A 52,597-nucleotide genomic window follows, 5' to 3' on the forward strand; every position below is an offset into this window, starting at 1 on the left:
CCGTCGTGTCGATCCCGGTTGCTCGCGGTTCGACAGGCTCACCGCGAGCGGTCTTCGACCCGCTCGTGCTGAGCTCGTCGAAGCACGCGCGGGGGAAGATCGACGCAAGCGGCCACGGCCGTCAGGCGACTCCGCTCGCGGGCGGTGGCGTCGCCGCGGCGGGTGCGCTCCCCTCGCCGGGCCGCAGCTCGCCCGCGTCGGCGTCCGACGCGCTGCGCTGGTCGCGCTTGCGGCCCGGGTGGTCGCGCATCCCCGGCGCGTACGGGAGGACCACGTCGCGGCCCGCCCGCTTCGCCGCGTAGAGCGCCCCGTCGGCGCAGTCGATGAGCGCGCCGAGGTCGCGCGCGTCGTCCGGGAAGATCGCTACGCCGACCGAGATCGTGACGTGGCCGGCGCCGACCCCCGGATGCGGGATCGCGGCGGCGGTCACGGCCGCGCGCAGCTTCTCGGCGGCCGCGAGCGCGGCCGTCCGGTCGGCGCGGGCGAGCACCACCGCGAACTCCTCGCCGCCGTAGCGCGCGACGAGATCCACCTTGCGCACGGCGCCGCCGAGCACCGCCGCGACCCGGCGCAGCACCGCGTCGCCGGACGCGTGGCCGAAGGCGTCGTTGTAGCGGCGGAAGTGATCCACGTCGACGAGGGCCACCGCGGTCGCGTGGTCGAAGCGCGCGCTCCGCTCGAGCTCGTCCTCGAGGCGGGCGAACAGGTTCCGGCGGTTGTGCGCCCCGGTCAGCGCGTCCGTCTGGGACAGCCGGACCATCTTCTGGTGGAGCCGCGCGTTCGCGACCGCGATGCCGGCCTGCGCCGCGATCGCCTCGAGCAGCCGGCGCTCCTGCGGCGAGAGCCCGCCGCCGGCGGGGCGCAGCGCGATCGCCCCCGCGCCCTCCTCGCCGCGGGCCATCGGGACCTCGAGCCAGCCCGGGCGCTGCTGGCCGGGCGGGAGCCGCTTGCCGACCGCGGCCTCGTCGACGCCGTGGGCCGCGCGGACCACCCGCTCGCCGGTGGCCTCGTCCACGAGGAGCACCTGCAGCTCCGGCGCCGCGAGCGCGCTCCCCACCTGCGCGGCGGTCGCGCGGAGCAGCTCGTCGAGATCGAGCGTCGCCCCGAGCGTGCGCCCCAGCTCGAAGAGCAGCGTCAGCTCGCGCACGCGCGCCTCGAGCTCCGCCTTCAGCGTGAGCTCGCGCTCCATCGCGGCGATCGACGCCGCGTCCTCGAGGCGGCGGACGTGGAGGTCGGTGATGGCGGCGAGCGTCTCGTTGTACGTGTGCGCCACCTGGCCGATCTCGTCCTCGCCCTCGTCCGGCACGCGGTGCAGGAAGTCGCCCTCCCGCGCGCGGCGCATGCCCGCGGCGAGCCTGCGGAGGCGCCGGTCGACGACGACGCGCACGGCGATGAGGTGCGTCGCCGCGAGTCCGGCCGCGAGCACGACGAGGGCCACGAGCGCGATCTGGTGGAGCGGCTCCACGGCCGGCGCGAGCGCCCGGCTCTCGTGGCGCAGCCAGAGCACGACCGCGAGGGAGAAGAGGAGGCCGGGGGCGCCGACCGCGAGGAGCAGCTTGCGGCCGATGGAGCGCCGGATCGATCGGAGCATGGGCGAGAGGAGGTTATAACCCGGCGGATGCGTCTCCTGACGAGCGAGCGGCTCGCCGCCTTCCCGCACGGCTTCACGACCCGCCCCGGCGGCGCCTCCCCGCCGCCCTGGGAGGCCCTGAACCTCGGCGGCGCGGTGGGCGACGATCCGCTCCGGGTCGAGGAGAACTGGCGCCGGCTCGAGGCCGCCACCGGGCTCCGGTTCGCGCGCGTCCGCCAGGTCCACGGGACCCGGGTCGTCCGGGCGACGGCGGCGACTCCGCCCGCGGAGGAGGCGGACGGGGTCGTGTCCGTCGCCGCCGGCGTCGCCGCCTGCGTGTCCGTGGCCGACTGCGTTCCGGTGCTCGTCGCCGATCCCGACGGCGGAGCGGTCGCCGCGATCCACGCCGGCTGGCGCGGCACGATCGGCCTCGCCGCCGCCGAGGGCGTCCGCGCGCTCGAGCTCGAGGGCGCGGACCCGGCGCGCCTGGTGGCCGCCATCGGGCCCTCGATCGGCCCGTGCTGCTACGAGGTTTCCTCCGAGCTCGCCGAGCGGTTCCGGGCGCGGTTCGGCGCCGAGGTCGTCCGCGGTGGCGCGGCGGTGCGCCTCGACCTCTGGCGCGCGAACCTCCTCGCGCTCGAGGAGGCGGGGGTGTGCGCGGAGCGCGTCGACGTCCTCGGCCGCTGCACCGCCTGCGAGCGGGAGCTGTTCTTCTCCCACCGGCGCGACGCGGGCCGCACGGGGCGTCAGGTAGGCTTCATCGCACCCCGGGCTCCCCCGCGCATCGCACATCCGCGGCGTCCAGGCGAGGGGCCCCTTCCTTGACGGGCGGCCCCCGGACCCTAGAATTTTCGAGCTTTGAGACCCCTCGCGCGAAACGCCTCCGCGGCGCTCGTGATGTTGCTCGGCTGCGCCGGGGGTGGCGGTGCTGCGCCCTCCGACGTGGAGGCGCTCCGCGCCGAGCTGCGCGCGCTGCGGGCCGACAACGAGGCGCTCGCGCACCAGGTCGACGGCCTCTCGGCACGTCTCGAGCTCGCCACGGCGCGCTTCGCGCGCGATCCGTCCCCGCCGGCGCAGCGCCGCGCCCCGCCCGCCGAGGCGCTCCCGCCCGTGGTCCCGCCGGATCTCGCGGTCGTCCGGGTGGCGCCCGCCGAGCCGCCCCCGGTCGTCCTGAGGATGGCGCCCACCGAGCCGCTCCCGGACGCCCCCGCCGCGCCGCCCACGAGGTCCCGGCGCGCGCCGCCGCCCGTCCCGACCGCGATCCCGATCGCCGATCCCGCGCCCGAAAGGCTCGAGGCGCTCGCGCTCGGCGGCGGGCGCGAGCTCTCGGTCGAGGCCGATCGCGAGCTCCGCGCCGCGCGCCGCAGCGAAGGCGTCGCGCGCGCGCACGCGCTCGAGGACTTCGTGTCGCGCTACCCCCGCCACCCCGCTGCCGACAACGCGCTCGTCGAGGCGGCTGAGGCGTACGCGGCCGCGGGCAAGGACGACGCGGCCTGCGCGCTCGCGGCGCGGGCCGGAGACGACTATCCCGCCGGCGACGCGCTCGTCGACGCCCTCGAGCGGCTCGCCACCTGCGAGTCCCGGCGCGGCGGCGCCGGCGCGGAGCGCCGCATCCTCGAGCGCCTCGTCTCCGAGTTTCCGAGGACCCCGGCGGCGGAACGCGCCGGGACCCGCCTCGCAGCCATCTCCGGGCAGGGCGGCGACACGTCGCCGCGCGTCCCGGCAAGGAGCGGTCCATGATTCGCAGACACCTCGTCGCCGTCCTCGCCCTCCTCCCCGTCGCGGCGCTCGCGCAGGCGGGGGCGCTCGACGCGGCGCGCGACGCCGCTCGAACCGCGAGCGCCGACGCGGTCCAGGCCGAGGCGGCAGCGGGCGCCGTCGCGCAGGACGGGACCGCGCCCGCGGGCCCTGCGGCCGCCGCCCCCTCGGATCCGTCCGCCGCCGCGCCGGCTGCGGCCGAAGCGGGGCTCGAGCCCGCCGTGGCGGGCGCCGCGCTCGCGCTGGAGGACGCCGCCGGGAGCGGCCAGGCGACGCCGGACACGTACACGATCCGTCCCGGCGACACGCTCTGGGATCTCTCCGGCCGCTACCTCAACAACCCCTGGTACTGGCCGAAGATCTGGTCCTACAACCCGGACATCGAGAACCCGCACTGGATCTATCCGGGCAACCTGCTCAGGTTCTTCCCCTCCGCGGACGAGGCGCCGACGCGCGTCGAGCCCGCCGGGGCGGAGCCGGTCGCCGAGGCCGACGAGCCCGCGCCGCCGCGCGAGCTCGAGGACCTCTCGCGCGCGGACATGAAGGGCGACGACGACGGCGACGCGGTGGCGGTCGTCGGACCCTACAAGATCGGCTACGTCGCCCCCCGCGCGCTCCTCGCCCGCCACGACACGTTCGTCACCCCGCGCGAGCTCGCCGAGTCGGGAGCGATCAAGGCTGCGTTCGAGGAGAAGCTCATGCTCTCCAACCTCGACAAGGCCTACGCGCACTTCGAGCGGCGCGCGGACGTGAAGGCGGGCGAGACCTACGTCATCTTCAAGACCGAGCGGCCGATCCGGCACCCGCGCACGAACGAGCTCTTCGGCTGGCAGTCCACCGTGCTCGGCGCGGCCAAGGTGGTCGCGGTGGACAAGAAGGCGGCGACGCTCGTCATCACCCAGGCGTTCGAGCCGATCGAGCGCGGCGCGATGCTGGGGCCGTGGACGGAGCGGTTCCTCCGCCGGGTGGCTCGCCGCGCGAACGGCCGCGCGCTCGAGGGCACCATCGTCGGGGGCCAGGTCCAGGTCGTGACCCAGCTCGGCGAGCACCACGTCGTCTTCATCGACCGTGGGACGGCCGACGGCGTGGAGGAGGGCAACGTCTTCACCGCCGTCCGCGCGGGCGACCCCTACGGCCGCGCGCCGGGCGTCCCGGCCTGGGATCCCAACCTCCCGAAGGAGGACGTCGGCGAGATGCTCGTCATCGACGTGAAGGAGCGCGCCTCCGCGGCGCTCGTCACGCGCAGCCTCGTGGAGCTCGCGGTCGGCGACCGGGTGGAGATGCGCGCCGCCCACGCGCCCACCGAGGGCGCCGGCGGTCGCTAGCGCCCGCGTCCCCTGGGCGAGCGAGCGTTGCGAAGGAGCGTCGGGCGCGCCCGGATCCGCGCGCGCCGGGGTCCGCCCAATCCGGCCGGTTTCCGGGGGGTAGGGAGCTTTTTCGCCTGTGCTGGCGGGTACGCTCCGTGCATCCGGCGGCGGGTCCCCACCTTGACGCTCCACCACCCGGTGGGTATATGGCCCCGCTCCATGGAGGAGCCGACCACCATCCGTCCAGGCGACGGCCTTTACCCGGACCGCCTCGCGCAGACGCCCGATCGTCCGGCGGAGCTGCGCCTGCGCGGCGCGCTCTCCGACCTTCGGCGCGTCGCGGTCGTCGGCTCGCGCCACCCCGACGCCTACGGCGAGGAGCTCGCCCGGAGCATCGCCGCGGGGCTCGCCCGGGCGGGCGTCTCGGTCGTCTCCGGCGGCGCGCTCGGGATCGACGCGGTCGCCCACCGCGCTGCGCTCGACGCCGGCGGACACACGGTCGCCGTCCTCGGGACGGGCGTCGACGTGCTCTACCCCGCCTCGAACCGGCCGCTCCTCGAGCGGGTGCTCGCGGAGGGCGGCGCGATCCTCTCCGAGCTGCCCGACGGGACGCCGGGCTTCCCGGTGAACTTCCCCCGGCGGAACCGGATCATCTCCGGGCTGTCCGAGGCCGTCGTGGTCGTGCAGGCGGCCGCGAAGAGCGGCGCGCTCGTCACCGCCGACTGGGCGCGGACGCAGGGCGTTCCGGTGTTCGCGGTGCCGGGCGACGTGCGCGAGCCGCTCTCCGCCGGGCCGCTCGCCCTGCTGCGCCGGGGCGCGAAGGTCGCGGCCTCGGCCGAGGACGTGCTCGGGGCGCTCGGCATCGCGAGCACGCCGGAGCCGCACCTGCAGCTCGCGCTGCCCACGCTCGCCGCCGGCGAGAGCGCGCTCCTCGCGGCGCTCGCCCGCCGCCCACGCCATGCCGATGAGATCGCGCGTCAGGCGGGCCTCGCGCCCGGCCCGGCGCTCGCCGGGCTGCTCACCCTCGAGCTCGAGGGTTTGTGCGAGCAGCGCCCGGGCCATTACTTTCTGCGCCGCACGTAGGGGGACCCCGACAGATGGCGAAAGTGACGAAGGCTGCAGCCGCGGAGGGCATGAAGAAGGAGAAGGCCGCTCCGCCCAAGCGCGCCGCGAAGAAGGCCGCGGCGGGGGGCACCCTCGTCATCGTCGAGTCGCCCGCCAAGGCGAAGACGATCAAGAAGTACCTCGGCCGCTCCTACGACGTCCGCGCGTCCGTCGGCCACGTGAAGGACCTGCCGAAGTCCAAGATCGGCGTCGACGTCGAGGCGGGCTTCACGCCGCAGTACGACGTCATCAAGGGGAAGGCCAAGGTCCTCTCCGAGATCAAGCGCGCCGCGCGCAGCGCCGAGCACGTGTTCCTCGCGACCGACCCCGATCGCGAGGGCGAGGCGATCGCCTTCCACATCGCGGAGGAGATCGGCGACTCGGGCGACGGCCGCGTCCGCCGCGTCCTCTTCAACGAGATCACGAAGAACGCGATCCAGAAGGCGATCGAGAAGCCGCTCGACCTCGATCGCAAGAAGTTCGACTCGCAGCAGGCGCGCCGCATCCTCGACCGGCTCGTCGGCTACCAGATCAGCCCCATCCTCTGGAAGAAGGTCCGCCGCGGCCTCTCCGCCGGGCGCGTCCAGTCCGTGGCGGTGCGCCTCGTGGTCGAGCGCGAGCGCGAGATCGAGGCGTTCAGGCCCGAGGAGTACTGGACGCTCGAGGCGGAGCTCGCCGCGAAGCTCCCTCCGGAGTTCCGCGCCCGGCTCTCGAAGGTCGACGGCCAGAAGGCGGAGCTGAAGGAAGGCGCGGTCACCCACGCGCTCGTGAAGGACCTCGACGGCGCGACCTACGTCGTCGCCACCGTGGACAAGAAGGAGCGCCGCCGCAACGCGCCGCCGCCCTTCACGACGGCGAAGCTGCAGCAGGAGGCGGCGAACCGCCTCGGCTTCACCGCGAAGAAGACGATGACCCTCGCGCAGAAGCTCTACGAGGGCGTCGAGCTCGGCGATGAGGGCGCGATCGGTCTCATCACGTACATGCGCACCGACTCCGTCCGGCTCTCCACCGAGGCGGTGGACGCTGCGCGCGGCTACATCGCCGAGGCCTACGGCAAGGATCACCTGCCGGAGGCGCCGAACGTCTACAAGACGAAGGCGAAGGCCGCCCAGGAGGCCCACGAGGCGGTCCGCCCGACCTCGCTCGAGTGGACGCCCGCGCGCGTCGCCCCGTTCTTCGAGCAGATCGGCGAGCGCGACATGTACCGGCTGTACGAGCTCATCTGGAACCGGTTCGTCGCCTGCCAGATGGTCCCGGCGGTCTACGACCAGACGACCGCGGACATCACCGCCGGCCGGGCCACGTTCCGCGCCACCGGCTCCATCCTCAAGTTCCCCGGCTACCTCGCCGTGTACGGCGCGAAGCCGCCCGAGGAGGAGGCCGGCGCCGAGGAGGAGGCGAAGGAGAACGGCGATCGCGAGAAGGCGAACGAGGAGCGCCAGCTCCCGCCGCTCGAGGCCGGCATGACGCTCGACCTCCGCCGGCTGCTCCCGGAGCAGCACTTCACGCAGCCGCCCCCGCGCTTCAACGAGTCGTCGCTCGTGAAGGAGCTCGAGCAGCGCGGCATCGGCCGGCCGTCCACCTACGCCGCCATCCTCGAGAACATCCAGGAGAAGGGCTACGTCGAGAAGATCGAGCGGAACTTCAAGCCGACCCACCTCGGCCTCGTCGTCACCGACGAGCTCGTGAAGAGCTTCCCGCGCGAGATGGACCTCGCCTTCACGGCCGGCATGGAGGAGCGGCTCGACGAGATCGAGGAGGGGAACGCCGCCTGGCAGCAGGTCCTGAAGGACTTCTACGACAGCTTCAAGGACGACCTCGCGAAGGCCGAGGTCAACATGCGCGACGTGAAGCGGCAGGAGATCGCGACCGAGCTCACGTGCGAGAAGTGCGGCAAGCCCATGGTCATCAAGTGGGGCCGCATGGGCGAGTTCCTCGCGTGCTCCGGCTACCCCGAGTGCCGGAACACCATGAACTTCAAGCGCGGCGACGACGGGAAGATCGTCCCGGAGAAGGAGGAGGACGTCCCGACCGACGAGAAGTGCCCGGAGTGCGGCGCCGCGATGGTGATGAAGCGTGGCCGCTTCGGCCGCTTCCTCGCCTGCACCCGCTACCCGGAGTGCAAGGGCACGAAGCCCATCTCGATCGGCGTGTCCTGCCCCAAGGGTTGCGGCGGCTACATCACGGAGAAGCGCTCGCGCCGCGGGAAGACCTTCTACGGCTGCTCGTCCTATCCCAAGTGCGACTTCGTGTCCTGGGACCGACCCCGGAACGAGACCTGCCCGCAGTGCGGCAGCGCGTACCTCCTCGACAAGTACTCCAAGAAGACCGGCCCGTACGTGGCCTGCCCGAACAAGGAGTGCGGCTACCGGCGCGACTCGGAGCCCAAGGCGTCGGAGACCGCGCCCGAGGGCGCGTAACCGCGATGTGATTAGGCGGCCCCTACGAGCAGGGGTGGGGCCCCGCCCTTCGACTTCGCGCCCGCTTCGCGGGCGCTACGCTCAGGGTGAGCGGGCACGGCGGTCAGCCGTCGGCGGGGCGGGGGCGCAGCCCCCGTCAGATCAGATGCTCGGCGGCTGCGCCGGCGCGACGAACCGCGGCGCCGCGGCCCGCTCGCTGCCGGTTGCGCACTCGGTGCAGAGGACCGCGTAGGGCAGGGCGGCGAGCCGGCGCGGGTCGATCTCCTGCTCGCAGTCCTTGCAGATCCCGTACGTCCCAGCGTCGATCCGCGCGAGGGCAGCGTCGATCTGCTGGAGGTCCCGGCGCTGGTTCTCGGAGAGGCGCGCGAGGGTGAACGCCTCGTGGTCGGTCTGCGCCCCCTCCTCGAACTCCGGGTCCCGCTCGGCGGAGCGGAGCGCGTCGAGCTCGGCGTCGGCGCGGCGGAACGTCTCGAGGATCACGCGGCGGCGGCGCTGCAGCTCGTTCTTCAGCGTCTCGAACCTGTCGTCGGCCACGTTGCGTTCCTTTCGCCGGGACGATAGATGGAGCGCGCCCGGTCCGGCCGAAACCTCTCTCGCCGCCGCCCCCCGGGCCCCGGGCGCGCCCGGCTCGAAAGCTGCGCACCGTGGGGCGAGGCGGCCAGGTCGTCGGGGTTCCGAGAGATCGATAGGCGCTCGGCTGGCGGAGAGCCAGCCATGCGATGGGACGACGGGGGGACATGGGACACGCGTGCGTGACGGTGATCGGCGGGGGGCTCGCGGGGAGCGAGGCCGCCTGGCGCCTCGCCGAGGGCGGCGTCGAGGTCGAGCTCGTCGAGATGAAGCCGGGCCGGCGCTCGCCCGCTCACGTGCTCGACGGCCTCGCGGAGCTCGTGTGCTCGAACTCCCTCCGCTCTGACAACCCGCACAACGCGGTGGGGCTGCTCCACGAGGAGCTGCGCCGCCTCGGAAGCCTCGTCCTCGCCGCCGCCGACGCGACCCGCGTCCCGGCGGGGGACGCGCTCGCGGTCGACCGCGAGCGGTTCAGCGGGCTCGTCGGCGAGCGGCTGCGCGGCCATCCGCGCGTGCGCATCCGCGAGGAGGAGGTGCTGCGCCTCCCCCCGGGGCCCGGGCTCGCGCTCGTCGCCACCGGGCCGCTCACCGGCGACGCGCTCGCGGCGGACGTCGCCGCGCTCGCCGGCGGGCGGCTCCACTTCTACGACGCCATCGCGCCGATCGTGGCGGCCGACTCGATCGACATGTCGATCGCGTACGCGCGCTCCCGCTACGGAAAGGGCGGCGGGGACGACTACCTCAACCTGCCGTTCGACGAGGGGCAGTACCGCGCGTTCGTCGCGGCGCTCCTCGCGGGCGAGAAGGTCCCCGCGCACGCGTTCGAGGAGCCGCGCTACTTCGAGGGCTGCTTGCCGATCGAGGTGATGGCCGAGCGGGGCGCGGAGGTGCTCGCCTTCGGGCCGATGAAGCCCGTCGGCCTCGAGGACCCGCGCACCGGCCGGCGCCCGCACGCGGTCGTGCAGCTTCGCCGCGAGGACGTGGCCGGGACGGCGTACAACCTCGTCGGGTTCCAGACGCGCCTCACCTGGACGGAGCAGCGGCGCATCTTCAGGGAGCACGTGCCCGGCTTCGCGAACGCCGAGTTCGTGCGCCTCGGGCAGATCCACCGGAACACGTTCCTCGAGGCGCCCCGCGTCCTCGCGCCGGACCTCTCCGCGCGCGAGCGGCCGCACCTGTTCTTCGCGGGCCAGATCACCGGGGTCGAGGGCTACGTGGAGTCGGCCGCGTGCGGTCACCTCGCCGCGCGCGCCATCCTGGACCGGCTCGCCGGACGCCCCTTCCTCCCGCCCCCGGCCGCGACCGCGCTCGGGGCGCTCCATCGACATCTCACCGGCGAGGCCCATCCGCCGGGGTACGATTACCAGCCGACGAACGTCGTGTTCGCGCTGTTCCCCCCGCTCACCGGGCGCCACCGCGGCAAGGCCGCGCGCAAGGAGGCCCACGTCGAGCGGGCGCGAAAGGAGATCGCGTCGTGGATCGACCCCATTGCGGACGCCGCCCCATCGGCCTCCCGGCCCTGACCCTCGCCGCCGCGGCCGCCCTCGCGGCCGGCTGCACCGGCGAGCGCGACTCCACGCAGAAGCGCGAGCTCGGCCGCGCGGTGCACCGCGGGCAGGTGCGCGCCCTGAAGGGCTCGGCGGACGGCGCGTGGCTCGCGTTCCTCGACGGGTGCGCCGAGGTCAAGGGGCAGTACCTCCCGCCCCAGACCGCGAGCTGCGCGCTGCGGGTCGTGCCCGTCGCGGGCGGTGAGGCGCGCAAGGTGGCGCCCTCCGTCACCACGCTCCCGCACGGGTTCGCGTGGGCGCCCCAGGGCGACGTGCTCGCCGCGCTCGGCGAGTACGACTACCTCGCGGGCGCGGGCACGCTCTACGTCGCCCGCGCCGGCGGCGAGCCGGCGAGGATCGCCGACGGCGTGACGTTCACCGGGTTCGCTGCCGGCGGCGATCGCGTGGCGGCGATCGCCGGAGGGCGTCTGCTGTGGGTGAAGCCCGGCGAGGCCCCCGCCTGGCTGCCGGGCGCGGATGGGCTCTCCTCGTTCGAGCTGCTCGCCCGCGACGCCGCGCCGCGCGCGGGGGCGACCACCGCGCTCGCTCGCCGCGCGGTCCGCTCGGGCGGGACGCTGCTCGCCGTGCGCGCCGCGAGCGAGCCGCCCGCGCGCGTGGCGGAGCGCACCGGCGAGTACGCCTTCGCTCCGGGCGGCGCGGCCTACGCGTTCACCGTCCAGGCGGCCGGCGGATACGACCTCATGCTCGCGGCGGGCGGCGCGCCGGCGCGGGTCGCGCGCCGGGTGGGGGCGTTCGCGTTCTCGCGGGACGGCGGCGCGCTCGCCTACGTCGCGGACGTCGAGCCGGGCCAGCAGGGCGAGCTCCACGCCGGGCCGGTCGGCAAGCCGGGCGCGCTGTGCGGCCGTGAGGTGGGCGAGTTTCGCTGGGCGGCGCGCGCGCCGCGCCTCGCCTGGCTCGAGCACTACGATCCCCGCGTCCGCGCCGGCGTCCTCGGCGCGGGCGGCCCGGGGCTCTCGCCGCGGACCTTCGGCGCCAACGTCTCGGAGTTCGAGCTCTCGGCGGACGGCGCCCACCTCGCGATGATGCAGCACTCGACCCGGGGCGGTTACTCGGTCGACCTCGCCCTCGCGCACCTCGAGGCGCCGAAGGGAACTCCGGCGGAGCGGGTCGCGCAGGGGGTCTTCGGCTTCGCCTTCTCGCCCGACGCGCGCTGGCTCTACTTCCGGACGCGCTGCACCCGGAACGCCGAGGCGTGCGACCTCGAGCGCGTGCCCGCGAACGGGCTCGCCGGGGGGAAGAAGCCCGAGGCCGTGGCGCAGGGGGTGAAGAGCTTCGAGTTCGACCCGCGCGATCCCGAGCGGCTCCTCGTCACCTGGCAGCGCTCCGACATGGTCGCGCTGGACGTCGCGCTCTGGGAGGGCGGGAAGCTCGTCTCCATCGACACCCACGTGCTCCCCGGCACCGCCCGCTTCCTCGGGCCGGACTCGCGGCGCGTCGCCTACGTGGTCGTGGATCCGAAGCGGGCGGGGGTGTACGTGGCCGAGCTGCCGAGGTGAGGGCCGCCCCCGACCTCGACGCCGACGGACCGAGGAGCGTCTCATCCCGAGCTGGGCGCCTCGGCGCCGTGCGAGGCGCGAGGTCGCGAGGGACGACCTCGACCTCGAAATTCGCGTCCTCCCTGACCCGGTGCTACCGATCGGCACGTGCCCGTCGACGAGGGGACCCTCCCGCCCGAGATCCAGCGCTTCGCGGCCTATCTCCGCACGGAGCGCCGCGCCTCGCCGCACACGGTGAAGGCGTATCTCACCGACCTCTCCCAGTACGCCGCGTACCTGGCGGACGCGGGACAGCGCGTCGTCCCTTCCTCGCCCGCGATCGTCCGCGCCTTCCTCGCGCGCGCGGCGGGCGACGCCGGGGCGATGAGCCTCGGGCGCAAGCTCTCCGCGATCCGGACGCTCTACCGGTTCCTCGTGCGCGAGGGGCTCGCGCCGGCGAACCCGGCGCGCTCGGTCTCCGGCCCGAAGCGCCCGAAGCGGCTCCCCGAGGTCCTGCCCGAGGAGGAGGTCGCGGCGCTCGTGGAGGCCCCCGCGCTCGCCGCGCCGCTCGACCTGCGCGATCGCGCGTTCCTGGAGCTGCTCTACGCGAGCGGGCTCCGCGTCTCGGAGCTCACCGGGCTCGACCGCGAGTCGCTCGATCTCGGCCAGCGGCTCGTGCGGGTCCTCGGCAAGCGCAGCAAGGAGCGGATCGTCCCGTTCGGCGTGACTGCGGCCGAGGCGATCGGTCGCTACCTCGACGAGGCCCGGCCGGTCCTCGCCACGGGCCGCGACCACGCCACCGCGCGCGAGGCGCTCTTCCTCAACTACCGCGGCGGACGGCTCAGCCCCCGCTCGGTCGCGCGGCGGCTCGACCGGGCCGTGCTCGCCACCGGGCTGCCGCGCCACGTGCACCCGCACGTGCTGCGCCACTGCTTCGCGACGCACCTGCTCGGGAACGGCGCCGACCTGCGCGGCATCCAGGAGCTGCTCGGGCACGCCTCGCTCTCCACGACGCAGCGCTACACCCACGTGGACTGGAAGCGGCTCGCCGCGGTCTACGACGCGGCCCATCCGCGCGCGAAGCGCGAGCGCAGCTGATCCTCGCGAAGGGCCGCCGCGGGCCGCGCCGATCTCCGTCGTTGCCCGGGGGGCCGTCCGGCGCTACCTACGGGCGATGCGCCCCTTCCACGGGACCACCGTCCTCTGCGTCCGCCGCGACGGCAAGGTCGTCATGGCGAGCGACGGCCAGGTCACGCTCGACAAGACCGTCATGAAGTCCACCGCGCGGAAGGTCCGCCGGCTCGCCGAGGGCTCGGTCCTCGCGGGCTTCGCGGGCGCGACCGCCGACGCGTTCCAGCTCTTCGAGCTGTTCGAGAAGAAGCTCAAGGAGCACGCGCGCTCCTTGCCCCGCGCGGCGGTCGAGCTCGCGAAGCAGTGGCGCACGGACCGGCTCCTCCGGCGGCTCGAGGCGATGCTCGTCGTCGCCGATCGCGAGCACGTCCTCGTCCTCTCCGGCGCAGGCGACGTCATCGAGCCCGATCCGGTCGCGGGCGGCGCGGTCGTCGCCATCGGCTCCGGTGGCCCTTACGCCGTGGCCGCGGCCCGCGCGCTCCTCGCCCACTCGCAGCTTCCGGCGCGGCAGATCGCGGAGGAGGCGATGAAGCTCGCGGCGGAGATCTGCATCTACACGAACGCGAACCTCACGCTCGAGGAGCTCTAGGCCGTGAACCCCCAGGACCTGTCGCCGAAGGAGATCGTCGCCGAGCTGGACCGCCACGTGGTGGGCCAGTCGAACGCGAAGCGCGCGGTGGCGATCGCGCTCCGCAACCGCTGGCGCCGCCAGAAGGTCGGCCCCGAGCTGAAGGACGAGATCCTCCCCAAGAACATCGTGATGATCGGCCCGACCGGGGTCGGGAAGACCGAGATCGCGCGGCGCCTCGCGCGGCTCGCCGGCGCTCCCTTCGTGAAGGTCGAGGCCTCGAAGTTCACCGAGGTGGGCTACGTCGGGCGCGACGTGGACGCGATGGTGCGCGACCTCGTAGAGGCGGCGGTGAAGCTCGTGAAGGAGGAGGAGGTCGCGAAGCTGCGCGAGCGGGCGCGCGAGGCGGCGGAGGAGAAGGTCCTCGACGCCCTCGGCTACGGCGGTGGGTTCGGGCTCGGGTTCCGCAGCGCGGTGTCGCGCGTGCGCGGGGAGGGCGAGGGGGAGGCGCCCGCGGCGGCCGGGGGCCGGGAGCGGGCGCGCGCGCAGCTCCGCGCCGGCACGCTCGACGACGAGCTCGTCGAGGTGGAGCTCACCGAGAAGCCGCCGCCGATGCCGTTCATGGCGCCCGGCATGGAGGACATGGCCCAGGGCCTCCAGGACATGATGAGCCAGCTCGGGAACAACCCCATCGTGAACATGCTCGGGGGCGGCCAGAAGAAGCGGAAGCGCAAGGTGCAGGTGAAGGAGGCGCTCGAGCTCCTCACGCAGGAGGAGGCCTCCCGGATGGTCGACATGGACCGGGTGGTCCGCGAGGCGCTCGACCGGGCCCAGAACGCCGGCATCATCTTCATCGACGAGATCGACAAGATCGCCGGCCGCGACGCCGGGCAGGGCCCGGACGTGTCGCGCGGCGGGGTGCAGCGGGACCTCCTGCCGATCGTCGAGGGCTCGAACGTCAACACGAAGTACGGCGTCGTGAAGACGGACCACGTGCTCTTCATCGCCGCCGGCGCGTTCCACGTCGCGAAGGTCTCGGACCTCATCCCCGAGCTGCAGGGCCGCTTCCCGATCCGCGTCGAGCTCGAGCCGCTCGGCCGGGATGACCTCGTGCGCATCCTGAAGGAGCCGCGCAGCTCCCTGGTCCGGCAGTACACCGCGCTCCTCGCAACCGAGGGCGTCGACGTGCAGTTCCGGGACGACGCCGTCGAGGAGATCGCGCGGATCTCGGCGGAGGTGAACGACCGCATGGAGAACATCGGCGCGCGCCGGCTGCACACGGTGATGGAGCGGCTGCTCGACGGCATCTCGTTCGAGGCGCCCGACCTGCGCGGCCAGCGGATCGTCATCGACGCCGCGTACGTGCGGGAGCGGCTGGAGGGCATCGCCCAGGACGAGGACCTCGCCCGGTACATCCTGTAGCGGGGGCTGCCGACCACCCCTCCGGACGGCCGGTCGCTCACCGCCCCAGGTGCCCGCTTGGCGCGAGCGCGGCCGCGGGGGGACGGTGGGCTCCGGAGCTCGTCATGATCGCTCGCCGCCTTGTCCCGCTCGCGCTCGTCCTCGCCGCCTCGGCGGTCGCGCCCGCGGCGGCGCGAGGCGCGGCGGAGGCGCCGGCCGCGCGCGAGGTGCCGGAGGGGCCGCTCGGGGACGCGATCAGGCTCGGGAAGGAGCTCTTCGAGCGGACCGGGACGCACCCGCTCACGCGCCGGTACGTGAAGAACGCGCTGAGCTGCGCGTCCTGTCACCCCCAGGCTGGCGCGCAGGCCGGCGGCGCGACCCTCGTCGGCGTCGCGGCGGCGTACCCGGCCTGGTCTCCGCGGGAGAAGGCGGTCATCACGCTCGAGGATCGGGTCCTGAACTGCTTCATGCGCAGCATGAACGGGCTGCGGCCGCCGAACGGGAGCGCGCCCGCCGTCGCCATCACCGCGTACCTCACGTGGCTGTCGACGGGCGAGCGGATCGCGCAGAACCCCGAGGCGCCGCTCGGGCCGCGCAGCTTCCCGAAGCTCCCCGTGGACCCGGCCAAGGTCGACACTGCGCGCGGCGCCGCGCTCTACGCGGAGCGCTGCGCCGCGTGCCACGGCGAGGACGGCCAGGGCGACCCGCCGGTCTGGGGTCCGCGCTCGTACAACGCGGGGGCGGGGCTCGCGGACGCGACGAAGCTCGCGGGGTTCCTCAAGGTGACGATGCCTCCGGACGAGCCGAACCTCCAGGACGGCGAGGCGGTCGACCTCGCGGCGTTCCTGAACGCGAAGCCGCGGCCGGACTTCGACCTGTCGCGTCACCTGTCGCCGGGCGGCGCGTACAACGCGACCGTGCGCGGGGAGGTCGTCCGCGCGCCGACGTGGCCGCCGCGCCGCGCCGGCAAGCGGTGACCCGCGGAGCGCGCCCGGCTCTAGAACACCCGCTCCGCCGCTGCTATAAGCGCTGGATGAGCAGCAACAACGAGGCCATCGCAGGTCGCGCGCAGAAGGTGCTCACCCCGAACTACCGGCAGCAGCCGGTGGCGATCGCGCGCGGCGAGGGCGTGCGCGTGTGGGACGCCGACGGGAACGAGTACCTCGACTTCCTGGGCGGCGTGGCGGTGAACGTGCTCGGGCACTGCCACCCGGCGCTGGTGAAGGCGCTCGAGGCGCAGGCCCGCACCGTGTGGCACGTCTCGAACCACTACTTCATCCCGCGCCAGGTGGAGCTCGCCGAGGCGCTCCTCGCCGTGACGCCGTGGGCCGGCCGCGCCTTCTTCTGCAACAGCGGCGCCGAGGCCAACGAGGCGATGCTGAAGCTCGCGCGCAAGTACCACCACGACCTCGGCCACCCCGAGCGCAACGTGATCGTGGCCTGCGACGACTCCTTCCACGGCCGCTCGCTCTTCACCGTCACCGTGGGCGGTCAGGAGAAGTACCGGCACGGCTTCGAGCCGCTCGTCCCCGGCGTGCGCCACGTGAAGTACGGCGATCTCGCCGCGCTCGAGGCCGCGCTCGACGGCACGGTGGCGGCCTTCATCGTCGAGCCGATCATGGGCGAGTCGGGAGTGATCCCGCCGCCCGAGGGGTACTTGCAGGCGGTGCGCGAGCTCACGCGGAGGAAGGGCGTGCTGCTCTGCCTCGACGAGGTCCAGACCGGCATCGGCCGGACCGGGAAGATGTGGGCGCACGAATGGGCCGGCGTGACCCCTGATCTGATGTCGAGCGCGAAGTCGCTCGGCGGCGGCTTCCCCATCGGCGCGCTCCTCGCGTCGGAGGAGGTCGGCCAGCACCTCTCCCCCGGGAGCCACGGCAGCACCTACGGCGGCAACCCGCTCGGCTGCGCGGTGGCGCTCGCGGTGCTGGCCGAGCTCCGGGGCGGCGTGCTCGAGCGCTCGCGTGAGGTGGGGGCGCGGCTCCGCGCCGGGCTCGAGCGGCTCGCGTCCGGCGGCCGGGTCGCCTCGGTGCGCGGCCTCGGCATGCTGCTCGCGGTGGTGGTGAAGGGCGTGTCGGCCGCCGAGGTGATGAAGGGCGCCCGCGCTCGCGGGCTGCTCGTGAACGCCATCGGCGAGGACGTGCTGCGCCTCGCCCCCCCGCTCACCCTCACGGCGGCCGAGGCGGACCTCGCCGTCGAGCGGCTCGCCGCCGCGATCGCGGCGGCGCCCGCCAAACCCTGATCTCCGCGGAGGCTCCCATGGCACGCCCGACCGGCACGAAGCGCGACTTCCTCCGCCTCACCGACCTCGATCGCTCCGAGCTCCTCGAGCTCGTGGAGCGCGCCGCGGAGTGGAAGCTCCTCGGCAAGCGGGGGCCCCGTCCGCTCGAGCACGCCACCATCGGCCTCGTGTTCGAGAAGGCCTCGACGCGCACGCGCGTCTCCTTCGCCGTGGCCGCCTACCAGCTCGGCGGCGACGCGATGATGCTGTCGCCCCGCGACACGCAGCTCGGGCGCGGCGAGCCCATCCGCGACACCGCCCGCGTCCTCTCGCGCTACCTCGACTGCCTCGTCGTGCGGACGTTCGAGCACGACAAGATCGAGGAGATGTCGCGCTACGCCTCGGTGCCGGTGGTGAACGCGCTCACCGACTCGTCGCACCCCTGCCAGCTCCTCGCCGATCTGCTCACCGTGACCGAGCGCTTCGGCGCGGACGCGCTCTCGAAGGGCGGGCTCTCGGTCGCGTGGATCGGCGACGGCAACAACATGGCTAACAGCTGGCTCGAGGCCTGCGTCCTGCTCGGCTTCGACCTGCGCATCGCCTGCCCCGAGGGCTACGATCCCGATCCGAAGCTCCTCGCTCGCGCCGGCGGCCACGCGCGCGTCGTGCGCTCGCCCGCGGAGGCCGCGGCGGGGGCCCACGTCGTGAACACCGACGTCTGGGCCAGCATGGGCCAGGAGGGCGAGGCGGACGAGCGCAAGCGCCGCTTCGCCGGGTTCATCGTGGACGAGGCGCTCATGCAGAAGGCGCGGCCGGAGGCCATCGTGCTGCACTGCCTCCCCGCCCACCGCGGCGAGGAGATCACCGACGGCGTGCTCGAAGGGCCGCAGTCGGCGGTGTTCGACGAGGCCGAGAACCGGCTCCACGCGCAGAAGGCGCTCCTCGAGCTGCTGCTCTCCCCCCGCTGAGGTGGGTCCCGGGCTACCGGGCCTTTCGGGTGACGCACCATCTGTGGTGCGTCGCGTTGACCCTCCCAGGTACGGGCCGGTAATGTCGGTTCGCCAGCGGGGTGGCGGGGGTCATCTGGCTTGAGCAGCGACAAGTACAGCGGATTCCAGTTCGCTCCCGCGGAGCTCGGCGAGGACGTCGAGCTCGATCTCGATCGACGCAAGGACGTCCTGTTCGCCGCCGCGCACGCGGACAGGTGGACCCACTGGGAGGCCCTGGGCCTGCCGTGGAACGCCTCCGTGGAGGCGGCTCGCGCTGCATACCTGGGAAAGGTGAAGCTCTTTCACCCCGACCGTTACGCGGGGCGCCGGCTCGGGAGCTACCAGGGCCGGCTGGAGCGGGTGTTCCGGCGGATCACCGAGGCGCGCGACGTGCTCGCGGACGAGGGCCGGCGCGCCGCCTACGCCCGGGAGACCGCGCCGCCCGAGGTGCGCGCTCAGCTCGAGGCGCGCCGCCTCGAGGACGAGCGCCGCGCGAGCGAGCGCCGGGCCCGGCTCGTCCGCCAGAACCCCATCGTCGGGCGCGCCTCGCGCGTCGGCGAGCTCGTCGCGCGCGCGAAGGACGCGCTCGCGGAGGGTCGCCTCCGGGAGGCGTCGAACGATCTGCGGCTCGCGCTCGACCTCGATCCGCGCCACCCCGAGGCCGTGCGGCTGGCCCCGGAGGCGCGTCGCCGGGCCGCCGGGCAGCGCGCCGCCGAGCTCGTGCACGAGGGCGCCACGGCCGAGGCCACCGGACGCCCCGGCGCCGCGCTCGCCGCCTACCGCGAGGCGCTCGCCGTGGAGCCCGGCAACGTCCGCGCCGCCGCCGCGGGAGCGCGGGCCGCCCTCGCCGCCGGCGACGTCGCGGCCGCGCGAACCCTCGCCGACGCGGCGGTCCGGGCAGGCCCGCAGGCCGCCATCGCCCACGAGGCGCTCGGGATGGTCCTCGACGCCCAGGGCGAGCGGAAGGAGGCCCGCCGCGCGCTGGAGCGCGCCCTCGAGCTCGACCCCGGGCGCGCCTCCGCGAAGGAGCGGCTGAAGGGCCTGCGCTGGAGCTTCCTCGGATGAACGACCTCGATCCCGTCGTGGGCATCGACCTCGGCACGACGAACTCCGTCGTCGCGGCGGTGCAGGACGGCGTCCCGCGCGTCATCCCGGGGCGGACCGGACAGCCGCTCACGCCCTCGGTCGTCGCGATCGCGAAGAACGGCAAGCGGCTCGTGGGCGCGCTCGCGAAGCGGCAGGCGATCACGAACCCCGAGGGGACCGTGTTCGCCGCGAAGCGGCTCATCGGCCGGCGCTGGGGTTCGCAGGAGGTGGAGGACGCCCGCAAGGTCCTGCCCTACGCGCTCGTCGCCGGCCCGGAGGGGCACGACGTGCGCGTGGAGCTCGGCGGCCGCGCGGTCTCCATCCCGGAGATCTCGGCGCTCGTGCTCGCCGAGCTGAAGGCGGACGCGGAGGCGTTCCTGGGACGGCAGGTGCGCCGCGCCGTCGTGACGGTCCCCGCCTACTTCAACGACGGGCAGCGCCAGGCCACGAAGGACGCCGGGCGCCTCGCCGGGCTCGAGGTGCTGCGGATCGTGAACGAGCCCACGGCCGCGGCGCTCGCGTACGGGTTCGGGAAGCAGGTGCAGAGCAAGGTCGTGGTGTTCGACCTCGGCGGCGGCACCTTCGACGTCTCGGTGCTCGACATCGGCAAGAGCGTCTACGACGTCATCGCCGTCGGAGGGGACACCTACCTCGGCGGCGAGGACTTCGACCGCCGCGTCATGGACTGGCTCACCTTCGGGTTCGCGAAGGAGCACGGCGGGGTGGACCTCCGCCGGGACAAGATGGCGCTCCAGCGGGCCCGCGACGCGGCCGAGCGCGCCAAGTGCGAGCTCTCCTCCGCCGCGACCGCCGCGATCCACCTGCCGTTCCTGCTCGGCGGCGGGGAGGGGAAGGGCGCCCTGCACCTCGATCGCCAGCTCTCGCGCGAGGGGCTCGAGGAGCTCACGAAGGACCTCGTCGACCGCTGCATCGCGGTCACCGAGCGGACCCTCAAGGACGCCGGCGTCCGCCCGGCGCAGGTCGGCGAGGTGATCCTCGTCGGCGGCATGACCCGCATGCCGCGCGTGCAGCGGGCGGTGCGCGAGTTCTTCGGCCGCGAGCCGTGCAAGGGCGTCCACCCGGACGAGGTCGTCGCGCTCGGCGCCGCCATCCAGGCCCACGCCCTCGCCGCGCCGGCGAAGGGGGACGACGTCCTCCTCCTCGACGTCACCCCCCAGAACCTCGGCCTGCTCGTCGTGGGCGGCTACTTCCAGACGGTCATCCCGCGAAACACCACCGTCCCCACCGCGCAGACCCACCTCTTCACGACGGTGACGGACGACCAGACCTCCGTGCGCATCGCCGTCCTCCAGGGCGAGAGCGAGCGCGCGGTCGAGAACGATCTCCTCGGCGAGTTCGTCCTCGACGGCATCCCGCCCGCCCGGCGCGGCGAGATCTCGATCGAGGTCACCTTCGAGATCAGCGCGGACGGCATCGTCGGCGTCTCGGCGAAGGACGTCGCCACGGGGCAGCGGCAGTCGATCACGGTGACCGCCACCTCCGGCCTCACCGAGGAGGAGCTGCGGCGGATCCTGGACGAGCAGCTCGACGAGCAGCTCCAGCGCAAGCAGACGACCCGCGAGATCGAGGAGCGGCGCCAGTGGGTCGCCCGGATGGTGGGGGACATCGAGGCGCTCGTCCCGGCCACGCGCGACGCGCTCGAGCGCACGCGCTTCGGCGGCGACGCGCTGCGAAAGGCCGAGGCGGTGCTCGCGCGCGCGCGCGCGGCGATGCAGGCGCGGGACGGCGACGCCCTCGCCGCCGAGGTGGAGCCCCTGGAGCGCACGCTGGCGCTCTTCCAGGGGCTCGCCGCCGGCGGGCGCGCGCCCGGGGGACGGTGAGCGATGGCGACGGTGGCGGAGCTCATCGACCAGGGCGTGAAGGCGTACCTCGCCGGGCGCGTGAAGGAGGCGCTGGCCGCGTTCCAGGCCGTCCTGGAGGTCGACCCCGGCAACGCGAAGGCGCGCGGGTACATCGTCCGGATCCATGCGGTGACGCCCGCCTCGACGCCGACCCCCGGCACGTACCGGGCGGTGACGCCGCCGCCCGGCCTGCGGACGGTGACGCCGCACCCCCTCCCGGCGCCGCCGCGGCCCGAGCGCGGCCCGGAGTTCGCGCCGTCTCCCTGGGACGAGGGCCCCGCAGCCGCCGCGACGTACGTGCTCGAGCCCGAGGGCGGCCTCGATCTCGAGGCGGTCTCGGAGAAGTCGGGGCTGCGCTCGCTCGTTCCGGAGGGTGTCCCGGGCGCTCCCGGGGACGGGCGGGGCGAGCCGGGCGCCTGGCTCGCGGCCGCCAAGGAGCTGTTCGCGCTCGGCGACTTCTCGGGCTCCCTCGAGCTCCTCGAGAAGGTCCTGCAGGTCGATCCCGATCACCCGGAGGCGCGGGCGTACCTCGGCGAGAACGAGGCGACGCTCGTCGCGATGTACGAGTCGAAGCTCGGCCCGCGCACGGGGGTACCGCGCCTCGCCGTCCGGCCGGAGGAGATCCTCTGGCTGAACCTCGACCACCGGGCGGGCTTCCTGCTCGCGCAGATCGACGGCACCGTCGACTTCGACGCGCTCTTCGCGCTGTCCGGCCTGCCGCGCCTCGACACGGCCCGCATCCTCGCGCGGCTGCTGGCCGAGGGCGTGATCGCGGTCTAGGAGGCGAGCGAGCGCGCCTCGGGGGGACGACCCCGCGCTGGAACGCGACGAGTTTTTCTGCTACGTCGCGGGGACCATGAGCCGCATCTACAAGTCGCTCCCGCCCAAGGGAACCGCCCTCGGAATCGCCTTCAGCGGTGGCCTCGACACCCGCTGCGCCGTCGCCTGGCTGTCCGAGCAGGGCATGGCCGTCCACGCCTACACCGCGGACCTCGCCCAGCCGGACGAGGCGAACCCGGCCGACATCCCGCCGATCGCGCTCCAGCACGGCGCCGTGAAGGCGCGGCTCATCGACTGCCGCGACTCGATGGTGCGCGAAGGGCTCGCCGCCATCCAGTGCGGCGCGTTCCACCTCTCCTCGGGCGGCAAGAAGTACTTCAACACGACGCCGCTCGGCCGCGCGGTGACCACGACCGCCATCGTGCGCGCCATGCGCGAGGACGGCGTCCACGTCTTCGGCGACGGCTCGACGCACAAGGGCAACGACATCCAGCGCTTCTACCGCTACGGGATCCTCGTCGACCCTGACCTCAAGATCTACAAGCCGTGGCTCGACCAGGCCTTCGTGACCGCCTTCGGCGGGCGCAAGGAGATGAGCGAGTACCTCGAGCGCCGCAAGCTCCCCTACAAGATGGGGACGGAGAAGGCCTACTCCACCGACGCCAACGTGCTCGGCGCCACGCACGAGGCGAAGGACCTCGAGCGGCTCGACTCGAGCATGCGGATCGTGAACCCGATCATGGGCGTCGCGCACTGGAAGCCGGAGGTGACGGTCAAGGCCGAGGAGGTCACCGTCGCCTACGAGAACGGCCAGCCGGTGGAGCTGAACGGCAAGCGCTTCGAGTCGCCGTACGAGCTCTTCCTCGAGGCGAACCGCATCGGCGGGCGCCACGGCCTCGGGATGAGCGACCAGATCGAGAACCGCGTCATCGACGCGAAGAGCCGCGGCATCTACGAGGCGCCGGGCATGGCGCTCCTCCACCTCGCCTACGAGCGGCTCCTCTCGGCGATCCACAACGAGAACACCCTCGACCTCTACTTCACGCTCGGTCGCCGTCTGGGCCGGCTGCTGTACGAGGGCAAGTGGTACGACCCCGAGGCGATGATGCTCCGGGACGCGCTCACGCGCTGGATCGCGCCGGCGGTCACCGGCTCCGTGAAGGTCGAGCTGCGCCGCGGCGACGACTGGACCCTCCTCGCCACGAAGGCCGTCTACATGAGCTACGCGCCCGAGAAGCTCTCCATGGAGCGGGTCGAGGAGCCGGCGTTCACGCCGGAGGACCGCATCGGCGCCCTCGAGCTGCAGAACCTGAACGTCGGCGACAACCGCGCGCTGCTCCTGCACCACCTCGATGCGATGCGCGCGCTCGGGGCCGCGAAGAGCGGCCCCAGCATCTCGGCGCTGCTCGGCGCAGGCGGCGAAGACGACGAGTGACGGTGTCGGCGCGCTCGCGCGCCGAGCCGAGCGACGAGGCCCTCGCCGGCGTCGCCGGCGGGGGCTTCGTGCGTCCGCGGCTCACCGTCCGCCGCCCGCGCCGCCCTGCGCTCACCGTGGCGGCCGTGCCGCGTGCGACGCCGCGGGCGTGCGCTCGCTCCACCGCGCGTGCCCGACTGAGAGGCAACCCCCGGGCCCGCTCGCCGGCGCTGCCGTTCGGCGGTACGAGCCTCCGCGGAGGTGGACCGTGAAGGACATGCACTGCCGGGACGTGGGGATGAACTGCGACTTCGTGGCGCGCGGGAGCACCGAGCAGGAGATCATGGATCAGGCCGGCCGCCACGCGCAGCAGGCGCACAACATGACCGTGACCCCGGAGCTCGCGGACAAGGTGAAGGGGCTCATCCACGACGAGTCGAGCGACGCGCACCGTCAGTCGATGGCGCGGCGCTAGAGGGGCGAAGGGCCGCGCTCGCCGCGACGCGGGGAGCGCGGCGCCGGCGCCCGCTCAATTCCGGACGATCGCCGTCCAGACGCCCTTCACCACCACGCGGCCGTGCTGGTTCCGCGTCGTGGTGGTGACCTCGACGAAGTCGAGGTTGCCACGCTCCTGGAGCCGGGTGATCTCGCCCGCGGTTTCGAGGACGTCGCCCGGGCGCACGGGCTCGTGGAACTCGAACTCCTGCTCGCCGTGGACGAGGCGGAGCACGTTCACCGCGAGCTCGGGATCCGAGCAGGCCCGCGCGAACGGCTCGATGGCGAAGGTGGTCGCGAAGGTCGGGGGCGCGACGATCCCGCCGTGAGGGGACGCCTTCGCGGCCTCCTCGTCCCAGGTCCACGGGTGGTGGTAACGATCCGGCGGGCTCGAGAAGGCGTGGCCGGGGACCCCGCCGCCGGTCGCGGCGACGAAGTCCTTGATCTGCTCGACGCTCACCTGGAACCGGTACGGCCCGTAGCGGCGGCCGAGGTGCTTCTTGTCGACGGGCACGCGATCACCTCTCCTCGACGCGGCCCTCGGCCACGGCGCCCTTCAGCACGTCCTCGCCGCGCTGGTTCCTCGCGGACAGCTCCAGCTTCACCGCGCCGCCCTCGACGGCGACGCAGCGGCCCTCGATCCGGATGACGTCGCCCACCTGCACCGGCTTCGTGAAGCGGCCGCGCAGGCGCACGAGCCGGGTGGGATCTCCGAGGTACCCGACGCACGCGTCGGAGAGCCACGAGAACGTGCACATCCCCTGGAGGATCACGCCCTGGTACCCGGCGGCGCGCCCGAGCTCGGGGTCGATGTGGATGGGGTTGAAGTCGCCCGACGCGCCCGCGTAGTAGACCGGGCGGTAAGGATCGACCTCCCGGACGAGCTCGAAGGTATCGCCCGCGGTGAAGTCCTGGAGGCGTTTCATTCCATCCCTGTAAGGGAGAGCGGACGGCAGCACAAGTCTCCGGCCCCGGCTGGCGCGCCTGACGCCACGCGTCAGATCGGGGAGCGCGGGGGGCGGGTCACCGGCGCGGATCGAGCGGGTCCTCGAGCTCCGCCGCGCGGGCCGCCTCCTCGCGCCGGCGCGCGAAGGCGCCCTGCACGAACTCCATGAGCCGGTCGAGGTAGCTCGGGATGGGCGGGCAGCGGATCCCGGTGCCGTCGAGCAGGTCGAGCAGGTTGCGCGGGTTGTAGATCGCGACGCGGTTCACCCGGGCGAGCGCGGGGCGGTGCGGGCGGGAGAGCCGCTCGAGCACCGGCAGCTGGAGGATCGCGTCGATCGCGCGCGACGGGAGGGGCATCGTGGGCAGCCGCTTGCCTGCGCGCGCCGCGATGAGCTCGTACACGCGCCGCGCGGACAGCGGCGCGGGATCGACGAGGTGGACGGTCTTGCCGGCCGCGGCGGGGTTCCGCGCGATCGAGAGCGACGCCTCGACGACGAAGTCGATCGGCACGACGTTGAGCGGCGCCGCGCCGGCGCCCGGGAGCGGCAGCGGGACGGCGAGCGGCGACGCGACGAGGAGGATCGCGAGCGCGTAGGGGCCCTCGAAGCGGTCGATCTCGCCGGTGCGCGAGTCGCCCACCACGATGCTCGGCCGGTAGATCGTCGCGGGCAGGTCGGCCTGCGCGCGGCGGACGAGCAGCTCCGCCTCGTACTTGCTCTCCTCGTACGCGTCGTGGAAGCGCTGGCCCATCGCCAGCTCGTCCTCCAGGATGACGCCCTCGCGGTCGCCGGAGACGAGCGCGGTCGAGAAGTGGTTGAGGCGGGCGAGCCGGGGCGCGCCCTGCGCGAGCTCGAGGACGTTGCGGGTGCCCTCGACGTTCACGCGACGGACATAGCGCGGATCGGCTCCGAGCCAGGAGATGGCGGCGAGATGCCACACGTCGGTGACCGTCCCGGCGAGCGCCTTGAACTCCGGGCCGGAGAGCCCGAGGTGCATCTGCTCGACGTCGCCCTCGATGACCTCGGCGCGCTTCGCCCCCAGCCCGGCGAGCTCGGCGCGCGCGGCGGCCGCGTGCTTCGGCTGCACGAGCAGCACGAGGCGGCCACGATCGGGCGCCTCCTGGGCGAGCTGGCGCACGAGGCGCTTGCCGATGAACCCGGGGTAGCCGGTGACGAGCTGGACGCGCTCGGAGGAGGGCATCGCCGGGGTCAATAGCGTACGGCCGGTGCGTTGGGAAGCTTCCGCCCGAGGCCCCGGCGGAGGTCCGCGAGGAGGACGTCCGCCTTGGGGCCGAGGTCGTCCTCGTCGGCGTTGTCCACGACGAAATCGGCGCGCAGGGCCTTCTCGTCGATGGGGAGCTGGGCGGCGAGCCGCGCGTCCGCCTCGGCGGCGGTGATCCGGTCCCGGCGGACGACCCGGGCGCGCTGGACGTCCCGGGGGGCCCACACCACGACGACGCTGTCGAGCGCCGCGTCGAGGCCGACCTCGAACAGGAGCGGCACGTCGTAGAAGGCGAGGTCGTGACCGAGCGCGGCGAGGCGGGCGGTCTCGTCCGCCATGGCCCGCCGGATGGCCGGGTGGGTGATGGCCTCGAGCCGGCGGCGCGCCTCCGGGTCGGCGAAGACGATCGCGCCGAGCCCGCGCCGGTCGAGCGCGCCCTGGGCGTCGAGGACCCCGGGCCCGAAGACCCGGGCGATCTCTGCGAGCGCCGGGGTGCCGGGGTCCACCACCGCGCGCGCGAGCGCGTCCGCGTCGATGACCGGTACGCCCCGGGCGCGCAGGGCGGCTGCGAACGTGCTCTTACCGGTGGCGATCCCGCCGGTGAGGCCGACGAGGCGCACGGCTAGCGCGCCGCCTGGGTCGCGCCCTCCGCGGCTCCCGTCGACCGGGGCGCCGCGGCCGAGGCGCCGGCCGCGGGGCTCGCCGCTGGAGCGCGCGCCGGCTTGCCCTGGGAGAACGTGAGCGCCTCGACGTTGCCGTCCTTGCCGAAGTAGACGGTCACGCCGGCGGCGGGATAGAGCCACACCTTCTGGAAGGTGTCCTCGAGGAACGTGCGCTGCGGGGGCTTCCCGTAGGTGCCCTCGACGGTCTCCGCGTCGAGCTGAGCGGTGACGAAGATCGTGATCTCCTGCACGACGCCGGCCGGGTCGACGTGGAACTGCGCCTGGCGCGTCCCCGCGGGCGCGTGCTCGCCGTGGTAGGCGAGGACGGTCCGGGCGCCGCGCTTCGCGCGCGTCACGGGCTCGCCGAGCCGCTCGACGACGTCGCGCTGCGTGCTGACGCCGGGCTGGATGCCCTGCCAAGGGCGCGCGAGCGCCAGCGACGGCACGAGCGCGACGAGGACCAGCAGAGCGGGGTGGACGGGACGCATGAGACATTATACTCCGTGCCCGTGCTCGCCCCCGTCCGTCTCACGCTCGTGTGCGCCCTCGCGCTGCCCGCCCTCGCCCTCGCCGGCGACCGCGTCGGCCCCGAGACGTGCAAGGCCTGTCACCCCGCGGCTTACGCGCGCTGGCGCGCGGGGCCGCACGCGCGCGCCCGCGAGACCCTGCCCGAGAAGAGCCGCGAGGACCGGCGGTGCCTGTCCTGCCACGCGCCCGACGCCGCCGACGGGATCTCCGGCGTGAGCTGCGAGGCCTGCCACGGGCCCGGCGCCCTCTACGCGGCGAGCTACGTGATGCGCGACCCGGAGCTTTCCCACGCGCTCGGCCTCGTCGATCCCGGCGAGAAGACCTGCAGCGCGTGTCACACCGACTCGACCCCGAGCCTCGAGCGCTTCGACGCGAAGAAGAAGCTGCCGCTCATCGAGCACTGGGTCGACGAGCGGAAGGGGCGCTGACGTGGCCATCCAGGTCGTCTCCGCGGAGTTCGTGAAGACCGCGACGAAGCAGAAGGAGTGGCCGATGAGCGCCACGCCCGAGCTCGCGTTCGTCGGCCGCTCGAACGTCGGCAAGTCGTCGATGCTGAACGCGCTCACGCGCAAGAAGGGGCTCGCGCGCGTGTCGGCGACTCCTGGCCGGACGCGGGCGCTCCAGTTCTTCGACATCGCCTACCGGCCCACGCCGGCGGCGCGGCCGCGCCACGTGCGCTTCGCCGATCTGCCCGGCTACGGGTACGCCAAGGTGTCCCGCGACGAGCGCGATCGCTGGGCGGCGATGATCGAGGACTACCTCCGCGCCCGCGACGTGCTCCGCGCGGTGGTGCTCATCGTGGACGCGCGCCATCCTCCCTCGGAGGGCGACGTCGACGCGGCGGCGTTCCTGCGCGCCTCCGGCCGGCGCGTGCTGGTGGCCGCCACGAAGATGGACAAGCTGCCGAAGACGCGGCGCGGCGCCGCGCTCCGCGTCGTCGAGGAGACGCTCGCGCTCGAGCGGGGCGACGCGGTGCCGTTCTCGGCGATCGAGGGCACCGGCACGGACGCGCTCTGGGCGCGCATCACCAAGGCGGCATCGGACGAGGGCGCGCCAGCGCCGGCCGGCACCGGCGCGTAGCGCACCCTCGTCGCCGACCTCGCGTCCACCCGGGCGCTCAGTGCCCCGCCGACGTCGTGGGCGGGAGCCCCGTCTCCACCCCCATCTCGCGCTGGAAGTCCTGACCCGCCCGGCCGCGGTTCTTCCAGGCCTCGCCGACGAGCTGGCGCATCTCGTCGCCCCGCTTCGGCGCGAACATCAGGCCGAGGCCTGCGCCGACGAGCACCCCCACCGCGAACAGGCCGAGGCCGGTGAAGACGTCGCCCGCCGGGCTGCGCTCCTCGAGCCCGATGCGCTTCAAGAGCGCATCCCGCTCCAGGTACTTCTTCATCAGCTTCCAGTTCATGTTCATGTCCATCGAGTCCCTCCCGCCCGCCTCGGGCGCCGCTCTTAGGCTGCGCACGGTCGCTCTCCCTCACATTCACCCCGGCGGGCGGACTTCCCGTGGCCTCGCGCCTCGCCCCGCAGGACGCAGGGCGAGGGGGCCCTCACGTGCGGACGGTCGTCACGACGCCCGCCGTCTCGATCGGCCGGAGCTCGGGCGGCCGCCGGGCGGCGGGAGCGAGCTCGAGGTCGACGACGATCGGCAGGTGGTCGGAGGCGCGCCGCGCGACCGCGTCGCGGATGACCACGCTCCCGACGACCCGGAACGCCGAGTCCACGAACACGCGGTCGAGCCGCACCAGGGGGAGGCGCGAGGGGAAGGTCGGCGCCTCGTTGCCCGACGCGTGGGCGCAGTCCACGAGCTGCCGCCGGAGCCAGCGCGGTACGGCAGAGCGGTTGGAGAGGGAGTTGAAGTCTCCGACCAGGACGAGCGGGTAGGCGAGCGCCGTGTCGCGCAGGATGTCGGCCGAGAGGAGCTGGGCCACCTGCCGCCGGCGTTCCCTCCAGTGCAGGCCGAGGTGGGCCGAGAAGAAGTGGACGCGGAGGCCGGCGATCTCGACGTCGGCGCGCAGGCAGCCGCGCGGCTCGCGACCCTGGACGGAGAGATCGTAGGTGCGCGTCGCTTCGATCGGGTGGCGCGAGAGGATCCCGTTCCCGTACGGGTGGCCGCGGAAGCTCGTCGTGGGCCCGAACGCGCTCTGCATGCCGGTGAGGCTCGCGAGCACCTCGGCGACGTCGCGCGGTCCATCGGGCGAGAGCTCGCCGCCCACCTCCTGCAACCCGACGACGTCGGGCTGCACGTCGCCGATGACCCGCGCGATCCGCTCGGGATCGCGGCGCCCGTCCGTCCCGCGGAGCGAGTGGACGTTCCAGCTCATCACCCTCAAGGCGCCCCCGCCTCCCGCGCGTCCGTCACCACCTGAAAGCTAGGACGCCTCTCAGCCGCGGCGCCGCGACTCGAGCTCCCCGAGGACGCGCTCGAGGCGGCGCTCCTCGGCGGCGACGTCGAGCCCGGCCGCCCGCGCGCCGTCGACCACCGCCAGGCAGAACATGAGCAGATCGACGTGCTGGCGCTCCGGCTGCTCGCCCGGGTGATCGAGGAGGAAGTGCGTGAGCCTTCCCTCTGCCCCGGCGAGGTCGCGAAGGCAAACCGCCGCCGGCAGCCCCTGGAGCGGGCCGGTGCTGGCGGTCACCGGCGCGAACGCGAGCCCCGCGTCGGAGAGCGCGATCTCGGTTCCGTCGTCGCGCAGCAGGGCCAGATAGGCGCGGCCCGTCGTGGCGTCCTGGCGCTCCTCGACGGCGGCGAGGCGCGCGTAGTCGAGCGGCAGCGCCTTGCCCGAGAACACGTCGACGACCGATGGGCCGGCGGCGTCGAGGAGGAGGGCGAGGGGGCGCTCGCGAACGTAGCGCTCGACGAGGGCGCGCTGCGCGGCCCGGTCGGTGATGGCGGTCATGGCCCCTCCGGAGGGGTCCAGCGGATCTCGACGACCGTCAGCTCGGCCTCGCCGGCAGGGCGCTGCACCACGACGGCGTCGCCCTCGCGCTTGCCGAGGAGCGCCCGGCCGAGCGGCGCGTCCACGCTGATGAGTCCGGCCGGGACGTCGAACTCGTCGGGTCCGACGAGCCGGTACGTCCGCTCGTCGCCGTCCTCCCCCTCGACCGTGACCCAGGCCCCGAAGAACGCGCGCCCATGCGGGTGAGGCTGCGGCTCGATCACGGTGAGCGCGTCCATCCGCTGGGACAGGAAGCGCAGCCGCCGGTCCAGCTCGCGCAGCTTCTTCTTGCCGTAGATGTACTCGGCGTTCTCGCTGCGATCGCCGAGCGCGGCCGCGGCCTCGACCTCCGCCACGATCCGGGGGCGGTCCACGGACCAGATGCGCTCGTGCTCGGCGGCGAGCCGCCGAAAGCCTTCGGGGGTGATGTAGCGGTGGGGCTTCGACATGGCGATGGGACGGCCTTCATTGTAACCTCGGGCGGACCGTGCGGATCAGCGACCTCCTCCGTTTCGCCCGCGAGCGCGGCGAGCCCATCTTCTCGTTCGAGTTCTTCCCGCCGAAGACGGACGACGGAGTCCGCCAGCTGTTCGAGACCGTCGAGGCGCTCCGGCCGCTCGGGCCCGCCTACGTGTCGGTGACCTACGGCGCCGGCGGGTCGACGCGGCAGCGCACGCTCGAGCTCGTGAAGCGGCTCAAGCGCGAGACCGAGGTCGAGGCGATGGCTCACGTCACCTGCGTCGGCGCCTCCCGGGAGGAGCTGGCCGGCGTGCTCGACGAGCTCGCCGACGCCGGGATCCAGAACGTGCTCGCCCTGCGCGGCGATCCTCCGCGCGGGCAGACGAGCTTCGAGCCGCACCCCGAGGGCTTCCGCTACGCGAGCGAGCTCGTCGCCTTCATCCGCTCGCGCCCGGAGCGCTGGCGCTTCTGCGTGGGCGCGGCCGCCTACCCGGAGGGCCACGTCGAGACCCGCGACCTCGCGGCCGATCTCGCCCACCTCAAGATCAAGGTGGAGGCCGGGGCCGACTTCCTCGTGACCCAGCTCTTCTTCGAGAACGCGCACTACGTCCGCTTCGTCGATCGCGCCCGTGCGGCGGGCATCACCGTGCCGATCGTGCCGGGCATCATGCCGTTCACCAACGTCGACCAGACCGAGCGCTTCACGGCGATGTGCGGCGCGGCCATCCCCCCGCCGCTGCGCGCCGCGATGGAGGTCCGCCGCACCGATCCGGACTCCGCGCGGGATCTCGGCGTCGCCTACGCGACCCTGCAGTGCGCAGAGCTCCTGCGCCGCGGGGCGCCCGGCATCCACTTCTACACGCTCAACCGCTCGACCTCGACGCGCGCCATCGTCGCCGCGCTGCGGGCGAGCGAGCCGTGGAGAGGCTGAGCGCCCGGACGCTCCGGGGTGGGCGCGCCGGGAGCCGGGAGCCGGTGGCCCGCCCGGGCCTTGCCCGAGCCTTACATTGCAGGAGTGAAAGACCGATTCGCCCGCTTCGCGTTCGTGATCTCGGAGGTGGCGGGAGCGCCCCGCGCGTTCCTCGTCGCGCTCGCGCTCGTCGTCGTGTGGGGGCTGACGGGGCCGCTCTTCCACTTCAGCGACAGCTGGCAGCTCGTCATCAACACCGGCACCACGGTCGTGACGTTCCTCATGGTGTTCCTGATCCAGGCCACGCAGAACCGGGAGACCCGCGCGCTCCACCTGAAGGTCGACGAGCTCATCCGCTCGCATCGGCGCGCGAGGAACACCTTCACCGACCTCGAGCACGCGACGGACGAGGAGCTCGCCGAGCTCGAGGCCGAGTTCCGGAAGGTCCGCGCCCGCGCCACGGCACGCGCGCAGGCGAAGAGCGCGGGCGGCACGCACTGATGGCCGTGGCAGCTTGCGTCGATCGTCCCTCGCTCGCGCTTCGACAAGACGCTCAGAGCGTCGAGGATCTCACCGCGCTGCTGACCTCGGCGGGGGAGCGCTGAGGTCGAGACAGTTACCGCTCCCGGACTGCGTAGGTGAGGTGGGTCACCCGCTGCGTCGGCTCCGCCCGGACCGGCTCCAGGGCCACGCGGCCCGCGTCCACGCCCTCGAACAGGCGGATTCCGGAGCCGAACAGCACGGGTGAGAGAGCGATCGTGAACTCGTCGATCAGGCCGGCGTTCACGTACTCCAGGATCGTTGCGCCGCCGCCCGCGATGCGGACGTCCCGGTCGCCGGCGGCCTCGCGGGCCTGCTCGAGCGCGGTCTCGATGCCGTCGTTGACGAAGTGGAAGGTGGTCCCACCCGGCCGCTCCCACGGGTCACGCTTCTCGTGCGTCACGACGAACACCGGTGTGTGGAACGGCGCCTCCTCCGGCCACGCCTGCTCGCCGAGGTCGAACATGCGCTTGCCCATCACGCTCGCGCCGGTGCGCTCGAACGTCTCCCGCACGATGTCGTTGTCGCGCCCTTCCTCGCCACCCTCGCCGAACTTCAGGTTCTCCCGTAAGAACCGCAGCGGCAATATCCACTGCTGCAGCTCCATCCACTGCGCCGTCCAATCCGGGTCACCCATGCGCCCCTCGGGCGCGATGAACCCGTCCAGCGACATCGACACGCTGAAGAACACCTTGCCGGCCGTCAGTCCTCAACTCCCTTCCGAACGATCTCGGTGACGTAGGCAGCCAGGTTGCTCAGGGTCTGCTGGCCACCCTCGATCGCGTGGTACTTCTCGGCCGCCTCGTCGCGCAGCTCCTTGGTGCGGAACACCGTGCGCATCTCGATCCGGGTCGCCGCCCCGTCGGGCGCGAACGTGAGGACCGACTCGAAGGCGTTCGGGTCGCCGCGGGACTCACCGTGCAGCAGCGCGATCCGCTCCGGCGGAGCGATCTCGGTCCAGGAGATCCACTCCTGGTAGTCCGTCCCGTCCGGTCCGTGCATCACGAAGACCCATTCCCCGCCGACGCGGAACTCGAACGCCCGCGTGGTGGTAGTGAAGCCCTCGGGTCCCCACCATCGCGACAGGTGCCGGACTTCGGTGAACGCCTCGAACACCAGCTCCCGTGGGGCACTGATGACGCGGGAGATCACGATCTCGCGGTCGGCCGTCGCTGACTGCGCCGGCGCTTCCCGTCCTGTCGCTGCCATCGGTCACTCCTCCGCCTTGCCTGCTTGAGGTCCTGCACGTACGCGTCCAGCCGGTCGAAGCTCTCGTTCCAGAACCGCTCGAACCCGCCGGTCCACTCGTGGACCGGTCGCAGCTCGCGGGCGTCAAGGCGGTACAGGCGCTGCTTGCCTGCCTTGCGGTCCCGCACCAGCCCGACCTCCCGGAGCACCCGCAGGTGTTTGGACGCCCCTGGCTGGGTCATCCCCAGCTCCTGGGCCAACTCGGTCACCGGCCGCTCACCCGCCCGCAGCAGCACCAGGATCTCCCGGCGCTGCGGCTCGGCGATCGCGTTGAACACGTCCGACGTCGTCGCGGCTCGTGCCATGGGCACAAACATATGCCGATAACGGCATTCGTCAAGCCGGAGAAGTCAGGCCAGTCTTCTCAGATGACGATCGTGACCCTCGTCAGCGACTGCGGAAACGCGTATCGGGGAGACGGCACGCGCGACGGCGGCGGGCGGGGAGGGCGATGGGTGAGCAGCACGCCAACGGCTGGCGGGTGAGCCGCCACCGGCGGGTGGCCGACGCCACGGTCGGCGTCATCGCCAACCCGATGCGTCGATTCGAGCGATCAGCGCCATGAGGCCGGCTCGCCACCGTCACCCCGCGGCGGCCGGCTCGCGCCCGCAGCCCGTGCAGAACCTCGCGTGCACGGGCGTGTCGCCGCCGCAGCGCGCGCAGGCGCGGTACTGCGGGACGCCGCAGAACGGGCAGTGGCGCACCGACGCGGGCGTGCGTCTGCCGCAGTCCTGGCAGAGCCCACGAGCGATCCGTCTCTCGAGGAGCTTCTCGCGGGAGAAGAGCTTTCGCTGGATGAAGACGGCGAGGAGGAGGGCCGACGCCACGGCGAGCGCCATCACGGCGTAGTGCCAGAGCGCGACGAGCTTCAGCGACACGAGGAGGTCCAGGACCCGTGCCAGCAGCCGCTTCGGGATCACCTCGTAGACCGCCTCGGTGACGAGGAAGAACACCGGGATCGACGCGACGACGAGGAGGTGCGACGCGACGAGGGTCTGGAGCCCGCGCCCCCTCCGCCGGCTCGCCGCGCTCCAGGCGAGGAACACCGCGACGAGCGGGAGCGCGAACAGGAGCTGCATCCCCAGCCGCTTCACCGGGAACCAGAAGGTCATCCGGCGCAGGTCCGAGGTGAGGGCCGCCCGGTCGTCGGCGGAGAGCGCTTCGAGCGCCTTCCAGACCGCCGTGACGGCCTCCGTCTCGCCGAGCCGCGCGTCGATCGACGCGAGCTGCGCGCGGGCCTCCTCGAGCGCGACCGTTCGGTCGGCCACCCCGGACCGTATCGCCGTCAGCTCGGGGCGCGTCCCGTCGCGCCGTGCAATCGTCTCGAGCAGGGCGGTGTCGTATGCAGCCTTCAGGCTCGAGAGCTGCTCGCCCACGTCGCGGAGCTGGGCCTGGGTCTTTCGGCGTGTCTCGAGCGCGCGGGCGAGGTCCTCGCGCGCTGCGACGGCGTCGACGAGCGCGACGAGCCGCGCGCAGGTGGGGTGCAGGTCGCCCTTTCGAGCGGGGAGCACGTCGACGACGTCCGCGCGGCGCCCGGCGACCTGCTCGCCCAGGCGGTCGAGCCGGTTTGCGGGCGTCCAGCTCGCCTCGACGACGAGCTCGCGACACAGCGGGGGGACCCGATCCCACGGCGAGGCGAGCTGGCGCGTGTGCGCGTCGAGCCCGTCGAAGATCGACACGAGGACGAAGAGGTCGAGCGCCAGGATGACGACGAACGCGGCCTTGTGGAGCGGCTGTCGCTCTCCGACGTGCGTGAGGCTCCTCCGGAGCGAGCCGAGCGCCTTCCTCAAGGTCGCGAGCATCATGTTCCTCCGGCCGCGACGCTGACACGGGAGGTGAGAGGGGGCAAGAGAACGCCCTCGCGCGCGACCGCGTGTGGGACTCCCGGCCTTGAGGACCCACCCGCCTCGAGGCGAGCATCCGCCACCGTCACCGGGAGTATCTCATGCGCCGACCCGCCCTCGCCGTGCTCGCCGCCGCCGCGCTCGCCGGCTGCGCGCAGAACACGACCCCCGTCGAGAAGAAGGGCTACACGGGGAAGCCACCCCTCGGCGCGGCCATCGCCGAGGCCGAGCTCCCGCTCGAGACCTGGGCCTGGATCCCGTTCGACGACGCCGTCTGCGCCGACGGCTCGACGACCGGCCTCGCCGTGAACCGCGGGAGCGGGTCCGACCTGCTCGTCTTCTTCGACGGCGGGGGCGCCTGCTGGGACTACACGACCTGCGCCGTCGGGACGGCGGTCGACGACCACTACGGCCCGGCGGAGTGGGACGTCGAGCTGCGCGACTACGTGCCGAGCTCGCTCACGGACCGCGCGAACCTGCCGCCCTCCCTCGCCGGCGCGACGATCGTGTTCGTGCCGTACTGCACGGGCGACGTGCACGGCGGGAGCAACGTGAAGGAGTACGGGAACGCGGTCTTCTCCGAGACCTGGAGGCACGTCGGGCACGCCAACGTGCTCGCGTACCTCGCGCGGCTCGCCCCGACCTTCCCGACCCCACGCAAGCTCGTCGTGGCCGGCTCGTCCGCGGGCGGCTTCGGTGCGCTCGTGAGCTACGAGGCGTTCCGCTGGTACTGGCCCGACGCGCAGGGCTACCTCGTGGACGACTCCGGGCCCGCGCTCGTGAACAACGACGTGCCCGCCGATCTCCGCGACGCGTTCTACAACTCCTGGCGGCTCGGCGAGGCGCTCGATCCCGTCTGCGTCGAGTGCCGCTCGAACCTGTCCGCTGCGTACGGCGAGCTCTCGGCGCTGCACCCGGGCGATCGGATCGCGTTCCTCTCGCACGTCCGCGACCCGGTCATGAGCACGTTCATGGCCTCGACCCCGAGCGCGTTCGAGGCGTCGCTCCGCGAGCTCGAGGCGCTCGTCTTCGCGCCGACCCGCAACGCGCGCGTCTTCTACGACTCGGACGGCGGGCAGCTCGACGCGCACATGCTCCTCACACCCGCGACGCCGTACGGCGGGGGCTCCTACGTCGCCACGCACGTGGAGGGCGGGGCGACGCTGCCGGACTGGCTCGAGCTCATGGTCTCGGACGACCCGCGCTGGGCGACCGTGATGCCGCCGTGACGGCCCGCGACCCGAGCGATCGCAGCAGCCCGATCCCCGCGGCGAGCGTCGCGTACACGACGAGCGCCGCGCCCGCGTAGAGCAGCGCGCGGAGCGGCGGCGCGTGGGCGAGGCCGAAGAAGCCGCCCGACACCAGGATCGCGGCGAGCGGGGCGGCGACGCGCGCGCTCCAGACGACTCCGGTCGAGAGCCGGACCTCGTCGAGCAGGAGCTGGAGCACGATCGACAGGAGGACGAGCACGCCCGCGTGCGCGTGGCCGGCGCGGTACAGCGTGACCTGCAGCGGCGTCAGCTCCGGTCCGGGGACGCCCGCGCCGCCGGCCGTGACGATGCCGAGCACGGCGAGGCCGCCGAACACGATGGTCGGGACGGTGACGAGCGTGGCGCCGATCATCAGCCGGGTCGCGTGAGACATGGAGGCACCTCCGTGCGGGCGGTCGGTGGACCGCCCGCCTTTGGCCGGCGTGTAACCCCGAGAGGTCATGGCACCGCCCGCGCCGGTACTACAGGCACAAGGGCCGAGATGACCGAGCCAGCAACCCGCATCGCCTCGGGCTTCAAGGCCGTGCTCGACGCCGCGCCGGACGCGATGGTGATCACGGACCGCGTCGGCCGCATGGTCGTCGTGAACGCCGAGGCCGAGAAGCTCTTCGGCTACCGGAGCGAGGAGCTCATCGGCGAGCCCGTCGAGATGCTCATGCCGGAGCGCTTCCGGGCGGCGCACCCGCACCACCGGAACGGCTACTTCCTCGACCCGCGCACCCGCCCGATGGGCGCGGTGGGCGGCCTCGAGCTCTACGGGCTGCGAAGGGACGGCACCGAGTTCCCCGCGGAGATCAGCCTCTCGCCCCTCGAGACCGAGGACGGGATGTACGCGATCACCGCGCTCCGGGACGTCACCGCCCGCAGGAAGGTGGAGTCGTACGTGAAGGGCGTCCTCGAGGCCGCGCCGGACGCCATGGTGGTCACGGACCAGCGCGGCAAGGTGATCCTCGTGAACGCGCAGGCCGAGGAGCTCTTCGGCTACTCGCGGGAGGAGCTGCTCGGGCAGCGCGTGGAGGCGCTCATCCCGGCGCGCTTCCGCGCGGCGCACCCGGCGCACCGCACCGAGTACTTCGCCTCGCCGCGGACCCGGCCGATGGGCGCGGGGCGCCTCGAGCTCTTCGGCCTCCGGAAGGACGGGACGGAGTTCCCGGCCGAGATCAGCCTCTCGCCGCTCGAGACCGAGGACGGCTCGCTCGCCATCACCGCCATCCGCGACGTGGCCGAGCGCAAGCGCGCGGAGGAGGAGCGGGCGCGCCTGCACGCACGGCTCGAGGCCACGCTCGGCGAGCTGGGCGCCGCCTATGAGAAGTCGAAGGAGCTCGAGCGCCAGAAGACCCGGTTCTTCGCGAACGTGAGCCACGAGCTCAGGACCCCGCTCGCGCTGATCCTCGGCCCCGCCGACGAGCTCCTCGGCGCCGAGCTCCCACAGGGGACCCGGCGCGACCTCGAGGTCATCGCCCGGAACGCGCGCACGCTCGCGAAGCACGTGAACGATCTGCTCGACGTCTCGAGGCTCGAGGCCGGGGAGATGGCGCTCGAGCTCGCGGACGCGGACGTCGCGGGGCTCGTCCGGCTCGTCGCCGCGCACTTCGAGGCCTTCGCCGCGGAGCGCGGCACCGCGTTCGCGGTGGAGGGCCCCGACACGCTCCCGGTACGCGTCGATCCCGGCAAGCTCCAGCGTGTCGTGTTCAACCTCCTCTCCAACGCCTTCAAGTTCACGCCGGCGGGGGGACGGATCCGCTGCACCTTGCGCGCCGGCCCTCCGGCAGGCGCCGAGCTCACGCCGGGCTTCGCGATCGAGGTCGCAGACAGCGGTCCCGGCGTTCCGGAGGCGCAGCGGGAGGCGGTGTTCGTCCGCTTCGCGCGCGGGGAGGACGACGCGGCGCGCCGGGTCGGCGGCACCGGCCTCGGCCTCGCGATCGCGAAGGAGTTCGTGGAGCTGCACGGCGGGCGGATCGAGGTGGGCGACGCGCCCGAGGGAGGCGCGCTCTTCACGGTCCACCTGCCGCCGCGGGCGCGCGAGCAGCAGCTCCCCTCCGAGGTGGCGGGCGAGCAGGGCGACTACGGGGCGGGGGTCGTCGAGGAGCTCCGCGCGGCCTCGGAGACTCCGGACGAGGTCTCGCGCGGAGGGCAGGATCGCCCGCGCGTGCTCGTCGTGGAGGACAACGCCGAGATGCGCCGCTTCATCGCCGAGGTCCTCTCCAGCGAGTTCGAGGTCTCCACCGCGCCCGACGGGGAGGCCGGCCTGGCCGAGGCGCTGGCGCGGCCGCCGGACGCCGTCGTCACGGACATGATGATGCCGCGCATGAGCGGCGACGCGCTCGTTCGTGCCATCCGCGGGCACCGCGAGCTCGACACGGTCCCGGTGCTGGTGCTCACCGCGCGGGCGGACGACGCCCTCCGCGCCCAGCTCCTCCGCGACGGCGCGCAGGACTACCTCATGAAGCCGTTCGCCGCCGAGGAGGCGCGGGCTCGCGTCGCGAACCTGGTCTCCATGAAGCGCGCACGAGAGGTCCTGCAGCGCGAGCTCGCCACCCAGACGCACGACGTCGTCGCGCTCGCCGGGGAGCTCGCGGCGCGCAAGCGCGAGCTCGAGGCCGCGCTCGAGGTGGCGCGGCGGGCGCAGGAGGACGCGGAGCGAGCGAGCGCGGTGAGGACCCACTTCCTCCGCCTCGTGTCGCACGAGCTGCGGACGCCGCTCACCACCCTGCACCTCCAGCTCCAGCGGCTCACCCGGGACGCAGAGCACCCGCTCCCGGAGCACCAGCGCGTGATCCTGCGCCGCGGTACCCTCGCCGCGACGCGGCTCACCGGGCTCGTCGAGGCGCTCCTGCACCAGGCCCAGCTCGCGAGCGGGCGGCTCGCGGCGGAGGTCGAGGACGTCGACCTCGGGGCGCTGGTCGCGAAGGTCGTCGAGGAGAGCCGGCCGCAGGCGGAGGACAAGGGGCTCGGGCTCTCCCTCCGCGCGCCCGACCACGTGCCGTGGATCGAGACGGAGCCCCGGTTCCTGCGCCTCATCCTCGCGAACCTCGTGGGGAACGCCATCAAGTTCACCGCCGCGGGCGCGGTGGAGGTCGGGATCGAGAGCCGCGGCGACGAGCTCCGCGTGCAGGTGACGGACTCCGGGCCGGGCATCGCGCCGGAGGATCGGGCGCGGCTCTTCGAGCCGTTCGAGCGCAGCGCCCGCGCCGCCGAGCAGTACGTCCCTGGCCTCGGCCTCGGCCTCGCGGTGGTGAGGGATCTCGCCGCCGTGATCGGCGCGCGCGTGGAGCTGTCGTCCTCCTCGGGGATGGGGAGCACGTTCACGGTGGCGCTCCCGAGCCGCCAGGCCGCTGCCGCGCGAGGGGTGGCCTCGCGAAGTGGCGCGCGCCGGGGCGGGAACGGGAGCGGCTCCGCCTCCCCGAGCAACGACCCGGCGAGCTAGGCCGAGCAGCAGCGAGGGAACGAAGAGACCATGAAGCCGACGAGTCGTCCGAACGGCGAGGCCGCGTCAGCGAACATCACCAAGCGGATTCAGGAGCTGGGGGATTGGAGAGGAGAGACCCTCGCTCGTGTCCGTCAGATCATCCACGATGCGGACCCCGACATCCAGGAAGAGTGGAAATGGATGGGAACCCCGGTCTGGTCGCATGACGGCGGCGTCTGCACCGGGGAGTCGTACAAGCAGGTCGTGAAGCTCACCTTCTTTCGCGGAGCCTCCATCAAGGACCCGAAGAAGCTCTTCAACTCCAGCCTGGAAGGGAACACGCGGCGTGCGATCGACCTCCGCGAAGGGGAGGAGCTCGACGAAGCTGCCTTCAAGCAGCTCATCCGCGCCGCGGTGGCGGCCAACTCTGGAGCGCGCTCGACGGCAGCCAAGAAGAAGTGAGCCGGCTCGCGCGGGAGCGCTTGAAGCCAACGTGCCCCGCTCGGCGGGCGAGGCTCACGCGACATGCAGCAGTTCGCGCTGGAGTGGATGTTGCGGGGCGGGTCACGAGAAGCCGAGCTAGCCGCCCGGCATCCAGGGACGCGCTCCGTCCTAGGGCGGTCGTTCTTCTTCGGTATCGCTCCGAATGCCAACGCCGCCCTGCGGGTCGTCGCATGGCGGCAGCGACCGCCGCCTCGCCGAGGTCGGCGAGCGCGCCGCCCGCCGTCGCCCCTCGGGCGTGGCGGACGAGCCTCGCGCCGCATCTCGGCTCCCGCTCTCTCGTGAAGCGGCAGCTCGACCTGCGTCGCGGTCACGCGGGGTGACTCGGTCGACGTCCTTGCGCATCACGCGCGTGCTGGTCACGTCAAGGGCGGAGCCGCCTCAGCGACGAAAGCATGGCCTCGCTCGCAAAGATCTCGCGCCCGCGGCTGCCTGCCATCGTCCCACGCGTGCGGCTCTTCGCGCGGCTCGACGCCGCGCCGGCGGCGATCTGGATCGCCGGTCCTCCGGGCGCCGGCAAGACGACGCTCGCGGCGAGCTACGTGGCGGCGCGCATGCGGCGCTGCCTCTGGTTCCAGCTCGACTCCGGCGACGCAGATCCCGCGACCTTCTTCTACTACCTCGCCCAGGCGTCGCGGCGCGCCGCACCGGGGTTCCGGCGCCCGCTTCCTCTCTTCACCGCGCAGTATCACGGCGGGCTCCAGACGTTCGCGCGCCGCTTCTTCCGCGAGCTGTGGGGCCGGCTCGACGTGCCGTTCGCCGTCGTGCTCGACGGCCTTCACGAGGTACCGCCCGGTTGTGAGCTCCCCGACCTGCTGTGCGAGGCGCTCGTCGAGCTGCCCGAGGGCGCGCGAACGCTCCTCCTCGCGCGCGAGGCGCCCCCGCCCGCGCTCGCGAGGCTGCGCGCGAACGGCGCGCTGGAGGTGATCGACGCGGAGGACCTCCAGCTCGCCTCCGATGAGGTCGCGGCGCTCGCGCGCCTCCGCGGCGCCGCAGAGGAGGACGGACGGATAGAGGGGATCCGCGCTCGTACCAAGGGCTGGGCGGCGGGGGTCGTGCTGATGCTCGCCGGCCGGTCACGCGGTAACGGACGGGGGACGGCAGAGACACCCTCGGCGGTGTTCGACTACTTCGCGGGCGAGGTCTTCGACCGCGCCGACGCGGTCACGCGCCAGGTGCTGCTCGAGGCCGCGCTCCTCCCGAACATCCCGGCGTCGAGCGCCGAATCCCTGACCGGCGTCGCCGCCGCGACCGATATCCTGGCGGACCTCGCGCGGCGCGGGTACTTCACCTCCCGTTCCGACGACGCGGAGCCGACGTACGCCTTCCACCCGCTCTTCCGGGAGTTCCTCCTCGCCCGCGGCGCGAGCGCGCTCACGCCCGAGCGGCGACGTCGCGTGCGCGTGCGCGCGGCGGCCCTCCTGGACGCACGCGGGCTCGTCGACGACGCGGTGGGCCTGCTCTCCGCGAGCGAGGACGCGCTCGAGCTGGCGGACCTCGTCGTGCGCCACGCGCCCGAGCTGTTCCGGACGGGGCGGGGCAGGACGCTCGCGAGCTGGATCGGCCGCATCCCCGAGCCCGTCCGCGAGCGGCGGCCGTGGCTCCTGTTCTGGCAGGGCTTGAGCGCGATGGAGGGTGACGTGTCGGCGGCCCGCGCCCACCTCGAGCGTGCGTACGCGGCGTTCGTCGAGGCGGCTGACGCCACAGGACAGTACCGTGCCTGGGCGGCGGTCCTCGAGGCGTACTTCTTCGAGTGGCACGACTTCGCTCCGCTCGACCGCTGGATCGCGGAGTTCGACGAGCTGCGGCGGCGCCACCCTGAGTTCCCGGACGACGCGACGGCCGAGCTCGTGTCGATCGCGTTCGCCGAGGCCCTCATGTACCGGCAGCCGGCCAGCCCGGCCCGGGCCCGATCGATGGATCACGTCCGCGAGGTGGCGCTCGAGAGCTCGGACCCGGCGGTGCGCGCCCGGGCGGCGCGCGTGCTCGTCCTGCAAGACCAGTGGTGGGGAGAGCAGGGACGCGACGCGGTGATCGCCGTGGTCCGCGCCGACCTCCTGAACCCGGGAGTGGAGCCCTTCACGCGCATCATCGGGCTCGCGCTCGTGGGACTCAACGCGTGGCTCGCGGCGCGACCGACGGACGCGCTCGCCGCGCTGGACGGGGCGCTCGGGCTCTCGCGCGAGACCGGGGTGCACGTGTGGGACTTCATGATCCACGCGGTCGCCGCCTCCGCAGCGTGCGCCGCCGGCGACCTCGCGCTCGCGGAACGGCACGCGGCGGCGATGCGCGCCTCGTCCGTCCCTGGCCGGCGGATGAGCGCCTGCATCTTCCGGCACGTCGCCGCGGCCATAGCGCTCCGGAGGTCCGACGGTCGCGGTGCGCGCGAGCACGGCGAGGTGGCGATCATGCTCGCGGAGCGCGCCGGGGTGCCGTTGTACCAGTGCTCCGGCCGGATCATCGCCGGTGTCGGCTGGATGCTGGACGGAGCGCTCGAGCGGGCGCGCGCCCGCCTCGGGGAGGCGGAGCGGCTCGCCCGGGAGCTCGAGAGCCCCTTCCTCGAGCTCTGCTGCCTCGTCCCCCGCGCCGTGTGGGCGCTGCGCGAAGGGGACGCGCACGGGCCCGAGCTCGTGACGCGTGCCCTCGCGTGCGCGCGCGCACACGGCACGGTGACCGAGCCGTGGGTCTCGCCGGAGATCCTGGCCGAGCTCTGCGCCGCCGCGATCGAGCGGGGCCTGGACCCCGACGAGGCGCGCGTGCTCGTCCGCAGCGGAGCGCTGCCAGCGCCGCAGGGGGTGGAGCTGCTCGAGGGGTGGCCGTGGCCGGTCCGCGTCCGCACCCTCGGCGCGTTCGAGGTCGCGCTGCACGGTGAGCCGGTCCGGTTCCGGAGCAAGGTCCAGCGCAGGCCGCTGGACCTCCTCAAGGCGCTCGTGGCGCTCGGGGGCCACCAGGTGTCGGAGGGGCGGCTCGCGGAGGCGCTCTGGCCAGACGCCGACGGCGACTCGGGCGTCCACGCGCTGCAGACCACTCTCTACCGGCTGCGGCGGCTCGTGGGCGCAGACGTCGTCACCGCGCAAGAGCGGGCGCTCACGCTGGATCCGAAGCGCTGCTTCGTGGATGCGCTCGTCGTCGTGCGCCTCGTCGAACGCGCGAGCGGTCGGCTCGAGCGCGGCGCGCTGGACGAAGCGCTCGCGCTCACCGAGCGCGCGGTCGCGCTGTACCGGGGCTCCTTCCTGCCCGGCGACGATGTCCTGCCGTGCGTGATCACCGCGCGCGGTCAGCTCCGGCGCCGGCTCGAGCGTCATCTCGGTGCGCTCCGTGCCCGCGTGGCCGGCGACTCCCGCGCGGAATCGCTGACGCGCGGGGTGTCGGCGTGCGATCCCGGCTTCGGCGGTGCCCGCCCGGCTTGAGCGGACCTGTGAGCGCGTGCTCGCGATCGGGTGCAGCCCGCCGGCGCGGCCAGCCTGGGTTCAGGAGCCGTCAGTCCGCGTCGAGCGCGCCGAAGCTCCTCGCGGGAGGGATCCCGCACGTCGCGAGCGCGGGCGCCAATACGAGCGCCCGCGCTGCGGATGGTGGAGGTCCAGGTGCTGGCGACGCCGGGAGCGCTCCCTAGAACGGAGCGTGCGACGCGTCCCCGTACGCCGCGTCGTCATGCGCGCCAGCGTACGGCGGGAGATCGTCATCCTGCGCGCGGGCGGCGTGCGCCATGGCCTCGTCGAAGGCTGCTCGCACCGGCGCGCCCTCTCGAACGTCCAGCGAGGAACCCGGGACGCCGTTGATCGCGGTCACGTGATCGGACGAGGTTTCGAACGGCGTGCTCTGCGAATTCGCGGACGGGCTGATGACGAACTTGGCGAGGCGCACCGTGGGCTTCGCGTGTTCGCGCGACGAGAGCGCCTGCCGCTGCTCGGGCCTCGCCTCCTCGCCGGCGCCGTAAGAGGTGTCGTCATACCGGGTCGCGAGCGAGAGCGCCCCGTCGCCGCGCGGAAGCTCCAGCGTGTACGTGGCGTGCGTCACGCCGCCGTACGACGCGTCATCGTGCGAGCCGGCGTAGGGCGGGAGGTCATCCTCGGCCAGCGCAGGCGCCACACCGAGCGCCGCGAGGGACAGGGCAGCGATCGCGAGATCGCGGCCGAGGATGCGGCGGAGGGTCGGCCGCTGCACGGCATCGATTTTCCGCGCGGGCTCGCCAGGCGCGATCACAGGTCTCGTGAACGCGCGCCCAGGCGAGGAGAGCCCGTTGCTGACGTCTGCGTATGTCATCGGTTCCTCCCGGCGGCGGTAATCTGCATCCGTCGCCTGGTGAGACCATGTCGCGGCACGCAACACGGATGACACACAGTTCCGAAGCATGAACCGCCCTCCCGGTGAGAGGATGTCGCGCAGCGCACCCCGCGACGCCTGACACGTCCGTACTACAGGAGAACGCGCAGGTCGGCGTTCGGTCGTCGGAGCTCACTCACTCGGACGGTGAGGTGATCGGCGATCACCTCGGCGCTTGCGAGCGGGATTCGACCGCCCGAGGCGCTCGCATGTGAGGTGGCCGATCGACGTCGCCGAGCGCCGCGCGAGCCCGCGAGACGACCCAGCGCTACGTGAAGCTGCGCCGCGCGACGCGACCCGCTCTGGAGCGGGGGACGTTGTAGAGAGACGGGAGGGGGGCGCCGAAGAGGCCAGCGACGGCGCCGCGTTACGCAGTGACCCCACGGGGATTCGAACCCCGGTTGCGGCCTTGAAAGGGCCGAGTCCTGGGCCTCTAGACGATGGGGTCGGGCGGTCTAGTACCCGACAAGGCGCCGTCTGTCAAAGGGTCGGCGGTCGCCGCGGCGACGTGTCAGACGCGCCGGACGGCGGCGGGATGGGCCGGGGCGGCGCGCGGGCGGTAGACGGTGCCGCGGACGTGGTCCCAGAGCGGGAACGTCACGTTGAAGTTCCAGCGCTGCATGAGGTTCGTCGCGTGGTGCAGCTGGTGGTGGCGGCGCAGGTACCCGATCGCGCGGGTACGGCCGATGGGGCTGTCCTCGGGCAGGTGATAGGCGAGGTGAAGCCACTCGTACGAGAGCACGTACAGCACGACCGTCGCGACCCACAGCGCGGCGAGGTTCGGCTGGCCGAGCCGGAGGAACAGGAGCGCGAACGGGGAGGTGAGGACCACGATGGCGAAGACCGCGTACGCGGGGAGGAGCACGAGCTTCAGCTCCCGCGCGCTGCGGAGCGCCATGTCCTGCCCGACGAAGACCGCGTGGTGCTGCGGCGTGTGGCGCGTGTAGAAGACCTCGAGCCAGCGCACGCGCCGGTGCAGGAGCCCGCGGTGCACGTGCCACTCGACGGCGTTGCCGAAGGCGAAGAAGACCGGGACGAGCAGGAGCTGCCAGGCGGTCAGCCCCTCGACGCGCGACAGCGCGAGGCCGGCGAGCGCGAGGCCTCCGAGGGTCGGTAGCGCGAGGTGCAGCGTGGGTGAGTACGTCTTCGGGATGCGCCCGGTGAGCTCGGCGCGGAGCTCCTCGCGCGACGCGTGCGTCATGTGCCGCCTTGCCTCCGGTCGGACGCAGGAGAGCCCTGCTTCCTGGAAGGTAGGAGGCGGCCGTCCGCGTCGCAACGGGACGCGCCGCGGGAGATGCCATCCCGCAGCGCGTCAGCGGGGGCCGCCCTCGGAGGGCGGGCGCGGCGGGGGCGTCAGCGGGCGCTCTCCTCGAACAGCCAGGTCGAGAGGTAGCGCTCGCCGGTGTCCGGCAGCACCACGACGATGAGCTTGCCCGCGTTCTCCGGCCGGCGCGCCACCTCCCGCGCCGCCCACGCGGCGCCGCCGCAGGAGATGCCGGAGAGGATGCCTTCCTCGCGGCAGAGGCGCCGCGCCATCTCGCCGGCCGGATCGTTCCCGACCGTGATCACCTCGTCGATGAGGTTCGCGTTGAGCACCTTCGGCACGAACCCGGGGCCCCAGCCCTGGATCTTGTGCGCACCGGCCTTGCCGCCGGAGAGGACCGGAGAGTCGGCGGGCTCGGCGGCGACGATGCGAATCCCAGGCTTGCGCGCCTTCAGGACCTCGGCGCAGCCGGTGACCGTGCCGCCCGTGCCCGTCCCCGCGACGAGGATGTCGATGCGGCCGTCGGTGTCGCGCCAGATCTCCTCGGCGGTGGTGCGCCGGTGGATCTCCGGGTTCGCCGGGTTCTCGAACTGCTGCAGCACGAGGTAGCGGCGGTCCTCGGCGGCGAGCTCCTCCGCCTTCTTGATGGCGCCCTTCATGCCCTCGGGCCCGGGCGTGAGCACGAGCTTCGCGCCGAGCGCGAGCAGGAGCTTGCGCCGCTCGATGCTCATCGTCTCGGGCATCGTGAGCACGATGGGGAGGCCCTTCGCCGCGGCGGCGAAGGCGAGGCCGATGCCGGTGTTGCCGCTCGTCGGCTCGAGGAGGATCGTGTCGGGCTTGATCCGCCCGTCGCGCTCGGCCGCCTCGATCATCGCGACGCCGATCCGGTCCTTCACGGACGAGCAGGGGTTGAAGCTCTCGAGCTTGGCGGCGACGGTGGCGCGCGCGCCGTCCATGACGCGGTTGAGCCGCACGAGCGGCGTGTTGCCGATGAGCTTCGTCACGTCGTCCGCGATGCGCATCCGTGTTCCTCCGCGAGCGGCCCCGGAAGCGGGTGTCCGCTATAACGGACGCCATCTTTAAAAGCGGACGCCGTTCCTGTCAAGCAGAGGCTGGCGTCGGCGCCAGGAGCGGGACTCGCACTCAGGGAGACATCGCGACGACGCCGCTGTCCGCCGGCCGCGGCGCGCACCGGAGCCCGCCGCGCGTCCCCGAACGTTCGGGCCGGCTCCTCCCTCCCGCGGGCTGCCGAGGCGCCGCGCTTGCATCGTGGCGGCCCCATGCGACGCCCCCTGGCCCCGCTCGCCGCGGCGCTCCTCACGAGCTGCCAACCTCTCCTCGACGTGCCGGCGCGCGCGCCGGGCGGAGCCGCGCTGCGGATCGCCACCTGGAACGTCCACGATCTCTTCGACGCCGAGGACCGGCTCCTCCCGCCCGGCGCAGAGGACGAGGTCCCGTCGCCCGCCGCGGTCGAGGCGAAGCTCGGCGCGCTCGCGGCGGTCCTCGTCCGCATCGACGCCGACGTGGTGCTCCTCCAGGAGGTCGAGAACCTCCCGCTCCTCGAGGCGCTCGCGGCGCGCGCCGGCTACGCCGACGCCCGGCTCGTCGAGGGCAACGATCCGCGCGGCATCGACGTCGCGGTGCTCTCGCGCCCGGCGATCGCGCGCTACGTGAGCCACGCGGGTGAGCGCGACGCGGCGGGTCGGCTGCTCTGGCCGCGCGACTGCGTGGAGGTCCACCTCGCCGCGGGCGGCCGGCGCCTGGCGATGGTGGTGAGTCATCTCAGCTCGCGTCTCTCCGACGACGGCACGCGGCGCGCGGCGCAGGCGACCCGCATGCGCGAGATCGCCGACGCGCTCGCCGTCGCGGATCCGGACGCCGTCGTGCTGGCCGGCGGGGATCTCAACGATCCGCCCTCCGCGCCGGCCCTCGCGCCGCTCTCCGCCGACGGGGCGTACGTCGATCCGCTCCCGCCCGGGGTGACGACCTGGTCCACGGGCGCTGGCGCGGAGCGGCTCGACGCGCTGCTCGTCGCGCGGGCGGACGCGGGCGCGGTCGTGCGCGCGGAGGTGGAGCACGGGAGCTACATCGAGCGCGCGTCCGACCACCAGCCGATCGTGCTGGACCTCCGCCTGCCGTGAGGATCGCGCCGGCGGCGCGGACGACCCACCTTGAGGAGGAGGGGGATGCTCCATGCCGGACGATCGCAAGCCGAAGGACGAGCAGGGGACCGAGCCCGGGCTCGCGGGCGGGCCAGGGCCGAAGCCGCCCGGGTTCGAGGATGGCACGCCGCGCATCCTCGGGGACGGCTCGCCGGGCTACCCGCCAGAGGGGGCGCTCGAGCCCCGGGACGAGGAGGTCGAGAACCGGAAGGGCGAGCCCGTGGAGCACGGCCACCACCCCGCCCGGCGCCCGCCGAAGCGCGGGGGCGAAGGGTGAGGCGCAGGTTCGAGGGAAGGGTGGTCGTCGTCACCGGGGCGGCCGCGGGGCTCGGCCGCGCCATCGCGCGGGCGTTCGGGGCGCAGGGGGCGCGGGTGGGGCTCCTCGCGCGCGGGGGCGAGGCGCTCGAGAACGCCGCGGCGGAGATCCGCGCCGCCGGGGGCGAGGCGCTGGTCCTCGAGGCCGACGTCGCGGACGACCGCGCCGTCGCCGCGGCGGCCGACGCGGCGGTGCGCGCCTGGGGCGCCCTCGATCTCTGGGTCAACGACGCGATGGTGAGCGTCTTCTCGCCGGTGATGGAGATGACCGCCGACGAGTACCGCCGCGTCACAGAGGTCACCTACCTCGGCGTCGTCCACGGCACGCGCGCCGCGCTCCGCCACATGCTCCCGCGCGATCGCGGGCACGTGATCCAGATCGGCTCGGCGCTCGCGTATCGCTCCATCCCGCTCCAGAGCGCCTACTGCGCCGCCAAGGCCGCGGCGCGCGGCTTCACCGACGCGCTCCGCTGCGAGCTCCACCACGACCGCTCGAGGGTGAAGCTCTCGATGATCCACCTCCCCGCGGTGAACACGACGCAGTTCGACCTCGTCCGCACGAGGCTGCCGGGGCACCCGAAGCCGGTGCCGCCCATCTACCAGCCGGAGCTCATCGCCGATGCGGTGCTCCGCGTGGCGCGCCGGCCGGTGCGGGAGCTCTGGCTCGGCTGGCCCACGGCGCGGGCGATCCTCGGCCAGTTCGTCATCCCCGGCCTCCTCGATCGCTACCTCGGGAGGATCGGCTACCGCGCGCAGCAGACCGACTTCCCGCCGGAGGCGGGCCGGCCCGACGACGTCGACGCGCCCGTCCCGGGCGACCCCGGCGCGCGCGGCGAGTTCGACCGCGAGGCGCACGCGAGGAGCCTCTCGATGTGGCTGCAGCTCCGGCGCGGGGCGATCCTCGCGACCGTCGCCGCGGTGGCCGTCGCCGGGTGGGGCGTGCGCCGGCTCGGGGCGGGCTGACGACCGCGCTGGGGGAGTTGGAGTGAGGCGCCTGGGAATCGAACCCAGAACCACCGGCTTAAAAGGCCGATGCTCTGCCAGTTGAGCTAGCGCCTCGTGCGACTCGGCCGCGCAGGTCGCGCGGGCGCGGGCAAGGTTACCGATTTTCCCCGCGGGCGCCACCGCAGTTGCGCGGAGGGCGAAACTCTCGCCCCGCGAGAGGCGGTCACGGCTTGCGCTTCGCGCGCACTGCCGCCACCGCGCGGGCGCGAGCCAGCTTGGGAACGGCAGGAGCGGGGACGCGCGTCACCGTCGCGGCGCGCGGGGCGCAGGCGCGCTCGTCCGCCTCGACGCGCGCGAACCACTGCGCCGCGCTCGCCTTCACGCGAGCCCAGCGGATGTCCTCCGGGCTCGCCATCGGGATCTCGGCCGGCGCGGAGGCCCGGGCAGGGGCCTCGACCACGCGCGCCCCGGCGCGGCGCCTGAACACCTCGCCGTAGAGCGAGGAGTGCGTCCGCGCGCAGAACGGGCACTGGTAGTAGCGGATCGCGCTGCCCGGCGCGGACCAGCTCGTCATCAGGACCTTGCAGTGCGTGCACTCGACCGCGGCATCCATCGATTTCCCGGGATATCGCCGGGGGATCCCAGGGTCAAGAAATCGGGCCGGATCCGTCGGGGGCCCGGGCGGCGCGTGAGGGACTCGTGCGCTCCACCGCGCGGGTCGCTCCCCGGTTAGAACTGGGGCATGCGCACGCTCGTGAACCTCGACGGCTCCCTCGTCGCGCCGGCGGAGGCGAGGGTCTCGGTGTTCGACCGAGGCTTCCTCTACGGCGACAGCGTGTACGAGGTGATCCGGACCTACGGCGGCCGGCCCTTCGAGCTCGAGGCTCACCTCGCCCGGCTCGCGCACTCCGCGGCCCGCATCGGGCTCGTGCCGCGCTGGGACGCGCACCGGACGACCGCGGAGATCGATCGCACCCTCGCCGCCGCGCGCGGCGCCGAGGCGGTGGACCCGGCGGCGGCGCCCTGGAACCTGGGCGAGCGGTACGTCCGCGTGGTGATGACGCGCGGGGCGGGAGAGATCGGGCTCGATCCCGCGCTCGCGGTCGATCCGCTCGCCATCGTGATCGTGCAGCCGCTGGTCGGACCGCCGGCGCGCGCCTACGCGGACGGGATCCCCGCGGCGATCGTGGGCGTGCGGCGCGCCTCCCCGCAGGCGGTGGACCCCTCCGCGAAGACCGGGGCGCACCTCACGCACGTGCTCGCGGTCCGGGAGGCTCGCGCGGCGGGGGCGCAGGAGGCGCTGCTCCTCGACGACGCGGGGTTCGTCACGGAAGGCTCGTCGTCCAACGTCTTCGCGGTCGCGGGCGGCCGGCTGCTCACGCCGCCGATCGCGGCCGGGATCCTCGAGGGCGTGACGCGGGCGGTGGTGCTCCGGCTCGCGGGAGCCGAGGGCGTCCCGGTCGAGGAGGTGCCGCTCCGGCCGGAAGATCTGGAGAGGGCGGACGAGCTCTTCATCACCTCCACCGTGCGGGAGATCCTCCCCGTCACGCGGCTCGGGGACAGCGCCGTCGGCGGCGGCCGGCCGGGGCCGGTCACCTATCGGCTGCACCAGGCCTTCCGCCGCCTCGCGGGCGGACCTGTAGGACTGAGGGTGCGCAGGTAGGCGGAGGAATCGCCTCCCCCGATCGCAGGAGGCGAGCGTACACTCGCCGGCGCATGCCACGGATCGCAGTCTGCGCCGTCCTCCTCGCGCTCACCGCGTTCGCCCGCGCCGACACCCACGATGACGCCGCCCGCGCGCTCCGCGAGGACGGCTCGGTGAAGGTCCGCGCGCAGGCGGCGATCGTGCTCGGCCAGCGCGGCGACGCCGAGGCCGTCCCCCTGCTCGCCGAGGCGCTCGCGTCCGACGCCGCGCCCGCGGTCCGCATCGCGGCGGCCGGCGCGCTGGGGCGCCTCGGGGGCCGCGGCGCGCGGGAAAAGCTCGAGGCGGCGCGCCGGTCGGATGCGGATCGGGCCGTGCGGGCCGCCGCGGCCCGCGCGCTCGACGTGCTCGGCCTCGCGTTCTCCATCGACGAGCCCGGGGGGAGCGCCGGCGGCGCCGCCGCGCGCAGCGCGCTGCGGGAGGCGATCGCGCGTCACATCACGGCGCACGGCTGGGAGGTCCTCGAGCGCGGCGGGGTGGTGCTGAAGCCGACGGTGCTGCGCGTCGACGTGGACGCGGGCGCCGGCCGTACGGTCGTCGCCGTCAGGGCGGCGCTCGTGGCGGTGGACGGCGACGGGCGAATGGCGGCGATGCTCGAGAGCGGCGCGCGCCTGTCCGCGGCGGGCGCGATCCCCGAGGCGAAGGTCGCCGCGTACGCGGCGCGTGCCCTCGACGCCGCCGCCCGGGCGCTGTGCGAGGATCTCGCGGCGCGCCTCGGGGGGAGGTAAACGGAGGGGATGGATTCCGCGACCGGCCGGCCCAATCCCACTCCGCCGCCCTCGCCCGGCGCCCCGCAGACGGCCGGCGCGCCCGATCCGGTGGTGCCGCCCGCAGAGCCCCCGCGCCGGAGGCTCCGCAACTACCTCCTCGACGGCGCGCTGCAGCTCCGGCTCGCGAGCTACCTGCTCGCCGTCGCGGTCGCGCTCTCGAGCGGCCTCGGCTGGCTCCTCTGGACTGCGTACCGCGAGACGAGCCGGGTCGTCGCCCTCGGCGATCCGCTCGCCGGCGAGTCGCTCGCGCAGGCGCTCGCGGCGGAGGACCGTGGGCGCATCGGCCTCGTCGCCGTCGTGCTCGCCGCCGCGCTGCCGTGCCTGCTCGTCGCGGCGGTGGTGGTGACGCACCGGATCGCAGGGCCCGCGCTCGTCCTGAGCCGCGCCTGCCGCGACGTCGCCGCGGGGCGGCTCGCGCCGATCCGGCCTCTGCGCGCCCGCGACCTGCTGGTCGATCTCGCAGACGACGTCGGCGCGATGATCGACTCCCTCCGCGACCGCGAGGCGCGCGAGCGCGACGAGCTCGCCCGGGCCGCTGCCTGCCTCCGCGATCCCGCCGCTGCGCCGGAGGCACGGGCCGCCGCCGCCGCTGCGCTGGACGCGCTCGCGGCCGAGAAGGACGCTCGGCTCGAGTCGTGAGGCGCCGCGGAGCCCTGGGCATCGCCGTCGCCGCGCTGCTCGCGTGCGCGATCGGGCGGAACGAGGTGTCGGCGCCGCGTGCGCCGGCGGAGGCGGGTGCGACCGGGACCTCGACATCGACCCCGACCCCGACCCCGACCCCGACCTCGACTCCGACCTCGACTCCGACCTCGACTCCGACCTCGACCCCGACCCCGACCTCGACTCCGACCTCGACCTCGACCCCGACCCCGACCCCGACCCCGACCCCGACCTCGACCCCGACCTCGACCTCGACCTCGACC

At 73.8% G+C, this 52,597-nt stretch carries 53 protein-coding genes and 2 tRNA genes; 33 read left to right on the plus strand and 22 right to left on the minus strand.

Annotation, left to right across the window (positions count from 1 at the left end; genetic code table 11):
• Positions 1-121: 121 nt before the first annotated feature.
• Positions 122-1,591, minus strand: a complete 1,470-nt coding sequence (locus tag MNY62_RS16605; protein WP_242345306.1) for a GGDEF domain-containing protein — start codon at positions 1,589-1,591, stop codon at positions 122-124.
• 27 nt (positions 1,592-1,618) lie between these two features.
• On the opposite strand from MNY62_RS16605, the gene pgeF reads away from it, so the two are divergent.
• The 5 genes from pgeF (at position 1,619) to topA (ending at position 8,159) form a co-directional block, all read left to right on the plus strand.
• The gene (gene pgeF, locus MNY62_RS16610) at positions 1,619-2,395 is read left to right on the plus strand and encodes a peptidoglycan editing factor PgeF (RefSeq protein WP_242345307.1); all 777 of its coding nucleotides are present in this window, start codon (positions 1,619-1,621) and stop codon (positions 2,393-2,395) included.
• A 33-nt stretch (positions 2,396-2,428) separates the two neighbouring features.
• Positions 2,429-3,310 (plus strand): tetratricopeptide repeat protein, encoded by an 882-nt coding sequence (locus MNY62_RS16615; RefSeq protein ID WP_242345358.1) that lies wholly within the window; start codon positions 2,429-2,431, stop codon positions 3,308-3,310.
• Positions 3,307-4,653, plus strand: a complete 1,347-nt coding sequence (locus MNY62_RS16620; protein WP_242345308.1) for a LysM peptidoglycan-binding domain-containing protein — start codon at positions 3,307-3,309, stop codon at positions 4,651-4,653. Before MNY62_RS16615 ends, MNY62_RS16620 begins: the two co-directional genes overlap by 4 nt.
• A 201-nt stretch (positions 4,654-4,854) precedes the next feature.
• Entirely contained in the window at positions 4,855-5,718 is an 864-nt protein-coding gene (dprA, locus tag MNY62_RS16625) for a DNA-processing protein DprA (RefSeq protein WP_242345309.1), read from the plus strand.
• Positions 5,719-5,732: 14 nt separating this feature from the next.
• A complete protein-coding gene (gene topA, locus MNY62_RS16630; protein WP_242345310.1) occupies positions 5,733-8,159 on the plus strand; it encodes a type I DNA topoisomerase in 2,427 nt (808 codons plus the stop codon).
• Between the two features lie 141 nt (positions 8,160-8,300).
• On the opposite strand, the gene MNY62_RS16635 is transcribed toward topA, so the two are convergent.
• Positions 8,301-8,693, minus strand: coding sequence for a TraR/DksA family transcriptional regulator (locus MNY62_RS16635; RefSeq protein WP_242345311.1), 393 nt, complete (start codon positions 8,691-8,693; stop codon positions 8,301-8,303).
• A gap of 203 nt (positions 8,694-8,896) precedes the next feature.
• On the opposite strand from MNY62_RS16635, the gene trmFO reads away from it, so the two are divergent.
• The 13 genes from trmFO to MNY62_RS16700 all read left to right on the plus strand — a co-directional run bounded on the left by trmFO (position 8,897) and on the right by MNY62_RS16700 (position 23,699).
• Positions 8,897-10,252 carry a methylenetetrahydrofolate--tRNA-(uracil(54)-C(5))-methyltransferase (FADH(2)-oxidizing) TrmFO gene (gene trmFO, locus MNY62_RS16640; RefSeq protein ID WP_242345312.1) on the plus strand — a complete coding sequence of 452 codons (1,356 nt, stop codon included), beginning with the start codon at positions 8,897-8,899 and terminating at the stop codon, positions 10,250-10,252.
• Positions 10,204-11,793 (plus strand): hypothetical protein, encoded by a 1,590-nt coding sequence (locus MNY62_RS16645; protein WP_242345313.1) that lies wholly within the window; start codon positions 10,204-10,206, stop codon positions 11,791-11,793. Before trmFO ends, MNY62_RS16645 begins: the two co-directional genes overlap by 49 nt.
• A 147-nt stretch (positions 11,794-11,940) precedes the next feature.
• Positions 11,941-12,870, plus strand: coding sequence for a tyrosine recombinase XerC (gene xerC, locus MNY62_RS16650; protein WP_242345314.1), 930 nt, complete (start codon positions 11,941-11,943; stop codon positions 12,868-12,870).
• A 76-nt stretch (positions 12,871-12,946) separates the two neighbouring features.
• Positions 12,947-13,492: an ATP-dependent protease subunit HslV gene (gene hslV / locus MNY62_RS16655; RefSeq protein ID WP_242345315.1), complete on the plus strand. Its 546-nt coding sequence runs from the start codon at positions 12,947-12,949 to the stop codon at positions 13,490-13,492.
• Between the two features lie 3 nt (positions 13,493-13,495).
• Positions 13,496-14,893, plus strand: a complete 1,398-nt coding sequence (gene hslU, locus MNY62_RS16660) for an ATP-dependent protease ATPase subunit HslU (RefSeq protein ID WP_242345316.1) — start codon at positions 13,496-13,498, stop codon at positions 14,891-14,893.
• A 104-nt stretch (positions 14,894-14,997) separates the two neighbouring features.
• Complete coding sequence (locus tag MNY62_RS16665) at positions 14,998-15,849, plus strand: c-type cytochrome (protein WP_242345317.1); 852 nt, start codon at positions 14,998-15,000, stop codon at positions 15,847-15,849.
• A gap of 56 nt (positions 15,850-15,905) precedes the next feature.
• Positions 15,906-17,114, plus strand: coding sequence for an acetylornithine transaminase (locus MNY62_RS16670; RefSeq protein WP_242345318.1), 1,209 nt, complete (start codon positions 15,906-15,908; stop codon positions 17,112-17,114).
• Between the two features lie 17 nt (positions 17,115-17,131).
• On the plus strand, positions 17,132-18,061 hold the full coding sequence (argF, locus tag MNY62_RS16675; RefSeq protein ID WP_242345319.1) for an ornithine carbamoyltransferase: 930 nt from the start codon (positions 17,132-17,134) through the stop codon (positions 18,059-18,061).
• 120 nt (positions 18,062-18,181) lie between these two features.
• Positions 18,182-19,147, plus strand: coding sequence for a J domain-containing protein (locus MNY62_RS16680; protein ID WP_242345320.1), 966 nt, complete (start codon positions 18,182-18,184; stop codon positions 19,145-19,147).
• A complete protein-coding gene (dnaK, locus tag MNY62_RS16685) occupies positions 19,144-21,009 on the plus strand; it encodes a molecular chaperone DnaK (RefSeq protein WP_242345321.1) in 1,866 nt (621 codons plus the stop codon). Before MNY62_RS16680 ends, dnaK begins: the two co-directional genes overlap by 4 nt.
• A 3-nt stretch (positions 21,010-21,012) precedes the next feature.
• The gene (locus tag MNY62_RS16690) at positions 21,013-21,810 is read left to right on the plus strand and encodes a tetratricopeptide repeat protein (RefSeq protein WP_242345322.1); all 798 of its coding nucleotides are present in this window, start codon (positions 21,013-21,015) and stop codon (positions 21,808-21,810) included.
• 76 nt (positions 21,811-21,886) lie between these two features.
• A complete protein-coding gene (gene argG, locus MNY62_RS16695) occupies positions 21,887-23,245 on the plus strand; it encodes an argininosuccinate synthase (protein ID WP_242345323.1) in 1,359 nt (452 codons plus the stop codon).
• Positions 23,246-23,501: 256 nt separating this feature from the next.
• A complete protein-coding gene (locus MNY62_RS16700) occupies positions 23,502-23,699 on the plus strand; it encodes a DUF1059 domain-containing protein (protein WP_242345356.1) in 198 nt (65 codons plus the stop codon).
• 54 nt (positions 23,700-23,753) lie between these two features.
• On the opposite strand, the gene MNY62_RS16705 is transcribed toward MNY62_RS16700, so the two are convergent.
• The 5 genes from MNY62_RS16705 to MNY62_RS16725 all read right to left on the minus strand — a co-directional run bounded on the left by MNY62_RS16705 (position 23,754) and on the right by MNY62_RS16725 (position 27,035).
• On the minus strand, positions 23,754-24,233 hold the full coding sequence (locus MNY62_RS16705) for an FAS1-like dehydratase domain-containing protein (protein ID WP_242345324.1): 480 nt from the start codon (positions 24,231-24,233) through the stop codon (positions 23,754-23,756).
• Positions 24,234-24,237: 4 nt separating this feature from the next.
• The gene (locus MNY62_RS16710) at positions 24,238-24,645 is read right to left on the minus strand and encodes a MaoC family dehydratase (protein WP_242345325.1); all 408 of its coding nucleotides are present in this window, start codon (positions 24,643-24,645) and stop codon (positions 24,238-24,240) included.
• 97 nt (positions 24,646-24,742) lie between these two features.
• Positions 24,743-25,864: an SDR family oxidoreductase gene (locus tag MNY62_RS16715; RefSeq protein ID WP_242345326.1), complete on the minus strand. Its 1,122-nt coding sequence runs from the start codon at positions 25,862-25,864 to the stop codon at positions 24,743-24,745.
• An 8-nt stretch (positions 25,865-25,872) separates the two neighbouring features.
• Entirely contained in the window at positions 25,873-26,505 is a 633-nt protein-coding gene (gene coaE, locus MNY62_RS16720; protein ID WP_242345327.1) for a dephospho-CoA kinase, read from the minus strand.
• 2 nt (positions 26,506-26,507) lie between these two features.
• Positions 26,508-27,035 (minus strand): hypothetical protein, encoded by a 528-nt coding sequence (locus tag MNY62_RS16725; protein ID WP_242345328.1) that lies wholly within the window; start codon positions 27,033-27,035, stop codon positions 26,508-26,510.
• A 15-nt stretch (positions 27,036-27,050) separates the two neighbouring features.
• On the opposite strand from MNY62_RS16725, the gene MNY62_RS16730 reads away from it, so the two are divergent.
• Positions 27,051-27,503, plus strand: coding sequence for a cytochrome c family protein (locus MNY62_RS16730; RefSeq protein ID WP_242345329.1), 453 nt, complete (start codon positions 27,051-27,053; stop codon positions 27,501-27,503).
• Between the two features lies 1 nt (position 27,504).
• Positions 27,505-28,155, plus strand: coding sequence for a ribosome biogenesis GTP-binding protein YihA/YsxC (gene yihA, locus MNY62_RS16735; protein ID WP_242345330.1), 651 nt, complete (start codon positions 27,505-27,507; stop codon positions 28,153-28,155).
• A gap of 37 nt (positions 28,156-28,192) precedes the next feature.
• Here the strand turns inward: yihA and MNY62_RS16740 are convergent, their stop codons facing one another.
• The 4 genes from MNY62_RS16740 to greB form a co-directional block, all read right to left on the minus strand.
• Positions 28,193-28,480 carry a YtxH domain-containing protein gene (locus MNY62_RS16740; RefSeq protein ID WP_242345331.1) on the minus strand — a complete coding sequence of 96 codons (288 nt, stop codon included), beginning with the start codon at positions 28,478-28,480 and terminating at the stop codon, positions 28,193-28,195.
• Positions 28,481-28,622: 142 nt separating this feature from the next.
• Positions 28,623-29,396, minus strand: a complete 774-nt coding sequence (locus tag MNY62_RS16745) for an endonuclease/exonuclease/phosphatase family protein (RefSeq protein WP_242345332.1) — start codon at positions 29,394-29,396, stop codon at positions 28,623-28,625.
• 60 nt (positions 29,397-29,456) lie between these two features.
• Positions 29,457-29,972 carry a hypothetical protein gene (locus tag MNY62_RS16750; protein ID WP_242345333.1) on the minus strand — a complete coding sequence of 172 codons (516 nt, stop codon included), beginning with the start codon at positions 29,970-29,972 and terminating at the stop codon, positions 29,457-29,459.
• The gene (gene greB, locus MNY62_RS16755) at positions 29,969-30,460 is read right to left on the minus strand and encodes a transcription elongation factor GreB (protein ID WP_242345334.1); all 492 of its coding nucleotides are present in this window, start codon (positions 30,458-30,460) and stop codon (positions 29,969-29,971) included. The genes MNY62_RS16750 and greB overlap by 4 nt, the downstream gene beginning before the upstream one ends.
• A 38-nt stretch (positions 30,461-30,498) precedes the next feature.
• On the opposite strand from greB, the gene metF reads away from it, so the two are divergent.
• Together metF and MNY62_RS16765 are read left to right on the plus strand one after the other, a co-directional pair.
• On the plus strand, positions 30,499-31,401 hold the full coding sequence (gene metF, locus MNY62_RS16760) for a methylenetetrahydrofolate reductase [NAD(P)H] (RefSeq protein ID WP_242345335.1): 903 nt from the start codon (positions 30,499-30,501) through the stop codon (positions 31,399-31,401).
• An 84-nt stretch (positions 31,402-31,485) separates the two neighbouring features.
• Positions 31,486-31,881, plus strand: a complete 396-nt coding sequence (locus MNY62_RS16765; protein ID WP_242345336.1) for a low affinity iron permease family protein — start codon at positions 31,486-31,488, stop codon at positions 31,879-31,881.
• Positions 31,882-31,996: 115 nt separating this feature from the next.
• Here MNY62_RS16765 and MNY62_RS16770 read toward each other — a convergent pair whose 3' ends face one another.
• From MNY62_RS16770 to MNY62_RS16785, 4 genes are all read right to left on the minus strand, one after another.
• Complete coding sequence (locus MNY62_RS16770; protein ID WP_279426690.1) at positions 31,997-32,611, minus strand: dihydrofolate reductase family protein; 615 nt, start codon at positions 32,609-32,611, stop codon at positions 31,997-31,999.
• Between the two features lie 11 nt (positions 32,612-32,622).
• Positions 32,623-33,072 (minus strand): SRPBCC family protein, encoded by a 450-nt coding sequence (locus MNY62_RS16775; protein WP_242345337.1) that lies wholly within the window; start codon positions 33,070-33,072, stop codon positions 32,623-32,625.
• On the minus strand, positions 33,069-33,473 hold the full coding sequence (locus MNY62_RS16780) for an ArsR/SmtB family transcription factor (protein WP_242345338.1): 405 nt from the start codon (positions 33,471-33,473) through the stop codon (positions 33,069-33,071). Before MNY62_RS16780 ends, MNY62_RS16775 begins: the two co-directional genes overlap by 4 nt.
• 276 nt (positions 33,474-33,749) lie before the next feature.
• On the minus strand, positions 33,750-34,973 hold the full coding sequence (locus tag MNY62_RS16785) for a double zinc ribbon domain-containing protein (protein ID WP_242345339.1): 1,224 nt from the start codon (positions 34,971-34,973) through the stop codon (positions 33,750-33,752).
• Between the two features lie 140 nt (positions 34,974-35,113).
• On the opposite strand from MNY62_RS16785, the gene MNY62_RS16790 reads away from it, so the two are divergent.
• Positions 35,114-36,241: a pectinacetylesterase family protein gene (locus tag MNY62_RS16790; protein ID WP_242345340.1), complete on the plus strand. Its 1,128-nt coding sequence runs from the start codon at positions 35,114-35,116 to the stop codon at positions 36,239-36,241.
• Here the strand turns inward: MNY62_RS16790 and MNY62_RS16795 are convergent.
• Entirely contained in the window at positions 36,195-36,656 is a 462-nt protein-coding gene (locus MNY62_RS16795; protein WP_242345341.1) for a hypothetical protein, read from the minus strand. The two genes, MNY62_RS16790 and MNY62_RS16795, sit on opposite strands and share 47 nt — an antisense overlap.
• Positions 36,657-36,764: 108 nt before the next feature.
• Between MNY62_RS16795 and MNY62_RS16800 the strand changes: the two genes are divergently transcribed.
• The 3 genes from MNY62_RS16800 (at position 36,765) to MNY62_RS16810 (ending at position 43,603) form a co-directional block, all read left to right on the plus strand.
• Positions 36,765-39,710 (plus strand): ATP-binding protein, encoded by a 2,946-nt coding sequence (locus MNY62_RS16800; protein ID WP_242345342.1) that lies wholly within the window; start codon positions 36,765-36,767, stop codon positions 39,708-39,710.
• Positions 39,711-39,740: 30 nt separating this feature from the next.
• The gene (locus MNY62_RS16805) at positions 39,741-40,154 is read left to right on the plus strand and encodes a DUF1801 domain-containing protein (protein ID WP_242345343.1); all 414 of its coding nucleotides are present in this window, start codon (positions 39,741-39,743) and stop codon (positions 40,152-40,154) included.
• A 434-nt stretch (positions 40,155-40,588) separates the two neighbouring features.
• Positions 40,589-43,603 carry a BTAD domain-containing putative transcriptional regulator gene (locus tag MNY62_RS16810; protein WP_242345344.1) on the plus strand — a complete coding sequence of 1,005 codons (3,015 nt, stop codon included), beginning with the start codon at positions 40,589-40,591 and terminating at the stop codon, positions 43,601-43,603.
• 199 nt (positions 43,604-43,802) lie between these two features.
• Here MNY62_RS16810 and MNY62_RS16815 read toward each other — a convergent pair whose 3' ends face one another.
• From MNY62_RS16815 to cysK, 4 genes are all read right to left on the minus strand, one after another.
• Positions 43,803-44,531, minus strand: coding sequence for a hypothetical protein (locus MNY62_RS16815; RefSeq protein ID WP_242345345.1), 729 nt, complete (start codon positions 44,529-44,531; stop codon positions 43,803-43,805).
• Between the two features lie 360 nt (positions 44,532-44,891).
• Positions 44,892-44,964: transfer RNA gene (locus MNY62_RS16820), tRNA-Glu, on the minus strand.
• A gap of 63 nt (positions 44,965-45,027) precedes the next feature.
• On the minus strand, positions 45,028-45,717 hold the full coding sequence (locus MNY62_RS16825; protein ID WP_242345346.1) for a sterol desaturase family protein: 690 nt from the start codon (positions 45,715-45,717) through the stop codon (positions 45,028-45,030).
• Between the two features lie 152 nt (positions 45,718-45,869).
• Positions 45,870-46,802 carry a cysteine synthase A gene (gene cysK, locus MNY62_RS16830; protein WP_242345347.1) on the minus strand — a complete coding sequence of 311 codons (933 nt, stop codon included), beginning with the start codon at positions 46,800-46,802 and terminating at the stop codon, positions 45,870-45,872.
• A 258-nt stretch (positions 46,803-47,060) separates the two neighbouring features.
• Between cysK and MNY62_RS16835 the strand changes: the two genes are divergently transcribed.
• From MNY62_RS16835 to MNY62_RS16845, 3 genes are read left to right on the plus strand one after another with little or no spacing between them, the layout of a single operon-like run.
• Positions 47,061-47,921 carry an endonuclease/exonuclease/phosphatase family protein gene (locus MNY62_RS16835; RefSeq protein WP_242345348.1) on the plus strand — a complete coding sequence of 287 codons (861 nt, stop codon included), beginning with the start codon at positions 47,061-47,063 and terminating at the stop codon, positions 47,919-47,921.
• Positions 47,922-47,973: 52 nt separating this feature from the next.
• Positions 47,974-48,219: a hypothetical protein gene (locus tag MNY62_RS16840; protein WP_242345349.1), complete on the plus strand. Its 246-nt coding sequence runs from the start codon at positions 47,974-47,976 to the stop codon at positions 48,217-48,219.
• Complete coding sequence (locus tag MNY62_RS16845) at positions 48,216-49,220, plus strand: SDR family oxidoreductase (protein WP_279426691.1); 1,005 nt, start codon at positions 48,216-48,218, stop codon at positions 49,218-49,220. The genes MNY62_RS16840 and MNY62_RS16845 overlap by 4 nt, the downstream gene beginning before the upstream one ends.
• A gap of 23 nt (positions 49,221-49,243) precedes the next feature.
• On the opposite strand, the gene MNY62_RS16850 is transcribed toward MNY62_RS16845, so the two are convergent.
• Both MNY62_RS16850 and MNY62_RS16855 read right to left on the minus strand, forming a co-directional pair.
• Positions 49,244-49,316 (minus strand) — tRNA-Lys (locus tag MNY62_RS16850).
• 109 nt (positions 49,317-49,425) lie between these two features.
• The gene (locus MNY62_RS16855) at positions 49,426-49,815 is read right to left on the minus strand and encodes a hypothetical protein (protein WP_242345351.1); all 390 of its coding nucleotides are present in this window, start codon (positions 49,813-49,815) and stop codon (positions 49,426-49,428) included.
• 129 nt (positions 49,816-49,944) lie between these two features.
• On the opposite strand from MNY62_RS16855, the gene MNY62_RS16860 reads away from it, so the two are divergent.
• From MNY62_RS16860 to MNY62_RS16875, 4 genes are all read left to right on the plus strand, one after another.
• Positions 49,945-50,865 carry an aminotransferase class IV gene (locus tag MNY62_RS16860; protein WP_242345352.1) on the plus strand — a complete coding sequence of 307 codons (921 nt, stop codon included), beginning with the start codon at positions 49,945-49,947 and terminating at the stop codon, positions 50,863-50,865.
• 53 nt (positions 50,866-50,918) lie between these two features.
• Positions 50,919-51,632: a HEAT repeat domain-containing protein gene (locus MNY62_RS16865; RefSeq protein WP_242345353.1), complete on the plus strand. Its 714-nt coding sequence runs from the start codon at positions 50,919-50,921 to the stop codon at positions 51,630-51,632.
• A gap of 9 nt (positions 51,633-51,641) precedes the next feature.
• The gene (locus tag MNY62_RS16870) at positions 51,642-52,313 is read left to right on the plus strand and encodes a methyl-accepting chemotaxis protein (protein ID WP_242345354.1); all 672 of its coding nucleotides are present in this window, start codon (positions 51,642-51,644) and stop codon (positions 52,311-52,313) included.
• Positions 52,314-52,356: 43 nt separating this feature from the next.
• Positions 52,357-52,597: hypothetical protein (locus tag MNY62_RS16875; protein ID WP_242345355.1), on the plus strand; the 241-nt coding region annotated here is incomplete at its 3' end.

The sequence above is a fragment of the Anaeromyxobacter terrae genome (assembly GCF_022690685.1).
GTDB lineage: Bacteria > Myxococcota > Myxococcia > Myxococcales > Anaeromyxobacteraceae > Anaeromyxobacter > Anaeromyxobacter terrae.

Bases quoted from the DNA above. Each gene is read 5' to 3' on its own strand.
- MNY62_RS16740 (WP_242345331.1), bottom strand. From the start codon at position 28,480: ATGAACTGGAAGCTGATGAAGAAGTACCTGGAGCGGGATGCGCTCTTG.
- MNY62_RS16835 (WP_242345348.1), top strand. From the start codon at position 47,061: ATGCGACGCCCCCTGGCCCCGCTCGCCGCGGCGCTCCTCACGAGCTGC.
- MNY62_RS16825 (WP_242345346.1), bottom strand. From the start codon at position 45,717: ATGACGCACGCGTCGCGCGAGGAGCTCCGCGCCGAGCTCACCGGGCGC.
- MNY62_RS16855 (WP_242345351.1), bottom strand. From the start codon at position 49,815: ATGGATGCCGCGGTCGAGTGCACGCACTGCAAGGTCCTGATGACGAGC.
- MNY62_RS16700 (WP_242345356.1), top strand. From the start codon at position 23,502: ATGCACTGCCGGGACGTGGGGATGAACTGCGACTTCGTGGCGCGCGGG.
- MNY62_RS16780 (WP_242345338.1), bottom strand. From the start codon at position 33,473: ATGGCACGAGCCGCGACGACGTCGGACGTGTTCAACGCGATCGCCGAG.
- MNY62_RS16840 (WP_242345349.1), top strand. From the start codon at position 47,974: ATGCCGGACGATCGCAAGCCGAAGGACGAGCAGGGGACCGAGCCCGGG.
- topA (WP_242345310.1), top strand. From the start codon at position 5,733: ATGGCGAAAGTGACGAAGGCTGCAGCCGCGGAGGGCATGAAGAAGGAG.
- MNY62_RS16605 (WP_242345306.1), bottom strand. From the start codon at position 1,591: ATGCTCCGATCGATCCGGCGCTCCATCGGCCGCAAGCTGCTCCTCGCG.
- MNY62_RS16620 (WP_242345308.1), top strand. From the start codon at position 3,307: ATGATTCGCAGACACCTCGTCGCCGTCCTCGCCCTCCTCCCCGTCGCG.
- MNY62_RS16800 (WP_242345342.1), top strand. From the start codon at position 36,765: ATGACCGAGCCAGCAACCCGCATCGCCTCGGGCTTCAAGGCCGTGCTC.
- MNY62_RS16795 (WP_242345341.1), bottom strand. From the start codon at position 36,656: ATGTCTCACGCGACCCGGCTGATGATCGGCGCCACGCTCGTCACCGTC.
- MNY62_RS16715 (WP_242345326.1), bottom strand. From the start codon at position 25,864: ATGCCCTCCTCCGAGCGCGTCCAGCTCGTCACCGGCTACCCCGGGTTC.
- dnaK (WP_242345321.1), top strand. From the start codon at position 19,144: ATGAACGACCTCGATCCCGTCGTGGGCATCGACCTCGGCACGACGAAC.
- pgeF (WP_242345307.1), top strand. From the start codon at position 1,619: ATGCGTCTCCTGACGAGCGAGCGGCTCGCCGCCTTCCCGCACGGCTTC.
- MNY62_RS16745 (WP_242345332.1), bottom strand. From the start codon at position 29,396: ATGAGCTGGAACGTCCACTCGCTCCGCGGGACGGACGGGCGCCGCGAT.
- dprA (WP_242345309.1), top strand. From the start codon at position 4,855: ATGGAGGAGCCGACCACCATCCGTCCAGGCGACGGCCTTTACCCGGAC.
- MNY62_RS16665 (WP_242345317.1), top strand. From the start codon at position 14,998: ATGATCGCTCGCCGCCTTGTCCCGCTCGCGCTCGTCCTCGCCGCCTCG.
- trmFO (WP_242345312.1), top strand. From the start codon at position 8,897: ATGGGACACGCGTGCGTGACGGTGATCGGCGGGGGGCTCGCGGGGAGC.
- hslV (WP_242345315.1), top strand. From the start codon at position 12,947: ATGCGCCCCTTCCACGGGACCACCGTCCTCTGCGTCCGCCGCGACGGC.
- MNY62_RS16750 (WP_242345333.1), bottom strand. From the start codon at position 29,972: ATGACCGCCATCACCGACCGGGCCGCGCAGCGCGCCCTCGTCGAGCGC.
- MNY62_RS16860 (WP_242345352.1), top strand. From the start codon at position 49,945: ATGCGCACGCTCGTGAACCTCGACGGCTCCCTCGTCGCGCCGGCGGAG.
- argG (WP_242345323.1), top strand. From the start codon at position 21,887: ATGAGCCGCATCTACAAGTCGCTCCCGCCCAAGGGAACCGCCCTCGGA.
- MNY62_RS16870 (WP_242345354.1), top strand. From the start codon at position 51,642: ATGGATTCCGCGACCGGCCGGCCCAATCCCACTCCGCCGCCCTCGCCC.
- MNY62_RS16865 (WP_242345353.1), top strand. From the start codon at position 50,919: ATGCCACGGATCGCAGTCTGCGCCGTCCTCCTCGCGCTCACCGCGTTC.
- MNY62_RS16805 (WP_242345343.1), top strand. From the start codon at position 39,741: ATGAAGCCGACGAGTCGTCCGAACGGCGAGGCCGCGTCAGCGAACATC.
- MNY62_RS16810 (WP_242345344.1), top strand. From the start codon at position 40,589: ATGGCCTCGCTCGCAAAGATCTCGCGCCCGCGGCTGCCTGCCATCGTC.
- argF (WP_242345319.1), top strand. From the start codon at position 17,132: ATGGCACGCCCGACCGGCACGAAGCGCGACTTCCTCCGCCTCACCGAC.
- MNY62_RS16670 (WP_242345318.1), top strand. From the start codon at position 15,906: ATGAGCAGCAACAACGAGGCCATCGCAGGTCGCGCGCAGAAGGTGCTC.
- MNY62_RS16725 (WP_242345328.1), bottom strand. From the start codon at position 27,035: ATGCGTCCCGTCCACCCCGCTCTGCTGGTCCTCGTCGCGCTCGTGCCG.
- MNY62_RS16790 (WP_242345340.1), top strand. From the start codon at position 35,114: ATGCGCCGACCCGCCCTCGCCGTGCTCGCCGCCGCCGCGCTCGCCGGC.
- MNY62_RS16710 (WP_242345325.1), bottom strand. From the start codon at position 24,645: ATGAAACGCCTCCAGGACTTCACCGCGGGCGATACCTTCGAGCTCGTC.
- cysK (WP_242345347.1), bottom strand. From the start codon at position 46,802: ATGCGCATCGCGGACGACGTGACGAAGCTCATCGGCAACACGCCGCTC.
- MNY62_RS16690 (WP_242345322.1), top strand. From the start codon at position 21,013: ATGGCGACGGTGGCGGAGCTCATCGACCAGGGCGTGAAGGCGTACCTC.
- greB (WP_242345334.1), bottom strand. From the start codon at position 30,460: ATGTCGAAGCCCCACCGCTACATCACCCCCGAAGGCTTTCGGCGGCTC.
- MNY62_RS16785 (WP_242345339.1), bottom strand. From the start codon at position 34,973: ATGATGCTCGCGACCTTGAGGAAGGCGCTCGGCTCGCTCCGGAGGAGC.